General features: G+C 74.3%; 55 protein-coding genes and 3 pseudogenes (1 of these 58 only partly in view). 28 read left to right on the top strand and 30 right to left on the bottom strand.

What is annotated here, in order from left to right; translation table 11 throughout:
* Both ABZ215_RS22975 and ABZ215_RS22970 read right to left on the bottom strand, forming a co-directional pair.
* Positions 1-539, bottom strand: the 5' portion of a protein-coding gene (locus ABZ215_RS22975) for a helix-turn-helix domain-containing protein (RefSeq protein ID WP_354951436.1). It extends 13 nt beyond the left edge of the window; the window shows 539 of its 552 coding nt (coding positions 1-539); its start codon is at positions 537-539; the stop codon falls past the left edge of the window.
* Between the two features lie 5 nt (positions 540-544).
* Positions 545-1,360: a mycofactocin-coupled SDR family oxidoreductase gene (locus tag ABZ215_RS22970; RefSeq protein WP_354951434.1), complete on the bottom strand. Its 816-nt coding sequence runs from the start codon at positions 1,358-1,360 to the stop codon at positions 545-547.
* A 143-nt stretch (positions 1,361-1,503) separates the two neighbouring features.
* Between ABZ215_RS22970 and ABZ215_RS22965 the strand changes: the two genes are divergently transcribed.
* A complete protein-coding gene (locus ABZ215_RS22965) occupies positions 1,504-2,790 on the top strand; it encodes an MFS transporter (RefSeq protein ID WP_354951432.1) in 1,287 nt (428 codons plus the stop codon).
* The gene (locus ABZ215_RS22960; RefSeq protein ID WP_354951430.1) at positions 2,787-4,100 is read left to right on the top strand and encodes an alpha/beta hydrolase; all 1,314 of its coding nucleotides are present in this window, start codon (positions 2,787-2,789) and stop codon (positions 4,098-4,100) included. Before ABZ215_RS22965 ends, ABZ215_RS22960 begins: the two co-directional genes overlap by 4 nt.
* Here ABZ215_RS22960 and ABZ215_RS22955 read toward each other — a convergent pair.
* The gene (locus ABZ215_RS22955; protein ID WP_354710193.1) at positions 4,067-4,549 is read right to left on the bottom strand and encodes a MarR family transcriptional regulator; all 483 of its coding nucleotides are present in this window, start codon (positions 4,547-4,549) and stop codon (positions 4,067-4,069) included. The genes ABZ215_RS22960 and ABZ215_RS22955 overlap by 34 nt on opposite strands.
* A 76-nt stretch (positions 4,550-4,625) precedes the next feature.
* A complete protein-coding gene (locus tag ABZ215_RS22950; RefSeq protein WP_354951428.1) occupies positions 4,626-5,330 on the bottom strand; it encodes a type 1 glutamine amidotransferase domain-containing protein in 705 nt (234 codons plus the stop codon).
* 83 nt (positions 5,331-5,413) lie between these two features.
* Between ABZ215_RS22950 and ABZ215_RS22945 the strand changes: the two genes are divergently transcribed.
* Positions 5,414-6,292 (top strand): LysR family transcriptional regulator, encoded by an 879-nt coding sequence (locus tag ABZ215_RS22945; protein WP_354951426.1) that lies wholly within the window; start codon positions 5,414-5,416, stop codon positions 6,290-6,292.
* Position 6,293: 1 nt separating this feature from the next.
* On the opposite strand, the gene ABZ215_RS22940 is transcribed toward ABZ215_RS22945, so the two are convergent.
* Complete coding sequence (locus ABZ215_RS22940; protein ID WP_354951424.1) at positions 6,294-6,950, bottom strand: hypothetical protein; 657 nt, start codon at positions 6,948-6,950, stop codon at positions 6,294-6,296.
* A gap of 101 nt (positions 6,951-7,051) precedes the next feature.
* On the opposite strand from ABZ215_RS22940, the gene ABZ215_RS22935 reads away from it, so the two are divergent.
* Positions 7,052-8,050 (top strand): SDR family oxidoreductase, encoded by a 999-nt coding sequence (locus tag ABZ215_RS22935; RefSeq protein WP_354951422.1) that lies wholly within the window; start codon positions 7,052-7,054, stop codon positions 8,048-8,050.
* 127 nt (positions 8,051-8,177) lie between these two features.
* On the opposite strand, the gene ABZ215_RS22930 is transcribed toward ABZ215_RS22935, so the two are convergent.
* Positions 8,178-8,672: a hypothetical protein gene (locus tag ABZ215_RS22930; protein ID WP_354951420.1), complete on the bottom strand. Its 495-nt coding sequence runs from the start codon at positions 8,670-8,672 to the stop codon at positions 8,178-8,180.
* Between the two features lie 257 nt (positions 8,673-8,929).
* Between ABZ215_RS22930 and ABZ215_RS22925 the strand changes: the two genes are divergently transcribed.
* Together ABZ215_RS22925 and ABZ215_RS22920 are read left to right on the top strand one after the other, a co-directional pair.
* The gene (locus ABZ215_RS22925) at positions 8,930-9,457 is read left to right on the top strand and encodes a hypothetical protein (protein ID WP_354951418.1); all 528 of its coding nucleotides are present in this window, start codon (positions 8,930-8,932) and stop codon (positions 9,455-9,457) included.
* Entirely contained in the window at positions 9,454-9,675 is a 222-nt protein-coding gene (locus tag ABZ215_RS22920) for an LPXTG cell wall anchor domain-containing protein (RefSeq protein ID WP_354951416.1), read from the top strand. Before ABZ215_RS22925 ends, ABZ215_RS22920 begins: the two co-directional genes overlap by 4 nt.
* A gap of 43 nt (positions 9,676-9,718) precedes the next feature.
* Here ABZ215_RS22920 and ABZ215_RS22915 read toward each other — a convergent pair whose 3' ends face one another.
* On the bottom strand, positions 9,719-12,385 hold the full coding sequence (locus ABZ215_RS22915; RefSeq protein WP_354951414.1) for an AAA family ATPase: 2,667 nt from the start codon (positions 12,383-12,385) through the stop codon (positions 9,719-9,721).
* Between the two features lie 130 nt (positions 12,386-12,515).
* On the opposite strand from ABZ215_RS22915, the gene ABZ215_RS22910 reads away from it, so the two are divergent.
* The 3 genes from ABZ215_RS22910 to ABZ215_RS22900 are packed head-to-tail and all read left to right on the top strand — an operon-like array spanning position 12,516 to position 14,022.
* Complete coding sequence (locus tag ABZ215_RS22910) at positions 12,516-13,061, top strand: hypothetical protein (protein ID WP_354951412.1); 546 nt, start codon at positions 12,516-12,518, stop codon at positions 13,059-13,061.
* Entirely contained in the window at positions 13,058-13,531 is a 474-nt protein-coding gene (locus ABZ215_RS22905) for a YceI family protein (protein ID WP_354951410.1), read from the top strand. Before ABZ215_RS22910 ends, ABZ215_RS22905 begins: the two co-directional genes overlap by 4 nt.
* 59 nt (positions 13,532-13,590) lie before the next feature.
* Entirely contained in the window at positions 13,591-14,022 is a 432-nt protein-coding gene (locus tag ABZ215_RS22900; protein WP_354951408.1) for an archease, read from the top strand.
* Between the two features lie 2 nt (positions 14,023-14,024).
* Here the strand turns inward: ABZ215_RS22900 and ABZ215_RS22895 are convergent.
* The 4 genes and pseudogenes from ABZ215_RS22895 to ABZ215_RS22880 all read right to left on the bottom strand — a co-directional run bounded on the left by ABZ215_RS22895 (position 14,025) and on the right by ABZ215_RS22880 (position 16,012).
* Positions 14,025-14,680 (bottom strand): annotated as a pseudogene (locus ABZ215_RS22895) (lysophospholipid acyltransferase family protein).
* Positions 14,681-14,843: 163 nt separating this feature from the next.
* On the bottom strand, positions 14,844-15,008 hold the full coding sequence (locus ABZ215_RS22890; RefSeq protein ID WP_237334618.1) for a hypothetical protein: 165 nt from the start codon (positions 15,006-15,008) through the stop codon (positions 14,844-14,846).
* Between the two features lie 85 nt (positions 15,009-15,093).
* Entirely contained in the window at positions 15,094-15,564 is a 471-nt protein-coding gene (locus ABZ215_RS22885) for a hypothetical protein (protein ID WP_020420116.1), read from the bottom strand.
* A 22-nt stretch (positions 15,565-15,586) separates the two neighbouring features.
* Positions 15,587-16,012, bottom strand: coding sequence for a hypothetical protein (locus ABZ215_RS22880; protein ID WP_354710206.1), 426 nt, complete (start codon positions 16,010-16,012; stop codon positions 15,587-15,589).
* A 151-nt stretch (positions 16,013-16,163) separates the two neighbouring features.
* Between ABZ215_RS22880 and ABZ215_RS22875 the strand changes: the two genes are divergently transcribed.
* Positions 16,164-16,670: a DUF1269 domain-containing protein gene (locus ABZ215_RS22875; protein WP_354951406.1), complete on the top strand. Its 507-nt coding sequence runs from the start codon at positions 16,164-16,166 to the stop codon at positions 16,668-16,670.
* Positions 16,671-16,673: 3 nt separating this feature from the next.
* Here the strand turns inward: ABZ215_RS22875 and ABZ215_RS22870 are convergent, their stop codons facing one another.
* Positions 16,674-18,008 carry a diacylglycerol kinase family protein gene (locus ABZ215_RS22870; protein WP_020420113.1) on the bottom strand — a complete coding sequence of 445 codons (1,335 nt, stop codon included), beginning with the start codon at positions 18,006-18,008 and terminating at the stop codon, positions 16,674-16,676.
* 111 nt (positions 18,009-18,119) lie between these two features.
* On the opposite strand from ABZ215_RS22870, the gene ABZ215_RS22865 reads away from it, so the two are divergent.
* Genes ABZ215_RS22865 through ABZ215_RS22850 form a run of 4 tightly spaced genes read left to right on the top strand, consistent with a single transcriptional unit; the run spans position 18,120 to position 21,104 of the window.
* On the top strand, positions 18,120-19,550 hold the full coding sequence (locus tag ABZ215_RS22865; RefSeq protein WP_354951404.1) for a DUF2252 domain-containing protein: 1,431 nt from the start codon (positions 18,120-18,122) through the stop codon (positions 19,548-19,550).
* Between the two features lie 34 nt (positions 19,551-19,584).
* Positions 19,585-20,070 carry a hypothetical protein gene (locus tag ABZ215_RS22860; RefSeq protein WP_020420111.1) on the top strand — a complete coding sequence of 162 codons (486 nt, stop codon included), beginning with the start codon at positions 19,585-19,587 and terminating at the stop codon, positions 20,068-20,070.
* Entirely contained in the window at positions 20,054-20,599 is a 546-nt protein-coding gene (locus ABZ215_RS22855) for an RDD family protein (RefSeq protein WP_084506146.1), read from the top strand. The genes ABZ215_RS22860 and ABZ215_RS22855 overlap by 17 nt, the downstream gene beginning before the upstream one ends.
* Positions 20,600-20,636: 37 nt before the next feature.
* Positions 20,637-21,104: a hypothetical protein gene (locus tag ABZ215_RS22850; protein ID WP_235716206.1), complete on the top strand. Its 468-nt coding sequence runs from the start codon at positions 20,637-20,639 to the stop codon at positions 21,102-21,104.
* Here the strand turns inward: ABZ215_RS22850 and ABZ215_RS22845 are convergent.
* Positions 21,070-22,404 carry a hypothetical protein gene (locus tag ABZ215_RS22845; RefSeq protein ID WP_354951402.1) on the bottom strand — a complete coding sequence of 445 codons (1,335 nt, stop codon included), beginning with the start codon at positions 22,402-22,404 and terminating at the stop codon, positions 21,070-21,072. The genes ABZ215_RS22850 and ABZ215_RS22845 overlap by 35 nt on opposite strands.
* Positions 22,397-22,630 (bottom strand): hypothetical protein, encoded by a 234-nt coding sequence (locus ABZ215_RS22840; RefSeq protein WP_039791719.1) that lies wholly within the window; start codon positions 22,628-22,630, stop codon positions 22,397-22,399. Before ABZ215_RS22840 ends, ABZ215_RS22845 begins: the two co-directional genes overlap by 8 nt.
* A 215-nt stretch (positions 22,631-22,845) precedes the next feature.
* Here ABZ215_RS22840 and ABZ215_RS22835 point away from each other — a divergent pair, with 215 nt between their 5' ends.
* Both ABZ215_RS22835 and ABZ215_RS22830 read left to right on the top strand, forming a co-directional pair.
* Entirely contained in the window at positions 22,846-25,461 is a 2,616-nt protein-coding gene (locus ABZ215_RS22835) for a LuxR C-terminal-related transcriptional regulator (RefSeq protein WP_354951400.1), read from the top strand.
* Between the two features lie 67 nt (positions 25,462-25,528).
* Entirely contained in the window at positions 25,529-28,132 is a 2,604-nt protein-coding gene (locus tag ABZ215_RS22830; RefSeq protein WP_354951398.1) for a LuxR C-terminal-related transcriptional regulator, read from the top strand.
* On the opposite strand, the gene ABZ215_RS22825 is transcribed toward ABZ215_RS22830, so the two are convergent.
* Entirely contained in the window at positions 28,118-28,729 is a 612-nt protein-coding gene (locus tag ABZ215_RS22825) for a DUF308 domain-containing protein (RefSeq protein WP_237334625.1), read from the bottom strand. The two genes, ABZ215_RS22830 and ABZ215_RS22825, sit on opposite strands and share 15 nt — an antisense overlap.
* 250 nt (positions 28,730-28,979) lie before the next feature.
* Between ABZ215_RS22825 and ABZ215_RS22820 the strand changes: the two genes are divergently transcribed.
* The 3 genes from ABZ215_RS22820 to ABZ215_RS22810 are packed head-to-tail and all read left to right on the top strand — an operon-like array spanning position 28,980 to position 31,781.
* Entirely contained in the window at positions 28,980-29,390 is a 411-nt protein-coding gene (locus ABZ215_RS22820; RefSeq protein WP_020420103.1) for an SHOCT domain-containing protein, read from the top strand.
* 32 nt (positions 29,391-29,422) lie between these two features.
* The gene (locus ABZ215_RS22815) at positions 29,423-30,007 is read left to right on the top strand and encodes a potassium channel family protein (protein ID WP_020420102.1); all 585 of its coding nucleotides are present in this window, start codon (positions 29,423-29,425) and stop codon (positions 30,005-30,007) included.
* Positions 29,967-31,781 carry a glycoside hydrolase family 15 protein gene (locus tag ABZ215_RS22810; RefSeq protein WP_354951396.1) on the top strand — a complete coding sequence of 605 codons (1,815 nt, stop codon included), beginning with the start codon at positions 29,967-29,969 and terminating at the stop codon, positions 31,779-31,781. Before ABZ215_RS22815 ends, ABZ215_RS22810 begins: the two co-directional genes overlap by 41 nt.
* Here the strand turns inward: ABZ215_RS22810 and ABZ215_RS22805 are convergent.
* Genes ABZ215_RS22805 through ABZ215_RS22795 form a run of 3 tightly spaced genes read right to left on the bottom strand, consistent with a single transcriptional unit; the run spans position 31,756 to position 33,282 of the window.
* Positions 31,756-32,019 carry a lipopolysaccharide assembly protein LapA domain-containing protein gene (locus ABZ215_RS22805; RefSeq protein ID WP_020420100.1) on the bottom strand — a complete coding sequence of 88 codons (264 nt, stop codon included), beginning with the start codon at positions 32,017-32,019 and terminating at the stop codon, positions 31,756-31,758. The genes ABZ215_RS22810 and ABZ215_RS22805 overlap by 26 nt on opposite strands.
* Positions 32,003-32,842, bottom strand: coding sequence for a YhjD/YihY/BrkB family envelope integrity protein (locus ABZ215_RS22800; protein WP_354951394.1), 840 nt, complete (start codon positions 32,840-32,842; stop codon positions 32,003-32,005). The genes ABZ215_RS22805 and ABZ215_RS22800 overlap by 17 nt, the downstream gene beginning before the upstream one ends.
* On the bottom strand, positions 32,839-33,282 hold the full coding sequence (locus ABZ215_RS22795) for a hypothetical protein (protein ID WP_020420098.1): 444 nt from the start codon (positions 33,280-33,282) through the stop codon (positions 32,839-32,841). The genes ABZ215_RS22800 and ABZ215_RS22795 overlap by 4 nt, the downstream gene beginning before the upstream one ends.
* Before the next feature lie 110 nt (positions 33,283-33,392).
* Between ABZ215_RS22795 and ABZ215_RS22790 the strand changes: the two genes are divergently transcribed.
* Genes ABZ215_RS22790 through ABZ215_RS22775 form a run of 4 tightly spaced genes read left to right on the top strand, consistent with a single transcriptional unit; the run spans position 33,393 to position 37,446 of the window.
* Complete coding sequence (locus ABZ215_RS22790; RefSeq protein ID WP_051123588.1) at positions 33,393-35,138, top strand: MFS transporter; 1,746 nt, start codon at positions 33,393-33,395, stop codon at positions 35,136-35,138.
* A 10-nt stretch (positions 35,139-35,148) separates the two neighbouring features.
* A complete protein-coding gene (locus tag ABZ215_RS22785) occupies positions 35,149-36,303 on the top strand; it encodes an AI-2E family transporter (RefSeq protein ID WP_354951392.1) in 1,155 nt (384 codons plus the stop codon).
* Positions 36,304-36,305: 2 nt separating this feature from the next.
* Positions 36,306-36,953, top strand: coding sequence for an HD domain-containing protein (locus tag ABZ215_RS22780; protein WP_354951390.1), 648 nt, complete (start codon positions 36,306-36,308; stop codon positions 36,951-36,953).
* Complete coding sequence (locus ABZ215_RS22775) at positions 36,934-37,446, top strand: hypothetical protein (protein ID WP_354951388.1); 513 nt, start codon at positions 36,934-36,936, stop codon at positions 37,444-37,446. The genes ABZ215_RS22780 and ABZ215_RS22775 overlap by 20 nt, the downstream gene beginning before the upstream one ends.
* Here ABZ215_RS22775 and sulP read toward each other — a convergent pair.
* Positions 37,403-39,139 carry a sulfate permease gene (gene sulP / locus ABZ215_RS22770; RefSeq protein ID WP_354710219.1) on the bottom strand — a complete coding sequence of 579 codons (1,737 nt, stop codon included), beginning with the start codon at positions 39,137-39,139 and terminating at the stop codon, positions 37,403-37,405. The two genes, ABZ215_RS22775 and sulP, sit on opposite strands and share 44 nt — an antisense overlap.
* A gap of 235 nt (positions 39,140-39,374) precedes the next feature.
* Positions 39,375-41,030: a helix-turn-helix domain-containing protein gene (locus tag ABZ215_RS22765; protein ID WP_354951386.1), complete on the bottom strand. Its 1,656-nt coding sequence runs from the start codon at positions 41,028-41,030 to the stop codon at positions 39,375-39,377.
* 119 nt (positions 41,031-41,149) lie between these two features.
* Here ABZ215_RS22765 and ABZ215_RS22760 point away from each other — a divergent pair, with 119 nt between their 5' ends.
* From ABZ215_RS22760 to ABZ215_RS22750, 3 genes are read left to right on the top strand one after another with little or no spacing between them, the layout of a single operon-like run.
* Entirely contained in the window at positions 41,150-42,802 is a 1,653-nt protein-coding gene (locus tag ABZ215_RS22760; RefSeq protein ID WP_354951384.1) for an FAD-dependent oxidoreductase, read from the top strand.
* A gap of 14 nt (positions 42,803-42,816) precedes the next feature.
* On the top strand, positions 42,817-43,284 hold the full coding sequence (locus ABZ215_RS22755; protein ID WP_354951382.1) for a nuclear transport factor 2 family protein: 468 nt from the start codon (positions 42,817-42,819) through the stop codon (positions 43,282-43,284).
* Positions 43,284-44,129 (top strand): mycofactocin-coupled SDR family oxidoreductase, encoded by an 846-nt coding sequence (locus ABZ215_RS22750; RefSeq protein ID WP_354710223.1) that lies wholly within the window; start codon positions 43,284-43,286, stop codon positions 44,127-44,129. Before ABZ215_RS22755 ends, ABZ215_RS22750 begins: the two co-directional genes overlap by 1 nt.
* 2 nt (positions 44,130-44,131) lie before the next feature.
* On the opposite strand, the gene ABZ215_RS22745 is transcribed toward ABZ215_RS22750, so the two are convergent.
* The 4 genes from ABZ215_RS22745 to ABZ215_RS22730 form a co-directional block, all read right to left on the bottom strand.
* Complete coding sequence (locus ABZ215_RS22745) at positions 44,132-45,247, bottom strand: LLM class flavin-dependent oxidoreductase (protein WP_020420088.1); 1,116 nt, start codon at positions 45,245-45,247, stop codon at positions 44,132-44,134.
* Between the two features lie 629 nt (positions 45,248-45,876).
* Positions 45,877-46,908, bottom strand: coding sequence for a pyridoxal-phosphate dependent enzyme (locus ABZ215_RS22740; RefSeq protein ID WP_354951380.1), 1,032 nt, complete (start codon positions 46,906-46,908; stop codon positions 45,877-45,879).
* Entirely contained in the window at positions 46,902-47,672 is a 771-nt protein-coding gene (locus ABZ215_RS22735; protein WP_354710225.1) for an inositol monophosphatase family protein, read from the bottom strand. Before ABZ215_RS22735 ends, ABZ215_RS22740 begins: the two co-directional genes overlap by 7 nt.
* A 1-nt stretch (position 47,673) precedes the next feature.
* On the bottom strand, positions 47,674-48,273 hold the full coding sequence (locus ABZ215_RS22730) for a GTP cyclohydrolase II (protein ID WP_027929606.1): 600 nt from the start codon (positions 48,271-48,273) through the stop codon (positions 47,674-47,676).
* Positions 48,274-48,326: 53 nt separating this feature from the next.
* On the opposite strand from ABZ215_RS22730, the gene ABZ215_RS22725 reads away from it, so the two are divergent.
* On the top strand, positions 48,327-49,019 hold the full coding sequence (locus ABZ215_RS22725) for a creatininase family protein (protein ID WP_354951378.1): 693 nt from the start codon (positions 48,327-48,329) through the stop codon (positions 49,017-49,019).
* A gap of 70 nt (positions 49,020-49,089) precedes the next feature.
* Here ABZ215_RS22725 and ABZ215_RS22720 read toward each other — a convergent pair.
* The 6 genes and pseudogenes from ABZ215_RS22720 to ABZ215_RS22695 form a co-directional block, all read right to left on the bottom strand.
* Positions 49,090-49,914, bottom strand: a pseudogene (locus ABZ215_RS22720) (lysylphosphatidylglycerol synthase transmembrane domain-containing protein); the annotation flags it as partial.
* A 160-nt stretch (positions 49,915-50,074) separates the two neighbouring features.
* Positions 50,075-50,242: a hypothetical protein gene (locus tag ABZ215_RS22715; RefSeq protein ID WP_354951376.1), complete on the bottom strand. Its 168-nt coding sequence runs from the start codon at positions 50,240-50,242 to the stop codon at positions 50,075-50,077.
* A gap of 68 nt (positions 50,243-50,310) precedes the next feature.
* Entirely contained in the window at positions 50,311-51,129 is an 819-nt protein-coding gene (locus ABZ215_RS22710; RefSeq protein ID WP_354951374.1) for an SAM-dependent methyltransferase, read from the bottom strand.
* Between the two features lie 7 nt (positions 51,130-51,136).
* Positions 51,137-52,180: a glycosyltransferase family 4 protein gene (locus tag ABZ215_RS22705; protein ID WP_354951372.1), complete on the bottom strand. Its 1,044-nt coding sequence runs from the start codon at positions 52,178-52,180 to the stop codon at positions 51,137-51,139.
* Positions 52,158-52,568 carry a 6-carboxytetrahydropterin synthase gene (locus tag ABZ215_RS22700; protein ID WP_020419897.1) on the bottom strand — a complete coding sequence of 137 codons (411 nt, stop codon included), beginning with the start codon at positions 52,566-52,568 and terminating at the stop codon, positions 52,158-52,160. The genes ABZ215_RS22705 and ABZ215_RS22700 overlap by 23 nt, the downstream gene beginning before the upstream one ends.
* Before the next feature lie 8 nt (positions 52,569-52,576).
* Positions 52,577-53,551: a zinc-binding alcohol dehydrogenase gene (locus ABZ215_RS22695; RefSeq protein ID WP_354951370.1), complete on the bottom strand. Its 975-nt coding sequence runs from the start codon at positions 53,549-53,551 to the stop codon at positions 52,577-52,579.
* 32 nt (positions 53,552-53,583) lie between these two features.
* Here ABZ215_RS22695 and ABZ215_RS22690 point away from each other — a divergent pair.
* Positions 53,584-53,802, top strand: a pseudogene (locus tag ABZ215_RS22690) (hypothetical protein); the annotation flags it as partial.

The following is a 53,802-nucleotide window of genomic DNA, read 5'->3' as shown; positions in this document are numbered from 1 at the left end:
TTCAGCAGCAGGTCCGCCACCACCTTCGCGGCCAGTGGGGGCGCGCCGGGCGTCACCGAGGTCGCCGATGGCGTCGCCACGAGCATCCGCGCGGCGGCGTGGTGCCGGGGCGCCGGTCTGGCGTCCCCGGTCACCCGGGCCAGGTAGGCGCTCACCGCCGTGATGATGGAGTCGTGGATTTCGCGGGCGCGGGCCTGCAGCTCCGGGTGGTGCTCGCTTTCCCGGAACACGATCCGGTGCATCGGCGTCTGCTCGCCGAGGTGCCGCGCCAGCCGCCGCCACAGCTCGGCCACCGCGGCGTGCGCGTCGGGCGGGACGGTGGCCGGCACCAGGTCCGCGAGCGTGCGCGTCGACCGTTCCCGGATCAGCGCCAGCAGCAGGCCTTCCTTCGTGCCGAAGTGGTAGAAGATCAGCCCCTGCGGCACCCCGGCCGCGGCCGCCAGGCGCGCGGTCGACGTGCGCGCGTACCCGCGCTCGGCGAACAGCTCCTCCGCCGCGGCCAGGATCCGGTCGCGGCCGGAGGCGGCGGGTTCGTCCACGGCGCTCAGAACTCGGTCACCCCCGCGTCCGGAGCCAGCTCGTGCGCGGTGACGTACTTCGACTCGTCCGAGGCGAGGAACAGCACCGTGTCGGCGACGTCCTCGGGTTCGGTGATCACCACCGGCAACAGGTTCGTCAGCATCCCGGCGAGCTTCGGGTCGCGCTCGAACCCCTTGGCGAACGCGGCCTGCAGCCCCTCGCCGGTCATCCCGGTGTTCACGCCTGTCGGGTGCACGCTGTTGACCCGGATGTTGTGCCGCGCCAGCTCGGTCGCGAAGGCCTTGGCCATGCCGCGCACCGCCCACTTGCTCGTCGTGTACGGCACGAGGAATGGCTGCACCTTCATCCCGGCCGCCGAGCTGATCAGGATGATCGACCCGCCGCCCCGCTCGACCAGGTGCGGCGCGCCCGCCATCACCGTGTTCCACACGCCGCGCACGTTCACGCCGATCGTGTCGTCGAAGATCTCCTCGGTCACGTCGTCCCACGGCGCCGGCACGCAGATCCCGGCGTTGGCCACCACGATGTCCAGCCCGCCCAGCTCGGCGACGCCCGTGTCCACGCCCGCCCGCAGCGCCGCCAGGTCCCGCACGTCCGCCTGCACCCGCACCGCCCGCCGCCCGGTCTTCTCCACCAGGCTCACGGTCTCGTCCAGATCGGCGAGCGTGGGGGAGGCGTAGGTGACGCTGGGCAGCGTGGCGGCGATGTCCACCACGATCACATCGGCGCCCTCCTGCGCCAGGCGCACCGCGTCCGCCCGGCCCTGGCCCCGCGCGGCGCCGGTGATCAACGCGACCTTGCCCGCAACCCGTCCCGCCACGGTGAGTCTCCTCGTCTCCCGCGCCGTCGCGGGTCGCCGCCGACACTGCCCCTGAGTGAGTACTCAGTCAAGAGCCTTGACGGGTTCGTGCCCCGATGCCATCCTTCCTCCTCATATCAGGGTCTCTGATGATTGGTGGTTCGATGACGCACCAGCCAGCCGTCTCCGCGCAGGCCTCGGGCACCCGCGAAGCCCGGCGGGTCGCCGTGGCGAGTTTCGTGGGCACCGCCATCGAGTGGTACGACTTCTTCCTCTACGGCGCGGCCGCCGCGCTCGTCTTCGGGCCGCAGTTCTTCCCCTCCAGCAACCCCGCGGTCAGCCAGCTCGCGTCGCTGACCACGTTCGCGGTCGGGTTCCTGGCGCGCCCGGTCGGCGGGATCGTGGCGGGCCACTTCGGCGACCGGATCGGCCGCAAGCGGATGCTCGTGATCTCGCTGCTGATCATGGGCACGGCCACCGTGCTGGTCGGGCTGCTGCCGACCTACGCCCAGATCGGCGTGGCCGCGCCGATCCTGCTCGTGGTCCTGCGGCTGGCACAGGGCGTCGGGGTCGGCGCCGAATGGGGCGGCGCGGCGCTGATGGCCGTCGAGCACGCGCCGCCGTCCCGCCGCGGGCTCTACGGCGCCGCGCCGCAGCTCGGCGTCCCGGCGGGCGCGATCGTCGCGAACCTGGTGCTGCTGGTCGCCTCGACCTCCACGCGCGAGGCGTTCGTCGAGTGGGGCTGGCGGCTGGGCTTCCTGGTCAGCTTCGTGCTGGTGATCTTCGGCCTGGTGATCCGGCGCCGCCTCACCGAAAGCCCGCTGTTCGAGGAGGCCGCACGGCACCGCCCGGCGCGCGTGCCGCTGCTGGAGGTGCTGCGCGACCACCCGCTGGCCGTGCTGCGGGCGGTGTTCGTGACCGGCGCGTCGACCGCGATGGGCTACATCATCCTCACCTACATCCTGTCCTACGGCACCGCGGAAGTCGGCTACTCCCGCAACGAGCTGCTGATCGTCGTGATCCTCACCAGCGTGGTGCAGCTCGGCGCGATCTACGGGCTGTCCGGGCTGGCCGACCGCTTCGGCCGCCGCAAGGTGATCGCCGCGGGCGCGATCGCGCAGGCCGTCGCGGCGCTGCTGTTCTTCCTCGTGTTCGACACCGGCGTGTTCCTGCTGGCGCTGGTGGCGTGCGTGGTCACGGTCATCACGGTGTCCGCCCAGTACGGGCCGCTGCCCGCGCTGCTGTCCGACCAGTTCCCGACCCGCATCCGCTACAGCGGCGTGTCGCTGGGCTACCAGCTGGGGAACGTGGTCGGCGGCGGCCTCGCGCCGGTGGTGGCGACCGCGATCTTCACCGCATCCGGCAGCTCGCTGCTGGTGGGCGTCTACCTCGCCGGGATGGCCCTGCTGGCGCTGGTCGCCGTCGCGCTGACCCCGCGGGGCGAGGCGTGACCCGCCGTCTCGGGGTCCTGCTGCTGGCGCTGGTGCTCGCCGTCGTCCTGCCCGCCGCGCCGGCGAGCGCCGCGACCCGGCTCACCGGGACGCTGCCGAACGGCGCCACCTGGATCGCCGACGTGCCCGCCGGCTGGAACGGCACGCTGGTGTTGTTCAGCCACGGTTTCCGCCCCGGGCCGGACAACCCGCCCGCCGACGCGCCCGACGCGGCGACCGCGCAGGCGCTGCTGGACCGCGGCTACGCGCTCGCCGGATCGTCCTACGCGCACGCGGGATGGGCGTTCGACACCGCGGTGGCCGACCAGCTCGGCACCCTCGCCGCGGTCGAGGAGCGCATCGGAACCGCGCGCGAGGTGGTCGCGCTGGGGCAGTCGATGGGCGGCCTGGTGTCGGCGCTGCTCGCCGAGGGCGGTCGCGTCGACGGGGTGCTGACCACGTGCGGTCTCGTCGGCGGCGGGGTGAACCTGAACAACTACCAGTTCGACGGCATGCATGCCCTCGCCGAGCTGTTGCTGCCGGGGCAGGAGGTCCGGCTCACCGGGTTCACCACGCCCGCGCAGGCCGCCGCCACCGTCGCCGCCCTCACCACGGCGGTGCAGCGGGCGCAGGCCACTCCGGACGGCCGCGCGCGGATCGCGCTCGCGGCGTCGCTGATGAACATGCCGACGTGGTCCACGGGGCCGCGGCCGCCTGCGGACTTCGCCCAGCAGCAACAAGCGCAGTACACGTGGCTGTTGCAGACGCTGCCGTTCGTGATCCCGTCGCGCGTCAGCATCGTCTCGGTGGCCGGCGGCGACAGCGGCTGGAACACCGGCGTCGATTACGCGCGGCTGGTGCACCGGTCCGCGCAGCTGCCGCAGGTCGCCGCGCTCTACCGGGAGGCGGGCCTGGACCTGCACGCCGACCTGGGCGCGCTCACCCGCGCCGCGGACATCGCCCCGGACGCCGGGGCGCTGGCCTGGATGCGGCGCACGTCGACGCCGACGGGGGAGCTGCGCGTGCCGGAGCTGACCCTGCACACGATCGCCGACCAGCTCGCGCCGGTGGAGTACCAACGGGACTACGCGCTGCGCGTGGCCCGCGCGGGGGAGAGCGCCCTGCTGCGGCAGGCGTACGTGCAGCGGGTGGGGCACTGCGCGTTCACCCCGGCCGAGTACCTCGCCGGGTTGTTCGCTGTGCAGCAGCGCATCCGCACCGGCGCCTGGTCGGACGCGGCGCGGCCGGAGCGGCTGCAGGAGGTGGCTTCGACGATCGGGGACGCGGCGTTCGCGCGTTACTCGCCGCCGCCGTTCGTCAACGCGCGCTGAGCGTTGGCGTGCGAGGCGAGCATCCCGTAGCCGTCCTCCAGGTCACGGCGGAACCCGGCGCGGCGGTCGTCGTCCATGCCGGAGAGCATCCGGTCCTCGAGCTCCCGGACCAGCGGCGTGCACTCGTCGAGGACCCGCTTGCCGCGCTCGGTGAGGGTGGCGAGCAGGACCCGGCGGTTGGCCGGGTCCTCCGCGCGCTCGATGAGCCCGTACTTCTCCAGCGTGAGCACCATGGTGTGCATGGTCTGGGGCCGGACGAACGAGCGGCGCGCGAGCTGCGCGGACGACAGCCCGTTGCGGTGCCGCAGCGCGGTCAGCGCGGTGTACTGCAGGGTGGTCAGCCCGAACGGGCGCAGCGCGTCGTCCATCAGCGAGCGGATCACCAGCTCCAGCCGCTTGACCAGGTAGAGGGTCAGCGGGGCGTCCTCGGCGCGGGATTCGGTCACCACCCCATGCTGCCACGGTCCGCTGTGGACTCCGCGCGCACCAGCCAGTCCTGGTGGCTGGTGCGCGTCGGCTCCTGTGTCAGGACGCGGACCCGGCAGCCAGCAGTTTCAGCAGTTCCGCGGCGAGCGGTGCGGACGAGCCGGGGTTCTGCCCGGTCACCACGGTGCGGTCGGTCACCACGTGCGGCGCGAACGGCTCAGCCGTCTCGACCTTCAGGCCCGCCTCCGTGAGCCGGTCCTGCAGCAGCCAGGGCGCCTTGGCGGCGTTGCCGGCCAGCTCCTCCTCGGCGTTGCTGAACGCCGTGATCCGGTACCCGGCGAAGGCGTTGCCGCCCTCGTCGGCCGTGGCGGCCAGCAGTGCGGCCGGCCCGTGGCAGACCACGCCGAGCGGCTTGCCCTCCCGCAGGGCGCGGGCGAGGAGCCGGCCGGAGTCGGCGTCGGAGGCGAGGTCCTCCATCGGGCCGTGCCCGCCGGGCACGTACACCGCGTCGAAGCCGTCCAGGTCGATGTCGGCCAGCGCGACGGGGTCGGCGAAGTCGGCGGCGGCCGCCTCGCGCAGGTGGGCGGCGGTCTCGGCGCCGCCGGTGGCCTCCGGGCTCAGGCTGGCCTCGTCGACGGGCGGCACCACACCGCCGGGCGTGGCCACGGTGACCTGGTGCCCGGCCGCGGTGAAGGCCTCGAACGGGACCACGGCCTCCTCGGCCCAGAAGCCCGTCGGGTGCTGGGTGCCGTCCGCCAGCGTCCAGCGGTCGGCGCCGGTCATCACGAAGAGAATGTTCGCCATGCCTGCGACGGTAGGCGGGAAGCCATCGGAAATCGAATAGAGTTGGCAATCGGTGCGATCGGTGTTCCGATACCTTGGCTGGTGTGGACCTGAACCTGCTGCGCACCTTCCTCGCCGTCTACCGGTCGGGCTCGTTCACCGCGGCCGCGCCCCTGCTGGGCCTGTCCCAGCCGACGGTGACCGCGCAGGTGCGCACCCTCGAGCAGCAGCTGGGCCGCGCGTTGTTCACCCGCCTCCCGCGCGGCGCCGAACCCACCCACCTGGCGCACGAGCTGGCGGGCCGGGTCGCGGGGCCGGTCGACACGCTGGCCGCCGTCGCCGCGACGGCCACCGTCCACTCCGGACCGCCGGAGCCGGTGTACCTGGCCGGCCCGGCCGAGCTGCTGTGCGTGCGTGTGATGCCCGCGCTGGCGCCGCTGGTCGCCGGTGGCGTGCGGCTGCGGGTGGCGACCGGGCTGACCGATCCGCTGCTGGAGCAGTTGCGCGCCGGGCACCACGACCTGGTGATCTCGACCCGCCGTCCCCGCGGCCGTGCGCTGGTGGCGTACCCGCTGATGGACGAGGACTACGTGCTCGTCGCCGCGCCGTCGTGGGCCGCGCGGGCCGGTGACGACCCGTGCGGCGCGGTGGCGGGCCTGCCGCTGGTGACCTACGCCGAGGACCTGCCGATCGCGCGCCGGTACTGGCGGGACGTGTTCGGCAAGCGGCTGACCGCCGAGGCGGCGGTGACCATGCCCGACCTGCGCGGGGTGGTGGCCGCGGTGACCGCCGGCGCCGGGTACAGCGTGTTGCCGCGGTACCTGTGCGCCGCCGAGCTCGCGGCCGGCGCCCTCGTCCCGCTGCACGAGCCGGAGGAGGCGCCGTTCAACACGGTGTTCCTGGCGCAGCGGCCCGGCGCCGAGGTGAACCCCGCGGTCGAGCGCGTGCGGGACCTCCTTCTGCGCGAGGCGCGCACCTGGTAGTTCAGACGACGATGCCCCGTTCCCGGATCGCGTCCCACGTGTCCAGGGGCAGCTCGGTGAGGGCGAAGACGTCGTCGACGGCCGAGAAGCGGGCGCCGGCGCGGGCGTCGACGATCTGCTGCGCGACCGCGGGGTCGACGGCGCAGGTCTGGGCGATCGCCGTGGCCGGGGCGGCGTTGAGGTCGACCAGGCCGCCGTCGTCGTAGTCGCGGGGCAGGTCGGGGCGGCCGATGCGCAGCTCGCGCGCCATCGCCGGGTCGTTCGCCGCCAGCTCGCGGGCCTGCCTGCGGCGTTCCCGGGCGGCCTTCACCCGGGCCACCGCCGGATCCTCGGGTGGCGCGGCCGGGCGCGGGGTGCTCGCGCGGCGCCGCAGGAAGTGCTGCTGCACCGACGCCAGGGCGATCATCGCGATCATCACGGCGCCGCCGATGGCCGAGCGCGTGTCGTCCGCCGGGGTCGGCGTCGGGTCGGCGGGCGGCAGGACCGCCAGCACGGCCACCAGCACCGCGAAGTACAGGACCGCCCACAGGTGGATCCGCGGCCGGCGCAGCCGCACCGCGGCGTGCACGAACGGCACCCACGCCAGGATGCCGAGCGACAGGATCGTCACCGGCAGGTACCACCAGCCGGTCCAGCGGCCTCGCGTGCTCGTCGTCATCCCGGTCCTCCCCTTGGCTGTTCCTGCTTCGACGCGCGCCGGGGGCGTTTGGTTGCCACCCCGGCCGAGCGGGTACCGCCCCGGGGACGGAAGGAGACGCCATGCCGAAACCGGTGTCCGAGCAGGTCGTCGTCATCGCGGGGGCCTCCAGCGGGATCGGGCGGGCCAGCGCGCTCGCCTTCGCGGAGCGGGGCGCGCGCGTGGTGTGCGCGGCGCGCGGTGTGGAGGCGCTGGACTCGCTGGTGCGGGAGATCCGCGACGGCGGCGGCCAGGCTCTGGCGGTGCCGACCGACGTCGCGGACCCCGCCGCAGTCCGGCGGCTGGCCGACGAGGCCGAGCGCGAGTTCGGGCGGATCGACACGTGGGTGAACGCCGCGGCGGTGGCGGTGTTCGGGTATGTCGAGGAGATCAGCGACGCGGAGTTCGAGCGCGTCATGCGGGTGAACTTCCTGGGCCACGTGCACGGCGCGAAGGCCGCGCTGCCCGCGTTGCGGCGGGCCGGTGGCGGGGTCGTCATCGGGATCGCCTCGGTCGAGGGCGTCCGCGCCGTGCCGTTGCACGCCCCGTACACGGCGAGCAAGTTCGCGCTGCGCGGGTTCTACGACTGCCTGCGGATCGAACTGGCCCAGCGCGGCGACCCGATCGCCGTGTCGACGATCCTGCCCGCGGCGATCGACACCCCGTTCTTCGAGCACTCGCGCAGCAAGATGGGCGCCCTGCCGAAGCCGCCGCCCCCGGTGTACGCGCCGGAAAGCGTGGCCGAGAGCGTGGTGTTCGCCGCGGAGCACCCGCGACGGGAGATCCCGGTCGGCGGGGCGGCGCTGGCCTTCTTCCTGGGGCAGCGGTTGTCGCCCGCGTTCACCGACGCGGTGCTTTCGGTGCGGCGGCTGGGAGCCGGGGCGTTCCGCAACGAGCGCCCGGACAACGGGGTGGACAATGTGGACAGTCCGGTGGCGGAGACGGGGAGCGTGCACGGCAGCGAGGGCGGCCGGGTGTTCCGGGGCAGCGCGTTCAGCCGGGCGGTCGGGCGCCTGCCGCGCCCGGGGGAGCTGCTGACGGCCGCGGTGTCGGCGCTGCACCGCCGGGAGGCGTCGCGCTGACCCGGCTCGCCGTGCCGGCCGGCCTGCGCAATGCTTGCCGCGCCCGTCGCGTGCCGGAGACCGGCCTGCTCGCGACACGAACTGTACGAAGTGGAGCTCGACGGAGCGGGCGGGTTGGTCGTGCGTCCTAGCCCCGGGCGTCCCGCTGTGCCTCGCGGATGAGGGCGAGGACGTGCTCGGCGTCGGGCACCTTGTGCAGCACCAGCGGCGGGACGAGCAGGCCGCTGGCGCGGTGCCCGGGGTTCTCCTGCTCGCGCGGGTCGCCGAAGGCGATCGAGCCGTCCTCCAAAAGCTTCGGCGTGGTGAGGTCGGTGAGCAGTTCGCTGCGCCGGACCCGGAAACCGTTGATCCGCCGCTCGACGATGATCCGCCGCGAGGTCACCGTGTAGTGGCCGAGGGTCAGCGACCACCGCGCCCACAGCGGCCGGGTGAGAACGCTCAGCAGCGCCAGTACCGCCGCGTTGAGCAGACCGTTCCAACCGGACACCAGGATCGAGGGCCCGACGATCACGGCCGCCAGCGTCGCGTACACGCAGACTGCGATGACGGCGTTCCGGCGGCGGTACCAGGGCGGCACCGGACCTGCCTCGCCGGTCCACAGCACGGTTTCCCCCGGATCCACGGTGGAGGAATCGCACCGCCGGTGGAAGTCGTTTCACGACGTTCAGTCAAAGAATCACCCACCACTGCTCTACATCGTGGTTGAAACACACTCGCGTTTACCGGTGTTCTACTTCGGAACGAGCACCAAACGGACTCGAAACGGTCACCGAGCGCATTCCGGTGTGATCATGTTCCGCCATCCGGGGTAGCGTGCGCCTGCTCGTAGCGCCGCCCGGCGGCGCGCGAAATCCCCCGACCTTTCCTGGAGTTCCCACGATGACGTTCATCGGACGCCGGTCGCTGCGCGCGGCCGTCGCCGGGGCCCTGCTGGCCACCGGTTTCGTTCTCGGCACCGCGACGGCCCACGCGGCCGCCGAAGACCCCCGTGCCGCGCGGCACGAGGGCAATGCCAGCACCTGCGCCGATGCCAAGCTCGCCGGCTCGATCCTCACCTCGCCGGACGACTACACCTACACCCGCGGCAAGCTCGAGGACGACCAGTACCTCGACATCCTCACCGTCTCCCCGGACATCACGGTGACCGGCATCGTCGTCAAGGGCGGCAGCGCCTACAACGTCTACGAACCCGGCAAGCTCGGCCTGCCGGACAGTCCACCGTGGATGGACCTGCGGGCCCCGGTGACCGGCCAGAACGCCAACATCCCGCAGCTGAGCCACTGGTTCGTCTGCGGCACCGAGAACACGACCACCACCACCACGACGACCGCGCCCAGCACGCCGGCGACCGGGACCACCACCGCGACCACGACCGCGTCCCCGGGCACGTCCCGTCGAGCGCCGTGAGCACGACGCCGGAGTCCAGCGCGGGCACCACCAGCAGCTCCGCGGCCGGCGGCGGCGCCGTCGCGACCACCAGTGGCGGCCCGAAGGCGACCACGCAGAACGCCGAGGAACTGGCCTACACCGGGTTCGACGGCGGCTGGCTGATCGCACTCGGCGCGGCGCTGGTCCTCGGCGGCGCGGCGCTGCTGTTCGTGGTCCGCGCCCGCCGGAAGGCCTGATCCACCCGCCCGGCGGACCGGTCACCTCCGGTCCGCCGGGCGGTCAGCCGACGCCCGCCGTCCGCGCCCACTCCGCGATCTGCGTGCGGTTGGCCAGGTTCAGCTTGTTCAGGATGCTGCGCACGTGGCTCTCCACCGTCCGCTCCGAGAGCACCAGCCGCTCGGCGATGGCCCGGTTGGACAGCGCCGCCGCCAGCAGGCCGGCGATCTCCCGTTCCCGCGCGGTCAGCGGATCGGCCGCCCGCAGGCGGTCCAGCAGCTCCGACGCGCGCCGCACGGCGCCGGGCATCCGCAGGCGCCGCGCTTCCGACAGCGCGGCCCGCGCGAGCGGTGTGTCGCCGGTCAGTCCGGCCAGCGCGAGCCGGTTCAGCACGACGTACGGGCGCGCGCCGGTGCGGGTGTCGATCGCGATGGCCTCGGCGAACCAGCGCCGCGCGTCCTCGTCCCGGCCCAGCACCGCCGCGGCACGCGCCCGCCACGCCACGAACGTGTCCGAGCAGAACACCCCGGCCCCGCCGGAGACCACCGGCGGCAGCGTGGCGAGGTGGTCGGCCACCAGCCCGGCGATCTCGCGGTCGCCGAACTCGTCCGCGAGCAACAGCAGGTGGAACGCGGTCGCCGGGTTCTGGGCGAGGAACGCGGTGTCGACCTTCGGCCGGACCGACTCGTAGCGGGCGGCCGCTTCCGCCCGCCGCCCGAGCACGAGCGCCACCACCGGTCCCGACACGACGGCGATCGCGAGCGCCGGGGTCTGGTCCAGCGCCAAGTCGGCGCCGTCGGGGATCTCGCCCGGGTCGCCGGTGACCGTGGCCAGCTGCTGGCGGAACGCGAAGGACAACCCGGCCGCGGTCTCGTCCTCGGCGAGCTCGGCGGTGGCGACCTCGGTGGCCAGCTCGTCCAGCTCCCTGGCCGCCGCGAACGACCCGCGGTAGGCCAGGACCGACGCGCGCAGCCGCAGCTCGTGCCAGCGCACCAGCGGCAGCCGGGTGGCGCGCGCCAGCTCGGAGATCGCGGCCAGCTCGACGTCGACGGCGGTCATCGTGCCGACCTCGAAGGCCGCGTCCAGCCGCCACTTGTGCCCCCACAACGCCAGCAGCGGCTGGCCGGTCCGGGCGGCGAGGTCGATGGCCAGTGTGGCGAGCCGGAGCCGTTCCGGCAGCGGCAGCTCGATCGGCCACACCTTGAACCGCGCCCGCACCGCGTCCACGAGCGCCTCAGGGTCGCCGCTGGACTCGGCGAGCGCGAGCGCCTCGTCGGCGAGCCGGGCGGCTTCCGCGGTGCTCCCGGTCTCGGCCGCCAGTGACGCGCACTGGGCCAGCAGCCGGGACCGCAGTGCGGGATCGTGCACGACGCCGAGCGCGGTCGTGGCGAGCTCGGCCAGGCCCGGCACCAGATCCGGGGCGGCGATGTCCCGCACGACCAGTGCCGCCGCGGCCGCGAGGTCGGGACGGCCGCGCGCGGCCTCCCGGGCGTGCTCGAAGGCCTGCCGGAAGCGGCCGGCGCGGTACTCGGCGGTGGCGAGCTCGATCAGCAGCTCGGGCAGGCGCGGCAACTCGCCCGCCCGGCGCAGCGCGTCGTGCGCGAAGCCCAGGAACCGGGCCGCTTCGGCGAAGGCGAGCGAGCGGGTCGCCTCCGCGGCCGCTCGCCGGGGCCAGTCCGCGGCGCGCGACAGTGTGGGTGTGTCGGCGGCGGACCGCAGCCAGTGCCCGGCGACCACCCCGGCCAGCGCCGGATCCCGCCGCGCCCGGTCTTCCAGCGCCCGCGCGGCGCGGGCGTGCAGGGACTCGCGGACGCTGGGCTCGAGGCCGGCGTAGATCCCGTCCCGCACGACGGCGTGCGCGAAGCGGCGCAGCCCCGCTCCTGCCGGCACCAGCACCCCGGCCCGCACGGCGGGATCGAGCCAGCGGGCCACATCGTCCACTCCGGACACTTCGGCGAGGACGGCGCTGTCGACCTCCTCGCCGAGCACGGCGGCGATCTCCAGCAGTTCCCGCGTCTGCGACGGAAGCGCCGCGACCGTCGTGCGCACGAGGTGGCCGAGCGGAACGCCGTCGCCGGACCGCGCGATCGCCCGCAGGTACAGCGGGTTGCCGCCGGATCGCCGCAACGCGTGCCGGGCGTCGAGGCCGCAACCGTGGTGGGCCAGGAACTCGCGCACCTCCGCTTCGGACAGCGGCGGCAGGGTGATGCCGTGCGCGCCGGGACGGCCGAGGAGGTCCGGCAGCGCCGCGTCGAGCCGCCCCGGCTCGGTGTCGCGGTAGGTCGCGAGCACGGCGAGCCGGGACCGGTGCAGCTCGCCGGCCAGGTGCCGCAGCAGCCGCAGCGACGTTTCGTCCGCCCAGTGCAGGTCCTCCAGCACGAGCACCAGGCCGTCCGGCTCGGCGGCGGCCACCAGCGCGTCGGTGGCCGCCGCCGCGAAGCGGAACCGCGCGGCGGCCAGGTCGCCCACCTGGTCCGGTTCCGGCACGTCCAGCCCGGCCAGGACGCGGCGCCACGGCCACAGCGGCGGCGCGCCCGGATCGTCGACACACCGGCCCCACCGCACCGGCGCCGGGCCGCCCGCGGTGGCTTCCTCGCAGAGCCGGGTCTTGCCGATGCCTGCCGGGCCCGCGACGAGCAGCAGTCCGCCCGCGCCCGCGGCGGCGTCGCCGAGCAGGCGCGCGACCTCGCCCCGCGCCGCGGCGCGGCCGACGAACGGCTCGGTGCCCACGCCAGGAGTATCGCCCGCGCGGCCCGCTCCGTGACGGGATTCAGTGCCGCGCATCCGTGCCGGCACTGATGTGGCGGCCCCGCCGCCGGGCGGACAGTCGTGCGGTCACCACAGCGGGAAGGAGAACCCGATGTACGCCACCGTTCACCAGTTCCGGCGCTCGTCCGGCGACGGAGACGAGGACCGGGGCACGTCCCGGCCCGGCTCCCTCGGCGGCTGCGTGCTCGCCGAGATCGCCGGCGCGGCCGGCGCCGAGATCACCTTCTGGCCGGACCGCGACAGCGCTGCCGCGGGCGGCGGTTCGGCGGTCTACCAGGTCGAGTTCACCGGCACCGCGCCGGGCGAACCGCGGTTCGCGCAGGTCACCTGGTTCGCCGGGCCGCGCAGGCAGGAGGTCTCCGACGCCGGGGCGCGCGCGGGGCGCGACCGGATCTGGCCCGCCGTCCGCGAGGTGCCGGGAGCAGGCAACTGCTACGCGCTGGTGGGGGAGGACAACGCCTGCCTGGTGTTGGGTTTCGCCGACAGCGTCGAGGCGATCGAGGCGGCGCAGCGGGCCGTGATGACGACCGAGCTGCTGCCCGGCGAGGACGAGGCCCTGCTCCCCGGCCCGGACCGCGTCGACGTGCACCGCGTGCTCCACGCGGACCTGCCCGCGCCGGTGGGTGATCCCCGATGACCGCCGTGCGCAGCGGGAACTGGACCGTCGTCGCCGCGGGCACCACCGCGCGGTTCGCCGTCCGGAACCTCGGGTTCAATCGGGTCATCGGCACCATCCCGGTGCGGGGCGGCTCGGTGCAGGGCACGGCCGTGCGGGCCGAGCTCGACCTCGCGGGGCTGGAGACCGGCCACGCGAAACGGGACGCCGACCTGCGCAAGCCGAGCCTGCTCGACAGCGCGGCCCGGCCGGTGCTGCGGTTCACCGGCACCGCCGCCGACGCCGGGCGTGTCGACGGCGCGCTGGAGCTCCGGGGCGCCACCTGCCCGATCACGCTGACGGTCCAGCCGGCCCCGGACGACCGCCCGGAGGCCCCGCACCTGATCGCGACCGGCGTCCTCGACCGGGCCCCGCTGAGGATGCGCGTCCCGCGTTTCGTGATCGGCCGTCACATCGAGATCACCGTGGACGCCCGCCTGGCGCCCGGTTGACCACGGTTCATCCCCGGCGGGTGGTGCGTGCGGCCGCGGGCGGGCGGATCGTGGACCGCGTGGGATCGCGGGCACTGGCCGGCCGGGACGGCCGCCGTGCGGTCCACGCCGCGGATCTGCGGATCCGGGCGTGGGCCGCCGGCCGCGAGGCCTGCCTGGCCGAGGCGGTGGAGGCGATGGTCCGCAGCTTCCTGGGCCGGGTGCCGCGGCCGTCGTCCGACGTGCGGTTCAGCGTGTCCGGCGGCAGCGACACCGACCTGCTCCGCGCCCTGCTCACCAGGGCGATCGACTGCATCCGCGTGCTGAACCGCATCCCGGTGTCCGTCACGGTCGTCCGCACGGCCACCGGGTTGTCGGTCGAATGCGCGACGGTGGACGCGGGCGCGATCCTGCCGTGCGGCGCGCTCCCGAAGCGCGTGTCCGCGACGGGGTTGCGCTGCGAGCCGGCGGGTGACGGGCGGTGGCTGGCCACCGCGCTGATCGACGTCTGAATTCAGGGCGCGGGCGCGGTGCCGCCGAGGTGGGCGGGCAGCCACCACAGGTCGTCGGGGCCCGCGGGCTTGTCCGGGTACTCCGCCTGCGCCTTGTCGAGCAGCAGGCTCATCCGGTCGCGCAGCTCGCGGGTGACCGCGTCGGCGTCGTGGTCCGGGCCGGGGCGCAGCGGCTCGCCCATCAGGATCGAGACGGGCACGTGCCGCTGCGTCAGGTTGCGCGGCCTGCCCTTCGTCCACAGGCGCTGCGAGCCCCACACCGCCATCGGGATCAGCGGCACCCCGGCTTGCGCCGCCATGCGTGCCGCGCCCGACTTGACCTCCTCGACGGTGAACGACGGGCTGATCGTGGCCTCCGGGAAGACGCCGACGACCTCTCCGTCGCGCAGCCGGGCGACCGCCTCGTCGTAGGCGCCGCGGCCTGCCTTGCGGTCGACCGGGATGTGGCGCATTCCGCGCATCAGCGGCCCGGAGATCCGGAGGTCAAGACCTCTTTCTTGGCCATGAAGCGCACCAGCCGCTTCGCGGGCTGCGCGCCCAGCCCGCAGAAGACGAAGTCCAGGTAGGAGACGTGGTTGCAGGCGATGACCGCGCCGCCGCGGGCCGGCACGTGCTCGCTGCCCTCGACCCGCAGCTTCAGGTCGAGGACCCGGAACATGGTCTTGGCGAACAGGACGACGGGCGGGTACACGAGCTCTGCCATCCCGTCAGGTTACGGGACCGTAGGTTACTTTCGCGTAGGGTGCGGATGTGACGTTCGTCCGGTTCTCCGGTCGGAAGGTGACGCGGCCGGCCAGGGCGTCGAACAGGTCCGGCAGCGGTCATCGCGGCGATCGTGTCCGGCCGACGCCGTGCTCGCCGGCGTTCCCCGCAGTTCCACGGCTCCGGTCAGGAAGAAGTTGCGCCACGTCGCTCTCCGCGGGCGCCTCGGTGCCGGGGGTGACCTGGACGACCACGCGCACGAGGAGCGGGTCGATGACGATCACCCCGGCTCCGCCGTCGTCCGCGATTACCCGGGGATCCGTCAGCGCTCCCAGGAAAATCCGTGTGGCGCAGGGCCCTCCGCGGCCGTCACCGCTGGAGCCGGCGTGCCTCGCCGCCGTGGACGACCACCGCCCAGATGACCACCACGTCGAGCGCGATGACGAGCGTGGCCCACACCGGGTACGCCGACAGGAACGCCAGCTGGGCGACCGCGTTCACCGTGGCCAGGACGACCGCCGTGACACGGGCCCACGCGGCGCCGGTGAACAGCCCGATGCCGGCGGCGACGGCGAGCGCCCCGACGATCAGGTGCACCCAGCCCCAGCCGGTCAGGTCGAACACCAGCGTGCCCGCGGCCCCGACGAGGTAGTACTCGTCGTTGAACAGGGCGACCAGCCCCTCGATGACGTTGAAGATCCCGAGCAGCACCATCATCGCGCCGCCGAACCACACCCAGCCCATCCAGGCCGAGCGTGACTCGTACGGGGCGGGCGCCGGTTCCGGGGGACGGGTGCCGCCCAGCGGCTCGACGTGGGGCTGCGCATGCTGCTGAGTCATGGGTTCCTCCTGCTGGAGCGGATCAGTCGGTGAGCCGCATCTCCCGCCCGTGCGCGATGAGCGCGTAGATCACGAAGACGTCGAGCGTGATGACGATGAGCGACCAGACCGGGTACGCGGGCACGAAGGCGAGGTGGATGATCGCGCTCGCGCCGGCCAGGATCGCGCCGAGGTACTGCGCGACGCGGTTGCCGGCCAGGACGCCGCAGCCGATGACGACGGCGGTGACCCCGAGCCCGAAGTGCACCCAGCCCCACACGTCGTAGGAGACCTCGACGACGAGACCCGACGAGGGCACCGCGAAGTAGTCCTCGTCGAACACCGCGACGAGGCCCTCCACCGCGTGGAAGAGGCCGAGCAGGACCAGCATGATCCCGCCGAAGGAGACCCACCCGGTCCAGCCCGTGGCCGTCCGGGCTGGGGTGGAAGAGGTGTAGCTGTCGGTCATGTCGCGCCTCCCGCGGAAGCCGGGGTCCGGACGTTCCACGGTGCACCGCCGCCCGCGCGGACGCCTCATTCCCCGCGGGTGATGGCACCGGGCCGCGCGCCGCGCACAGTCCCCCGCGTCGAAACCCGAACCGGGTGAACAGGAGGACGGTATGGGCACGTTGAGCGTGTGGAAGTTCGAGTCGCCGCACGGGGCCGAGAACGCACTCGGGCTGCTGACCAGGCTGCAGAAGGAACAGCTGATCAGGATCCAGGACGCGGCGTACGTCAGCTGGCCCGAAGGGCGGAAGAGGCCGAAGACCAAGGAACTGGGCAAGCTGACCGGTGCGGGCGCGCTCGGCGGCAGTTTCTGGGGCTTCCTGTTCGGGCTGATCTTCTTCATCCCGTTGCTGGGAATGGCGGTGGGCGCCGCGATGGGCGCGCTGGCCGGGTCGATGCGGCACGGCGGCATCGACGAGGACTTCATCCGCGAGGTGCAGCGCCAGGTGACGCCCGGGACGTCGGCGCTGTTCGTCGTCACCAGCGAGGTCGTGGCCGACCGGGTGCTCGAACCGTTCAAGGAGACCGGCGCGACCGTGATCACCACCAACCTCTCCGCCGAGCAGGAGACCCGGTTGCGCGAGGCCTTCGCCGAGTCGGAGGAGGCGCAGCGGGTGTGACCGTCAGGTGGTCCGGCCGGAGAGCACCCGGAACAGTGCCGCGACCACGGCCCGCGTCCCCGGTGGCAGCAGCGCCGCCGGGGACGCTCCGGGCGCGTCGCGCGGCACCCGCACCCGCAGCGCGCCCGGCAGGATCCGGAACCGCAGCGGCGGCGCCAGCCGCGCCGCCTCACCGTCGACGCCCGCCTCGACCGCGGGCAGTCCCGACTCCACCACGAACTCCGGCGCCGACCACGACCGGTACCCGGGGAACCGGGAGATCCGGCCCGCCATCTCCGCCGAGACCAGCCGCGGCACCTCGGCCGCGCGGTTCACCGTCACGGTGACCACGCCGAGCGATCCGCGGTCCAGGCGTTCCCGCGTGCCGAACCCGCTCAGGTGCTCCAGCCGGTAGGGGCCGTTGGACACCAGCACCACGTCGGCCGATTCGCTGCGGGAACCGTCCGGCAGGCCGAACCGGAGGTCCGGCCGCGGCGCGTCCGGGCCGAGCAGGCCGGGCAGCTGCCGGGCGACCGTCGCCGCCTTGGCGTCGCGGTAGTCGGGCGACTGGACGACCGAGGCGTAGACGCCGAGCGAGACGTTGTTGACGAACACCCGCCCGTTGAGCTCGGCCAGGTCGATGCGGCGTTCCAGCGCGTCGCCGAACGCGGCCAGCGCCGCGGGCACGTCCTCCCGGTCCAGTCCCAGGTCGAGCGCGAGGTGGTTGCGGGTGCCCGCCGGGACGCAGACGAACGCCAGTCCGTGCCGCCGGGCCACGTCGGCGACCAGCGCCTGCGACCCGTCGCCGCCTGCCATGCCGAGCACGTCCGCGCCGCCGTCGGCCGCCTGTTCGGCCAGTGCCCGCAGGTCGTCGCCGGGGCGCAGCTCGACCGGCTCCACCCCGAGCGCGCGGGCCCGCTCCGCCAGCCCGAACCGGGCCGCCTTCCCGCCGCCCGACCGCGGGTTCAGGATCAGCACCCCGTGCCGGGCCGGGCCGACGCGCTTGCCGTCGGCGGACGGCGGGTGCCCGAGCGCGGCCCGCGTCGCCGCCCCGGACAGCGCGACCAGCACGACCACCACGAGGAACCACAGGTAGGCGCGCAGATCCGGGAGGGCCACCGTGGCGGCCAGCGCGAGCACCGCCACCGCGGCGGACAGGACGCGCCGCGGTCCCCGCCGCACCAGCGCCGCCCACGCGGCCGCCACGGCAACCCCCACGAGTACCGCCGCGACCACGAGCTCGAGCGGGTCCCGCAACAGCACCAGGACCGTGACGGCGAGCGCCGCGGCGCCCGCGAGCAGAGCGGCGAGCGCGAACCCGCGCCGCGCCGCGGGGACGCGAACCGCACGACCGGTCATCGCCACACACCGCCTCCCGCTGCCGGGCCACCACTGTGACCGCGGGGCCCGGGACCGGCCTCACCCGGGCCGGAGGAGGCGTTCCGCGGCGCCGGCGCGGACCGTGCCGGGATGACACGCACCACGACACGCACGATGCCCCTGGCGGCCGTGGACGGCGCCGGCCTGACCCGCGCCGAGCGGGCCGGACGCGGAAAGGCCGCGCGGACGCGGGTTCCGCGGTCCCGGCACGCCGCCTGGACCCGTGACGGGCCCGGGCCGCTGGAACTTCTCGCCGGCCAGGACGCCTCCCGCGTGCCCGAGCTGGTGCCCATCCGCTACGGGCGGATGGCGGTCACGCCGTTCACCTACTTCCGCGGCGCCGCGCTGCCGATGGCCGCCGACCTGGCCGGCACGCCGGTCACCGGGTTCACCGTGCAGGCCTGCGGTGACGCCCACCTGATGAACTTCGGTCTCTACGCTTCGCCGGAACGGCGTCTGGTCTTCGACATCAACGACTTCGACGAGACGCTGCCGGGGCCGTGGGAGTGGGACGTCAAGCGGCTGGCGGCGAGCGTCGAGGTCGCCGGGCGGGACAACGGCCACACCGGCGGGCAGCGGACGACCGCCGTGCTCGCGGTGGTCGGCGAGTACCGGCGCGCGCTGCGCGAGTTCGCCGCGAGCACCGCGCTGGAGGTCTGGTACGCCCACGCCGACGTGGAGACCGTGCGCGAGGTGTACGCCGGCGAGCTCTCGGCCGGGCGGCGGCGGCGCCTGGACCGGACCGTGGCCAAGGCCCGCAGCTCCGGCCACAGCGGCTCGTTGCGGCGGTTCGCCGCGGTCGACGGCGGGCGGCTGCGGATCGTCCCGGACGAGCCGCGCGTCATCCCGCTGGACCGCGTCGCGGGCGACGGGGTGGACCCGGCCGAGACGGCGGAGCGGCTGGACGCGATCCTGCAGGCGTACCGGCGCTCGCTGGAGCCGGAACGGCGCGCGCTGCTGGACCGCTACGCGGTCGCCGACATGGCGCTCAAGGTCGTGGGCGTCGGCAGCGTCGGCACCCGCTGCTGGATGATCCTGCTGCTCGGCAACGACGAGCACGACCCGCTGTTCCTGCAGGCCAAGGAGGCAGGAGAATCGGTGCTGGAGCGGTTCACCGGGCCGAGCCGGTTCGCCAACGCCGGGCAGCGCGTCGTGGTCGGCCAGCGCCTGATGCAGACGGTGAGCGACATCTTCCTCGGCTGGGTGCGAGTGCGCGGGTTCGACGACCGCAGCCGCGACTTCTACCTGCGCCAGCTGCGGGACTGGAAGGGGTCGGCGGCCGTGTCGGGCATGCGGCCCGAGGGGCTCGCCGCCTACGCGCGGTTGTGCGGCTGGACCCTGGCCAGGGCGCACGCGCGGTCCGGCGATTGCGTGGCGATCGCCGCCTACCTGGGATCGTCTCCGGTGTTCGACCACGCGGTCCGGGACTTCGCCACCACGGCCGCCGACCAGAACGAGCGCGACCACGGTGCGCTGCGCGCGGCGATCGACGAGGGGCGCATCACCACCCGGGACGGGTGAGGCCGGCGCGGGCGGTCCGCGGCACGATCCCGGCATGGTGGCAGCGGAGGGCCCACGGCCGGGTCCGGCCGCCGCGGATCTGGTGCTCGGCGGCGGCGCACTGGCCGTCACCGCGCTGCGAAGCCTGGCGCGCACGGCCCTCGCGCCCGTGCGGCCGGTGCTCGCGCCGGTCGTGCGGACCGGGAACTGGCCGGCCCCGCTGCGCGAGCTGGCCGAAGACGGGCAGCGGCGGCGGCAGGAGGCGGTGGCGCACGGTGTGCGCCTGTTCCGCCGGGTCGCGCCCGCCGTGGTGGTGACCGTGCTCGACGAACTGGACCTGGCCGGGATCGTGCGCGGCGTGATCGAGGAGATCGACCTGCCGGAGATCATCCGGACCTCGACCGGGTCGGTCGCGAACGAGTCGGTGCGTGACGCGCGGATCCAGGCGATGGCCGCGGACGACGCGGTGGCCCGATGGGCGGGGCGGATCTTCGCCGCACGGCGGCGGCCGCTCCCGGCCGGGCATGACGCCGCGACCTGACGGTGGGCCGGGTGCGGCCTGGTTCGCCGCGCTGCCCGCACCCGCGCGCGCCCACCAGGGCAGGCCCGCCGGACTGGTCAGCCGCACCCTCGCCGCGGTCGTGGACTGCGTGGTGCTGGGCGTGGTGCTCGCCGGCCTCTACCTCGGGTGGGCGGTGGTCGAGTACTCGCTCGACCCGGTGCGGTTCACCTTCCCCGCGCCGGCCAGGCTCGTGACGTTCGCCGTGGCCGCCGGGATCGCGGTGCTCTACCTCGCCGTGTGCTGGACCGCGACCGGCCGCAGCGTCGGCGACCAGCTGCTCGCGCTGCGCGTGGTGGACCACCGCGGCCGTCCGCCCCGCCCGGTGCGGGCGCTGGCGCGGGCGCTCGGGTGCGTGTTCGTCCCGGTCGGCCTGCTGTGGGTGGTGGCCGGTGGCCGCCGCCGGTCGCTGCAGGACCTGCTGCTGCGCACGTCGGTCGTCTACGACTGGAACCCCCGGCTCCGGCCGGTCTCACCCGGAACGAGTGACGCCGGGGACAGCGCGGCGTAGTCATCGTGGCGGGGTTTCCGGACGAGGGGAGGCGATCGTGGTGGATGCTCGCGTGCGGTCCGCGGGCGTGGCGCTGGGCGCCGCGGCCGTCCTGTGCGCGGTCGCCTGCGGTGGGGAGGGCGGCTCGGCGACGTCCACCACCACCGCCACCACCGGCGGCAGCCCCGCGACGAGCGCCACGAGCCGTCCCGAGTGCGCAGCCCTCGTGTCCACCGGGCAGGCGCTCGTCGAGACGGTCACCCAGTTCGTCAACGGGCAGGCCACCGGCGAGCAGGTGCGCGTGGCGGCCGAGCAGCTGGCCGCGTCGGTCGAGATCGTGCGCGCCGTCGTCGGCGCGGACACCGCCGCCCGGCTGGACGAGGCGAAGGCCGCGCTGGAGCGCCTGCGGTCCGCGCTGACGGCGCAGCCGCCGGACCTGCCGCAGGTGCGGGCCGCGGCGAACGACGCGCTCGCGGCCCTGCGCGAGGCCGTCACCCTGTGCCAGGCGAGCCCGCCGTCCGGTTGATCACCTCGTCGCCGCGGGGCTGGTCCAGGAACTGCAGCACGCCGAGGGCGAACACCAGCACCAGTGCGATCACCAGCACCGTGAGCCCGCTGGGGCTGCTCAGCGAGACGAAGACCAGCACGGCGACGCCGAGCAGGCCGAACCGGAGCGCGGTGAGGTGCGCGTGCACCCACGGGCCGACCGGGCCGGTGCGCAATCCGGCCTTGGCCCCGCCGCGGCGCAGCCAGCCGATCGCCTTCCCCGCGCCCCGGCGGACGCCCACCGCTGTGGCCGACGGCCCGGCCAGGAACGCGCCCAGCGCGACCACCAGGCCGATGGCGAACACCAGCCGCAGGCCGTCGCGCAGGAACCGGACGATCAGGTCGTAGGAGACCCCGGCGGCCACGGTCGCGCGCGGCGGCACCGCGCCGACCAGCACGCCCCGGGTGATCAGCAGCGCCGCGGCGATCACCAGCATCCCCAGCGACACACCGAGGCCGGCGCCGATCAGCGCGCGCCGGTGGCGCCGGGCGGCGTAGACGCCCAGGGCGATCAGCGCGAGCGCGACCCACGGCAGCCAGGTGGCCGCCTTGTCCAGCAGCGAGTAGCCGTTCTTCGCCCGTTCCAGGGTGGTGGCGTCGGTGATCGCGATCGTCGGGTGGACGTCGGGGATCCGGCTCGCCACGCCGAACCCGGACTGCACCAGCTGGTTCTTCGCCTCGGCGATGAAAGGCGCGAGGTCCAGCCGCACCTCGCCGTCGGACACCACTACCGCCTCGCTCCGGCCGGACAGCACCGCGTTCATCTGCTCGCTGGCCGTGCGCAGCGAGCGGTCCCACAGTTCGGCGACGCGGGGGCCGGACACGATCGCCGCGACCCGGTCGCGCACGAACCCGCGCAGGCTCGACTCCAGCGGCCCGGCGAGCCCCTGCAACCGGTCGGTGACCGCGGGCGGGACGCCCTGGGCGCTGAGCACACCCAGCGCGTCGGAGGTCAGCTCGGGCACGTCGACGTACTCGAACACGGTGGCGGTGACCCGGTCGGTGATGGCGGTCTGCACCGACGGTTCGCGGATGACGGGGCTGGTCGTTTCGACGAAGCGGTCGGTGTCGGCCACCTGGTTGTGCACCCAGACGGTCAGCAGGGCGACCGGCATCAGCAGGCACCCCAGCGTCAGGATCACGCCCGCGGCCAGCGAACGCCACCGGATCCGCCGTCTCGGCGTGCGCTCGCGCAGCGTGGCGACTTCCGCGCGCAACCGGTCCAGTTCCGCGCGCTCGCCGTCGGTCAGCGGCGTGGCACGGCTCGAGGTGTCAGTCATCACCGGTCTCCGTTCTGGGCAGCTCGGGGATCCGGTGCACCGACACGATCTGCAGGCCGAAGTCCTCCAGCAGCAACAGCAGCCCGTGCAGGTGCGCCTGGTCGGAGACCGCGCCGTAGATGATGGTCTCCGGCGGAGCGGGGACGACGCGCACCTCGCTGAACTCGCCCACCGCCTGCCGCAGCTGCGGTGAGCACCGCCCGTGGACACGGAACTCGTAGTTCATCTCCGGCACGACTCCGCCTCCTCGAGCAGGTGGGGGCGACGGCATCCGGCCGCTGCCCGGCAGCGCCACACTCCGTGCCGGGCGGGCCGCTTTCCTCGCCTGCCCTGGGTGAGATGCCACTGGCCGCTGGAAACGGCCGCGCCGGGTGTCCACACTGGGAGCCGGCGAGAGGGAGTGTGATGCGGGACCCGGGGAGCGGGGAGGATCGCGGGCGCGTGCCGAGGAGCAAGATCACGGCGCCCGATCTGCCCGCGCACTTCGTCTCCCGTCCCCGGTTGCTGACGCTGCTCGACCGAGCCGCCGCTCCGGTCACCGTCGTCCGCGCGCCCGCCGGGGCCGGCAAGACCCTGCTGCTCGCCGAATGGGCGCGCAGCCGCGGGGCCGGCCCGGCGGCGATGGTGTCGCTGGATCCGGACGACCGCGACGACCACCGGTTCTGGTCGGCGGTCCTCGACGCGTTCGCCGCGGGACCGGGGATCCCGCCCGGCAGCCCGTTGCGCACGCTGAGCGTGCCCCGCGACCCCGCCGCCGACCCGGGTTTCCTCGCCGAGGTCCTCGACGCGCTGGACGTCCTGCCCCGGCGGGCGCTGCTGATCCTGGACGACGTGGAGGCGCTCGCCGGCGCGGGGCAGCGGACCGCGCTGGACGCGCTGGTGCGGCACCAGCCGGCCGGCCTGCGGCTGGTGCTGTCCGGGCGGCGCGAACCCCCGCTCCCGCTGGCCCGCCTGCGGCTGTCGGACCAGCTGTTCGAGATCGGCCCCGATGACCTGCGGTTCACCCCGGCCGAGACGCGGGCGTTGTTCGCCGTGAGCGGCGGTGACGTCCCGGCGCGGGTTCTGGGCAGGCTGGACGAGGAGGCCGAGGGCTGGGCGGTCGCGCTGCGGCTGGCCGCCGCCGCGGCCGTGCGCGAGGGCGGTCTCGACGAGTTCTTCGCCGGGCACGACCGGGCGCTGGAGGAGTACCTGGACCAGGAGGTGCTGGCCGGGTTCGACGAGGCCGTGCGGGAGTTCCTGCGGCTGATCAGCGTGTGCGCGGACACCTCGCCCGCGCTGGCCGCCGCCCTGGCCGGCCGGTCCGACGCCGCGGCCGTGCTGCACGACCTCGCCGGGGCCGGTGTCGTCGTGCGGGAAACGGGCGCGGCGGACGGCTACCGGATCCTGCCGCTGCTGCGCACCTACCTGCTCGCCGATCTCGCGCGGCGCGACCCGGATCGGCTGGCGGGCCAGCACCGGCTCGCCGCGGCGTGGTTCGAGGGCCGGGGTGACGCCGCGCAAGCGCTGCTGCACTCCGCCCGCGCCCCCGACGCCGCTCGCACGGCCGCCCTGCTGCGGACGGACGCGGTGCCGCTCTTCCTCGCCGGCGAGCACACCGTGCTGCGGGAGGCGCTCGGGGTGCTCGGCGAAACGCCGGTGGCGCGGGAGCCGCGGCTGGCGTTGCTCGCGGCGGCGCTCAGCCTCGAGACCGGTGAGACCGGCACGGCCGAGCTGCACCTGCGCCACGCGGAGGACGCGTGGCCGGCGGAGCCGCAGCCGGAACTCGTGGTGCTCCGGCAGCTCGCCCGCTCCCGCCAGGCCCAGCTGGACGGCGACCTGGCCGAAATGGCGAGCGCCGCGCGCGAGGTGGACCCGGAGCTCGCCCGCGACACGGATCTGGAGGCGCTGGCCGGGCTGCAACGCGAAACGGAGGTGCTGCTGACCGGCGAGCGCCGCGGCGCGCGGGACCACGTCGACGCGGTGGCGAACCGGGCCGGGGCGACCGGCCAGCGCCACGTCGAGGCCCGCGCGCTGACGATGCTCGGTGAACTCGCCGTCCTGGACGGGGATTTCCCGGCGGTGGACCGGATCGGCGAACGTCTCGACTCGGTGGCGGCCAGCGCCCGGGGCACGATCGAAGGCGCGACCACCGGCGTGGTCCGCGCGTACCGCGCCCTGCTGCGGGCCGAGCCCGAGGAGTGCGTGCGGCTCGTCGTGCAGACCACCCGCGCCGTCGACGGCATGGCCGCGCGGATCGGGGGGAACCTGGAGGTGGCCGCGGAGATGCTCGGCGGCGCCGCGCAGTTCGACACCGGCGACTGGTTGGGCGGCCTGCGGCGGATGCGCCGGGTGCGCCTCGGCCTCGGCGACCGCGCGCTGCAACCGGAGTACGCCGCGGTCTCGGGTGTCCTCGAGCACCGGGCGGCGCTGCTGGCCGGCGCGGCCGACCACGCCCGCGAAGTCGTGGCGTGGTGCCTGAACGAGTTCGGGCGGACCGCCGAGCTCCTGCTGATGCGAGCGCGCGCGCAGATCGCGCTGGGCAGGCACGGGCCCGCCGCCAAGGCACTGCAACCCGTCGTCGACGGCAGCGTCACCGCCGTGCTGCCGTGGTCGGCCATCGAGGCGCGCCTGTTGCGCACCCGGATCGTCCTGCACCACGGCGACCTCGACACCGCGCGGCGGCTGGTGGCCGAGGCCCTGGCCGACGCGGAACGCCTCGACGTCTGGCGGCCCTACGTGTTCGCGCCGGAGGAGGTGATCTCCGTGCTGATCGGACTGCTCGGCAGGCTCGGCGGGCGGGAGGGCTTCGCCGCGAAACTCCTGGAACGCAGGCGGCACCTGGGCGGCAGCGCGATGCCCGAGCCGCTCACCGAACGCGAGCGCAGCGTGCTGCGGCTGCTGCCCACGCTGCGGTCCGTCGAGGAGATCGCCAACGACCTGACCGTGTCGCCGAACACGGTGAAGACCCACGTGCGCGGGATCTACGCGAAACTGGGCGTGCACCGGCGGCGGGACGCCGTCGCGGTGGCGATCGCGCGCGGACTGCTCGACGTGCACGGCGCGGAACCGGGGGAATGACGACCCTGTCCGGTGAGGACCCTTGGCCCTACCCCGGACACACCGTCCGCCCATAGTTTCTCCAGTCATGCATGAAAAGGCGGCGAATCCCGCCGGCGGGCGGCGGTGGGGTGTCCCGCACACGAAGGTCGTGCCACCGCGGTTGCCGGGAAATTTCGTGCGCCGGCCGGGGTTGTGCGAAAAGCTCGCCCACGCGGTGGCCACCAGCCCGGTCACGCTCGTCTGCGCGCCCGCTGGGTGCGGGAAGACGCTGCTGCTGGCCGAATGGATGTCCACACTGGCGCGGGACGCGGTGTGGGTTTCGCTCGACCACGACGACGACACCGCGCAGCACTTCCTGACTTCGCTGCGGTTCGCCATCACCGAGCACACGCTCGCCACGGTGGAACCCGCGCTGCGGCACCGGTCCGCGCCGCCCGGCGACGCCGCGGTGACGGTCGCCGAACTCCTGCAGGCGATCGAGGCGCTGCCCCACAGGCTCGTCGTGGTGCTGGACAACGTTCAGGAGATCCCCGGCCGGGACGTGCTGCGCGTGCTCGCCGCGGTGATCCGCCACCAGCCCCGCAACCTCCGCCTGGTGCTGGCCGCGCGGTCGGATCCCCTGCTGCCGCTGGCGAAGCTGCGCGTGCAGGGCCGTCTGACGGAATTCCGGGCGGACGCGTTGCGGTTCGGCCCCGCCGAGGCGCGTGAGCTGCTCGACGGGTGTGGTGTCCGGCTCAGCGAAGATCAGTTGCTGCGCCTGGTGAGCCAGACCGACGGCTGGGCCGCCGGGCTGCGCCTGGCCGCCCGCTCGCTGCGCACCACCCAGGACCCGGACCGGTTCGTGCCGTACTTCGCCGGCCACGACCACGCCATGGCCGACTTCCTCACCGGCGAGGTGCTCGCGCACCTGCCTGGCGACTCCCGTGAGATCCTGGCCATGCTGAGCGTGAGCGACCGGGTGACGCCGCGGCTGGCCGCGGCGCTGACCGGGCGCGACGACGTCGGCGGCCTGCTGGCCGGGCTCGAGCGGGAGGGCGTGCTGGTCACCGCGGTCGAGGGCGAGCCGCCGTGGTACCAGCTCCACCCCCTGCTGCGGGCCTACCTGCGGACCGAGCTCACCCGGCACCAGCCGGACCTGGTGACCGTGCTGCACCAGCGGGCCGCGCGGTGGTTCGCCGGCCAGGACCGCCCCCGGGAGGCGCTGTTGCACGCCGAGCAGACCGGCGACGAGCGCGCGGCCGCGGAACTGTTGCACGCCAAGGGAATGGACGTGCTGCTCGACGGCGGGCCCGGGCTCGTGCTGCGTGCGCTGGACGCCGCGGGGAGCCTCGTCGCGCGGGACGCCCGGCTCCTGCTCTTCGCCGCGCTGGCCCACCTCGAGCTCGGCGAGCTGTCCGCGGCCGAGTCGGACATCGCGCGCAGCTCCCGGGTGTGGCCCGAGCGGCCGGACGAGGGGCTCGCCGGGTTCCGGCGGCTCGTGGTGTCCGCGCACGGGCTGGCCTGCGGCCGTGCCCCGGCGCCCGGTGGCGCCGGGGTGTGCCGGTCGGCCGCGGCGGAGGCGTGGGCCCGCCTCGACCACGGTGTCGCGTTGCTCGCGGCGGGCGACCACGGCGGCGCCGCCGGGGAGCTGGCGGCCGCCGACCGGCTCAGCGACGAGCAGGACCTGCACTACCTGGAAGTGCACACGAAGGCCGCGCACGCCCTGCTGGCGGTGGCCGCGGGCGACGACGCCGGGGCCGCGGAGGCGAGCGAGCTCGCCCTCACCCTCGCCGGGCACGGCACTTGGAAGCGCTCGCCCTGGCTGGCGGTGTGCCGAGCGATACTCGGCTTCGCCCGCTTGCTGCGGACCGATCTGCGCGGCGCCCTGGAACTCGCCGCCGGCCTGGACGGCGTCGAGCCGAGCGCGCTGCGCTTCGCGGGCGGGGTCATCGAAGGCGCCGCCCGGTACGACGGCGGCGACCGCGCGGCCGGCCTGAAACTGTTGCAGGACAGCCGGAGCGCCCTCGCCGGCGCGCCGGTGCCGCGACCGCTCGCCGCGATCGCGATGGCGCTGGAGCACCAGTGCGCGCTCGTCCTGGCGCAGGCCCCGCACGCCCGCGACGCCGCCGAGTGGGGCGCGCGCCGCCTCGGCCCGGTGGCGGAAGTGCACCTCACCGTGGCGCGTGCCCGGTTCGCGCGCGGTGACGTGGACGGATCCGTGCGTGCCCTGCGGGCCGCGCGGGAGCCGGGCGTGCCCCGGCTGGTCGCCGGCACGGAAACCGAGCTGGCGCTGCTCGACGCCGCGACCGCCCTGCGGCTCGGCTGCCGCACCAAGGCCAGGGGATCGCTCGAAGAGGCGCTCGTCTCCGCCGTTCCGGCCGGGATCGTCCGTCCGTTCGCCTACGCCGACCCGGAGGTCAAAGTGCTGCTGCTGGACCAGATGGGCGGGTTCGGCGCGGCCGAGACCTTCGCCGCGCGGGTCCGGCGGGTGCTGACCGAGGACGGCGCGGCGACCGCGGCGGTGCTGACGAACCGGGAACTGGTCGTGCTGACGCGCCTGACCTCACCGCAGCCGCTCGACGAGGTGGCTTCGGAACTGCGGGTGTCGGTGAACACGGTGAAGACCCACGTGCGGGCCATCTACGCCAAGCTCGGCGTGAATAACCGGCGGGCGGCCGTGGTCGCGGCGCGTGAGCTAGGCCTCGGCTGAGCGGTGGCCGTGGCGCGGCAGCGTGCCGTGCTCCTCGCGGCGCACCTCCACGCCCCAGCCGAACAGCAGCGCGCCGCCCAGCACCAGCTGCAGCCCGAGGATCCAGACCAGCACGACCAGGCTCGCCGAGGTGTAGGCGAGCACGAGGATGCCGGTGACCAGCGCGAGCGCACCGCAGGCGACGCGCCAGGCGCTGCCGGTCTCGCGTTCCGCCAGCCCGTGCACGATCTGGATCAGGCCGGCGACCACCCAGAACATCCCGAGCAGCAGCGTCAGCGCCGCCAGCGTCGGGAACGGGTACCGCACGAAGACGATGCCCACCAGGATCGACAGCACACCGGCCAGCACGGGCAGCGTGCGCTCCCCGGCGGACCGGTCCCCGGCGGACAGCGCCGAGACGAGCCGGACCACGCCGTCGACGATCGCGGAGATCCCGAAGACCACGGCGATGACCTTCAGCGTGGCCTCCGGCCAGGCGAGGACCACCGCGCCGGCGGCGATGGTCCCGACGCCGATCGCCATGACGGCCCCGGACGAGCCTGCCGCGCCGGCGAGTGAGTGGACGGTCCCGCGTCGCGGGCTGGTGTTCGCGGTCATCGCGCCTCCTCGGTCGTGTCCTGGCGGCAGCGTCCTCCCGCGCGGGAGCGGGGAACTCACCCCGGCCGGGTGATGCCGCACCGGTCACCCGGAGTGACGCTGCCGGGGTGACCACGCGCGGGACGTGCGCATCGAGGCGCGGGCACCACGTGCGGGCGGCGCGCCCGGGGAAGCCGACGGGACGCCGGCCCCGGGGGATGCGCCGCCCGCGGCGCGTGATCCCCGGCGGGTGTCGAGCAACGGAGGCGTCATGACACTGGCACAATCGGAGTACCCGTTCCTGGACCTGATCTGGACCATGCTGGTGTTCTTCGGCTGGGTGATCTGGTTCTGGCTCCTCGTCGTCATCTTCGGCGACCTCTTCCGGCGCTCGGACGTCTCCGGGTGGGGCAAGGCGGGCTGGACCGTGCTCGTGCTGGTGCTGCCCTTCCTCGGGGTGCTGATCTACCTCGTCGCGCAGGGCAGGCACATGGGCGAGCGCAGGCGGGCCGAAGCGGTCGCCGCGCAGAACCAGTTCGACGACTACGTCCGCGACGTCGCCCACGGCGGCGGCGGGAACGGCGCGGCGAGCCAGATCGCCGAGGCCAAGAAACTGCTGGACAGCGGGGCCATCGACGACAGGGAGTACCAGGACCTCAAGGCGAAGGCACTGGCCCGATGAGACCGGCGTCCGGATGACCGGGGCGGTCCGGGATGGCGCCCGGTGTGGGGGAGCGGGTACGGGCGCACCGGGGGCGGTTGTTCGTCCTCGGTGTGCTCCGCCCCTCGCTGACCGTCGCGCTGCTGGTCACCGCGTACTACGTGCTCCCGCTGGGGGACCGGGTGCGCGGCGGCGGCGCGGTGTTCCTGGCGGCCGGACTGCTGGTGGTGACGGCGGTGGTCGTGTGGGAGGTCCGCGCGATCCTGCGGTCGCCGTACCCGCTCCTGCAGGGTGTGCAGGCGCTGGCACTGGTGGTCCCGTTGTTCCTGCTCCTGTTCGCCGGGGCCTACCACAGCATCGAGGAGGTGCGGCCGGGCAGTTTCACCGGCGCCCTCGGCAAGACCGACGCCCTCTACTTCGTGGTGACGGTGTTCGCCACGGTGGGCTTCGGCGACATCACCCCGGTCGCGGAGCCGGCGCGGATCCTGGTCACCGTGCAGATGCTCGGTGACCTGCTCCTGCTTGGCCTCGGCCTGCGGGTGATCCTCACCGCCGTGCGGCACGGCCGCGACCGGACTGAGAAAACCGGAGGAGACGATGACCGAGACCGCGATCTCCGAGCACGGGATGATCGGTGACCTGCACACGGTCGCACTGGTGACGACGGACGGGTCGATCGACTGGTTCTGCTCTCCGCGCTTCGACTCGCCGAGCGTGTTCGGCGCGCTGCTCGACGACGAGCGCGGCGGCCGCTTCCGGGTGCGGCCGGCGGGCGATTTCACCAGCCGCCAGGTGTACTACCCGGACAGCGCGGTGCTGATCACGCGGTTCTTCACCGCGGAAGGGGGCGGCGAAGTCGTCGACTTCATGCCGCCCGCCGGGGAGCACGCGACCGGCAACCACCGGATCGTGCGGCTGATCCGGTGCGTGCGCGGCCGGATGCGGTTCGAGGTCGAGCTGGCGCCGCGGTTCGACTACGGCCGCCGTCCACATCGGACGGAACTGGCCGGTGCGGGCGCGGTGCTCGACGGCGGTTCGACGGTGCTCACCGTCCACCCGGTGCGGGAACCCGGCGACGAGCGGCTCGCCGAAGTCCGGCACGCGGGCCAGGACCTGGAGATGTCGGTCGAGCTGTCCGCCGGGCAGGTCCGCGGCGTCGTGCTCGAAGCGGACGCGGACGGGCCGCCGCGGGAGATCCGGGTGGCGGAGGTCCGGCGGCTGTTCGAGGAGACGACCGCGTTCTGGCAGAACTGGCTCGCCGGTTCGTCCTACCGCGGCCGGTGGCGCGAGGCGGTGGAGCGGTCGGCGATCACGCTGAAGCTGCTCACCTACGCGCCGACCGGCGGGATCGTCGCCGCGCCCACCGCGGGGCTGCCCGAGCAGGTGGGCGGCGAGCGCAACTGGGACTACCGCTACACCTGGGTGCGTGACGCGTCGTTCTCGGTGTCGGCGTTGCTGGGACTGGGGTTCGACGGCGAGGCGGAGCGGTTCGGCCGCTGGCTCGGCGACCGCGTGCGCGAACGGGCGGGCGGGTCGTCCGGGCCGCTGAACATCATGTACCGGGTCGACGGTTCCAGCGATCTCAAGGAGGACGTGCTGGACCACTGGTCGGGGTACCGGGGTTCGCGTCCGGTCCGGATCGGCAACGGCGCCGCCGAACAGCTGCAGCTGGACATCTACGGCGAGGCGATGGACAGCCTGTTCGCCGGCGACCGGGCCGGGCTGCCGATCCCGCACCAGGGCTGGCGGGCCGTGCGCGACGTGCTCGACTGGGTGTGCGCCAACTGGGACCAGCCGGAGGAGGGCATCTGGGAGACCCGTGGCGGGCGGCGCCCGTTCACCTACGGCAGGCTGATGTGCTGGGTCGCGCTGGACCGCGGCATCCGGCTCGCCGCCGAGCACGGCAGGCCTGCCGACCAGCAGCGGTGGGCGGCGGAACGCGACCGCATCTACGAGGAGGTCCACGACCGCGGGTGGCACCCGGGGCGGCGCGCGTTCGTCCAGCATTACGACACCGATGTGCTCGACTCCTCGCTGCTGCGCATGCCGCGGCTGGGGTTCATCGCCGGGCGTGATCCGCAGTGGCTGTCCACACTGGACGCGATGGCGGACGAGCTGGTCACCGACAGCCTGGTCTACCGCTACGACCCGGCCGCCTCGCCGGACGGGCTGCGGGGCTCGGAGGGCACCTTCTCGCTGTGCACCTTCGCCTGGGTGGACGCGCTGGCGCGGGCCGGGCGGGTGCGGGAGGCCCGCGGCGCGTTCGAGAAGATGCTCACCTACGCCAACCACCTCGGCCTGTTCTCCGAGGAGATCGCGCTGACCGGCGAGCAGATCGGGAACTTCCCGCAGGCCTTCACGCACCTCGCGCTGATCGACGCGGCCCTCACCCTGGACGCTGCCCTCGCTTAGCGCGGTGAGCGCCGCGGCCAAGCAGGAGCCCGGCGAGCAGGCCGAGCACGAGGACACCCGCCAGCGCCGCCCACAGCGGCCCGGTGATCGTCGTGGTGAACACGCGGATGTCCACGGTCTGGCGGTTCTGCAGAACGAACGTCAGGCCGAGCGCCACCAGCACCGCCGCGGCGATCAGCTTGACGGGAACCTTCTTGGACGGCGGCGCCTTCGGGGCGCCGTCAGGACGCGCTGTCATCGGAACTCCTCGGCAGTCGGTCCTCCTGCTCGGACAGCAGGAGGTTGAGCACGTGGGCCAGCACGACGAAGCGGGCCATCAGCATGAGCCAGACGAGCACGGCGGCGGCCACCCCGAGCGTCCCGTACAGCTCGGAGGCGCGGGACAACTTGCCCGGCAGGAAGTGGACGGCGACCGCGCGCAGGCCTTCCAGCCCGAGGCCGAGCAGGACGGCCCCGGGCAGGAACGCGCGGTGCGGCCGGGATTGCCCGGCGCGCAGCAACGGCAGCCCCAGCAGGGTGAACACGGCAGCCATCACCAGCGACATCACCGCCGCGGGGATCTGCAGGGCGGATTCCAGGAGTGGCCCGCCGAGGCAGGCCACCACGACCCCGAGCAGGGCGGCGGTGTAGCGGCCAGCCCTGGCCAGTGCGGTGAAGTCGCGCGGGCAGGTCCCCGGGCGGACCCGGTTCGCGACGCCGTCCAGCGCCCGCCCGAGCGTGAACGACGCGACCGCGAGCGAGCCGATGCCCACCCCGAGCGCGAACAGCCTGCTCTGTTCGGCCTGCCGCCCCACGTTCTCCAGCAGGCTCGCGGTGAGCGGGCTGAGCCCGGTGGTCCGCACCAGCTCGCGCAGGGTCGTCCCGGACCACCAGAACCCGAGGAGCGCGACGAGGATCAGGACACACGGCAGCAGCCACACGAAGATCCGGAAGGCCAGCGCGGCGGCCAGCAGCGGGCCGGCGATCTCCAGGTCCCGCCGGAGCACCCGCCCGGTCAGCCGGACCGCGGGGAACCGGCCCGCCGCCGAGGCGAACCCCGCGCGCGCGGCGGTGGTCCTCACTCCCGGCCGTGCGCGACGACCGCCCAGATCACGAGCACGTCGATGGCGATGACGATGGTGGACTGCACCGGCGCGACGTTGAGGAACGCCAGGTGCGACAGCGCGTTGAACCCGACCAGCAGCACCGCCACCACGCGGGCCCACATCGCCCCGAACCCGAGCGCGACGCCGGTCGCGACCGCGAGCACGCCGACCACGAGGTGGATCCAGCCCCAGCCGGTGAGGTCGACGACCAGGGTGCCCTCGGGGCCGACGACGTAGTGGTCGTCCGCGGCCAGCGCGACGATGCCCATCACCGTGGTGAACAGCCCGGCCAGGACCACCATCACGGCGCCGAACAACAACCACCCGCTGCCGCGTTCCCCCGTCACCCTGCCGAGCCCGGTGGCCCGCTGGGAATTCATGTAAGCCTGGTCGCGCAGGTACGCCTGATCCGCCATGGCCGCCTCCGATCCGCGGGAACGTCCGGCCACAGTGCGCCCTCGCGCCACGCCGCTCTTCGCCTGCGACGGGTGAGCGCACGTGCCCGTGGCCCGGTTACCGTCGCCGGATGGGGACGACGGCTGTGACGCGGCGCCGTGGCGGCACGGTGCTGCTCACCCTCGCGACCGGGCAGTTCCTGATGACCCTGGACACGTCGGTGATGAACGTGTCGATCGCGACCATCGCGAACGACCTGGGCACGACCGTCACCGGGATCCAGACCGCGATCACCCTGTACACGCTGGTGATGGCGATGCTGATGGTCACCGGGGGCAAGATCGGGGCGCTGATCGGGCGGCGGCGGGCGTTCGCGATCGGGTGCGTGGTCTACGGCTGCGGCTCGCTCACGACCTCGCTCGCCCCCGGGCTGGGCGTGCTCATCGTGGGCTGGTCGGTGCTGGAGGGGCTCGGCGCCGTGCTGATCATGCCGGCGATCGTGGCGCTGGTCGCGTCGAACTTCGAGCAGGCGCAACGGCCGCGGGCCTACGGGCTGGTCGCCTCCGCCGGCGCGATCGCGGTCGCCGTCGGCCCGCTCGTCGGCGGGCTGGTGACCACCTACTTCTCGTGGCGCTGGGTGTTCGCCGGCGAGGTGCTGATCGTGCTCGTCATCCTGGTGCTGGCGCGCCGGATGGCCGACCCCGGGCGCGGCGAACGCCCGGCGCTCGACTTCGCCGGGACGGCGATGTCCGCCCTCGGGCTGGGCCTGGTGGTCTTCGGCGTGCTCCGGTCGGGGACGTGGGGCTGGATCCTGCCGGGTCCGGGCGCCCCGGCGGTGCTCGGGCTGTCCCTGGTCCTGTGGCTGGTGCTGGCGGGCGGGGTCGTGCTGTGGTTGTTCCTGCTGTGGGAGCAGCGGCGGGTCGCCCGCGGCCGGGAGCCGCTGGTGGACCCGGCGATGCTGGGCAACCGGCGGTTGCGGGCCGGCCTCATGGTGTTCTCCGGCCAGTACCTGATCCAGGCCGGGCTGTTCTTCGTCGTCCCGCTGTTCCTGTCCATCTCGCTCGGTCTGTCCACGGTGGAGACCGGGTTGCGGTTGCTGCCGCTGTCGGTGACGTTGCTGGCCGCGGCGGCCGGGATCCCGAAGCTGTGGCCGCGCATCTCGCCGCGCCGGGTCGTGCGGGCCGGGCTGGTGACGTTGTTCGTCGCGCTCGTGGCCTTCTTCGCCGCACTGGACGCGGGCGCCGGTCCGGAGGTCACCACGGTCCCGATGCTGCTGGCCGGGCTGGGCATCGGCGCGCTGGCCTCGCAGCTGGGCAGTGTCACGGTGTCGGCGGTGCCCGACGAGCGCAGCAGCGAGGTCGGCGGGCTGCAGAACACGTTCACCAACCTCGGCGCCTCGCTGGGCACCGCGCTCGCCGGCTCGGTCCTCATCGCGGTCCTCACGTCGTCGTTCCTCGACGGCATCCGCGACAACCAGGCCGTGCCGCCCCAGGTGACGGCGCAGGCGGAGGTGCGGCTGGCCGGTGGCGCGCCGTTCGTCTCGGACGCGGCACTGGAGGCGAACCTGGCCGCGGCGGGGGTTCCGGCCCCGACGGCGGACGGCATCGTGGAGTCCAACCGGGACGCCCGCGTCCAGGGTCTGCGTGCCGCGATCGCGGTGCTCGCGCTCGCCGCCGTCGTCGCGCTCTTCTTCACCCGCCGCATCCCGCAGGAGCAGCCGGGCGGCTCACCCGGGGCGGGTGAGGACAGCCGCCGCGGCGGTCCGGGCGGGCACGGCGGAGACGGTGACGGCGGTGCGGGAGCAGGCGGGCTCGCCGCTCCGCCGGGGGCCGGATCGCCCGGCCGGGATGAGCAGCACCCGGTGCCGCCGCTCTAGCCTCCCGCGGATGGAAGAGCCCCCGAACCCGCGGCTGTCGCCCGACGGTCTGGCGCCGTCCCGCGATCTGCTGCCGCGGGCGCTGGTGGTGCTGCTCGGCGCGGCCGCGGTGGTCGTGGTCGTCGCCGGGGTCCGCGCCGCCGGCTGGCTGGTCGGCCCGGTGTTCACGGCGATGGTGATCGTGATCGCCGTGTCGCCGGTGCAGGACCGGCTCCGCCGCCGGGGGTGGCCGGCGTGGCTGACCACCACCGTGCTCGTCATCCTGGTCTACGGGGTCCTCGCGCTGCTGACGCTGGGCATCGTCGTGTCCCTCGCGCGGCTGGCGGGCCTGGTGCCGCAGTACACCGGGCAGGCCGCCGAGGTCGTCCGCGACGCCTCGGTGGGGCTGTCCCGGCTCGGCATCGGACCGAATCAGCTGCGCGCCGCCGCCGAATCCCTCGACCTGGGCAGGCTCACCGGCCTGCTGACCGCCCTGCTCGCCGACATCGCCGGACTGGTGTCGAACCTGGTGTTCCTGCTCGCGTTGCTGCTGTTCCTGAGCGTCGAAGCGGGTGGCGCGGGGCAGCGGATCGCCGCGATCGCCACCGACCGCCCGTCCGTGAGCGCCGCGCTGCGCGGGTTCACTCGCGGCACCCGGCGCTACCTCGTGGTCACGACGGTGTTCGGGCTCGTCGTGGCGGCCCTGGACGCGCTGGTGCTCGCGGTGATCGGCATCCCGCTGGCGCTGACCTGGGGGCTGCTGTCGTTCGTCACCAACTACATCCCGAACGTCGGGTTCCTGATCGGGCTGGCCCCGCCCGCGATCCTCGGCCTGCTCACCGGCGGCGTCGGCCGGATGGTGCTGGTGATCGTCTGCTACGGCGTCATCAACTTCGTGCTGCAGTCGCTGATCCAGCCGCGGTTCGTCGGCGACGCGGTCGGATTGTCGGTGACGGTGACGTTCGTGGCGCTGGTCTTCTGGGCGTGGCTGCTGGGGCCGCTCGGCGCGATCCTGGCGATCCCGATGACCCTGCTGGCCAAGGCGCTGCTCGTGGACCTCGATCCACGCGCCCGCTGGGCGGACGTGCTGCTGCGGTCCGGGCAGCGCGGGCCGCCGGAATCCCGGCGCCGGGAGGCGCTGTTCGCGCGGTGGCCGCACCGCGCGGCGGCCGGACGGAAGGAGTAGCGATGTCTCGCCTGTCGATGGGGCCTGGATCCGGCGTGGTGGCCGGGTACCGCGACGCCATCCCGCTGGACCGGTGGGCGCGGGTCACGGCGGGCCGTCTGCTCGCCGACGAACAGCCGCGGCGGTGGGCGCACAGCCAGGGAGTCGGGCGCAAGGCCGAAGGCACGGCGCTCGCGCTGGCGCCGGCCGACCGTCCGGTGCTGGTCGCCGCGGCCTGGTTGCACGACATCGGGTACGCCGCCGCGGTCGGGGGCGTGGGCCTCCACCAGCTCGACGGCGCGTGCTACCTCCGCAGTGTCGGCGTGCCGCTGCGCGTGTGCGCGCTCGTCGCGCACCATTCCGGCGCGGACGCGGTGGCCGCGCTGGTCGGTCTCGGGCGGCGGCTCGCGGAGTTCCCGGACGAACGCGGACCGGTCCGGGACGCCCTGTGGTACTGCGATCTGACCACCAGCCCGGACGGGCTGCCGGTGTCGTACCGCACCCGGCTGCTGGAACTGCGGGCGCGCCGCGGCCCGGACGATCCCGTCGTGCGCGCGCTGGCCGTCAACGGCGCGGAGCGGGCCGCGGCGGTCCGGCGCACCGAGGACCTGCTGTTGTCCGTCCGGTTCGGACAGCGGGCGGAGGTGGACGGTGATCGGCGGACCGGCTGACCGGACCGCCGTCCGGACGGCGGGCAGACGGCGCGCGGCCGGCATCTACGGGGCGATCGTCACCGCGGCGATCCTGACCGCGGTGGGCGAGCAGCTGCCCACCGCGGCACTGGCGGTCGCCGTCGTGGTCACGCTCCTGGTCTACTGGTCCGCCGAGGAGTTCGCGGAGATCGTGGGGGAGCAGACCTCCCGCGGCGGGCTGCCGACCCGCGCCCAGGTGCGGGCGGAGTTGCGCGCGACGTGGCCGATGGTGACCGCGTCCTACGGTCCGCTCGCCGCGCTCCTGCTGGCCCGGCTGGCCGGCGCCACACCGCTCACGGCGGCCAACGTCGGGCTCGCGACCGCGGTGGTCCTCCTGGTGGTCCACGCCTGGTCGGCGGCGCGGACCGCGCGGCTGCGCGGGGTCCAGCTGGTGGTGACGACGTGCGTGGCCGGTCTGCTCGGGGTGGTCATGATCGTGTTGAAGAACCTGGTTCTGCTGCACCTGCACTGACCGGGACCCAGCCGTTCCCGGTGCGGCGGCGGAACGCGTCCACGGCGGCGGAGACGGTGGGGTAGAAGTGGTCCGGATCCAGCGTGCGGGTCAGCTCGTAGCGGTCGATCTTGCGCCGCACCGGGTCCTTCAGCTCGGCGAGCACGAGGTGCGTGCCGCGCGCGTTGAGCTCGTCGTCGAGGTCCCGCAGCATGTCCGCGGCCGTGGTGTCCACATCGGTCATCGGTTCGGCGGCGACGACGATCCAGTGCGGCGCCGGGTCGCGCGCCGCGAGCCGGCGCACCGCTTCCCGGAAGGTCTTGGCGTTGGCGAAGATCAGCGGCGCGTCGAACCGGAAGATCACCAGCCCGGCCGGCCGCCGCGCGTCCGGGTAGGACCGGACGTCGTGGTAGCCGGGCACCCCGTCGGCCTTGCCCAGTTCGGTCTGGTACGGCAGCCACGCGTGCCGGAACACGTTGAGGATGGACAGCACCACCGCGACCGCGATCCCGGGCAGCACGCCCAGCAGCGCGACGCCGAGGAGGGCCGCGGCCGACAGGAGGAACTCGGTCCGGCGTTGCCGCCACAGCCGCGCGGTCCCCCGGAGGTCGGCGAGCGACAACGCCGCGGTGATGACGATCGCGGCGAGCACCGGTTGCGGCAGGTTCCGGAACAGGCCGGGCGCGACCAGGATCATGATCGTGATCAGGACGGCGCCGACGACGCCGGTCAGCTGGGTCCGCGCGCCGGCCTGCTGGGCGACCGCGGTGCGCGATCCGCTGGTGCTGACCGGGAAACCCTGGAACAGCCCGGCCGCCAGGTTCGCCACGCCGATGCCCGCCATTTCCCGGTTGCCGTGGACCTCCTGCCCGGTGCGGGCGGCGAACGCCGACGCCGTGGAGATCGTGTCGGCGAGCGAGACCAGCGCGATGCCCAGCGCGCCGGCGAACAGCGGAGCGAGGTCGGACAGGCCGATGTCCGGAATGGACAGCGGCGGGAAACCCCGCGGCAGCACACCGACCAGGTCGACGCCGCGTGCGGCGAGGCCGAACAGCGGGACCGCGGCGATCGCCAGCACCACCACGACGAGCACCGCGGGGATCTTGGGCAGCCAGCGCTGCAGCAGCAGGATCGCGGCGACGCCGGAGATCCCGACCGCGGCGGCGGCGCCGTTGACCTCGCCGCCGAAGATCCCCCGCGCCACGGCGCCGATCTCGGCGACGAGGCCGTCGGCGTCGACGCTGAACCCGCACAGCTTCGGCAGCTGCCCCACCACGATGGTCAGTGCGAGGCCGTTGAGGTAACCGATCATCGTCGGCTTGGAGATGAGGTCCGCGATGAAGCCCAGCTTGGCCACCGACGCGACGATCATGATGGCGGCGACGAGGATCGCGAGCATCGAGGCGAGCGCGACGGCGCGCCCGGGGTCGCCGTCTGCCGCGGCGAGCGGCAGGATCGTCGCGGCGATCATCGGCCCCAGGGAGGAATCCGGCCCCAGCACGAGGATCCGCGACGGCCCGAACACGGCGTACCCGAGCAGGCACAGGATCGACGTGTACAGCCCGGTGATCGCGGGCAGGCCGGCCAGCTCCGCGTACGCCATTCCCTGCGGCACCAGCAGCGTCGTGAGGACGACGCCGGCCACGAGATCCTTCGCCAGCCAGCGGCGCTGGTACGACCTGATCTGCCGCAGGCCGGGAACCCAGTGGGACATGACGAAACCCTTCCCCAGGCGATGGTAACCGGGCGGCCGCTTCCCGGCCCGGGGCCTCGGTCCCCACCGGAGGAGACGAAAGACCCTTGACGGAACAGCCTGCCGTTCCGATGCCAGGGCGAGTGCGCGCCGACCGTCCGGTTCGGACAGTGGGTGCGCCGCCGGCTCAGGCGGGGCCGGGTGGGGGAGGAGCGCAGGCGGCCGGGCGCCGGTCGTGCCGCCACGTGCCTCCGGTTCAGCCGAGCCCGTAGCGCTTCAGCTTGCGGTAAAGCGTCGCGCGGCCGATGCCGAGCAGGGCGGCCGCCCGGACGCGGTTGCCGTCCGCGGTGCGCAGCGCTTCGGCGACCGCGGCGCGTTCGGCTTTCTCGAGTTCGCTCAGCCGGGGCCGGGTGGGGGAGGAGCGCAGGCGGCCGGGCAGGTGGCGGGCGCCGATCGTGCCGCCGCCTGCCTCGGCCGCGGCTCCGCTGATCACGGCCTTCAGCTCGGCCAGGTTGCCCGGCCAGTCGTGCCGCTGCAGCACGGCCCGGGCCTCGTGCGTGAGCCGCGCCCCGAAGCGGTTCGCCAGCTCCGGGATGTCCGCCGTGCGCTCACGCAGGCTCGGCACCCGGATCTCGGCCGGCGCCCAGCGCGTCCGCAGCGGAGCCAGCGCGGGGCCAGGGACCATCGTCGCCACCACGTGGGCCGCGTGCTCGCCGGCGAGGAGGTCCGCCAGCCGCCCGGCACGGGCGGGATCGAGCCGTTCCAGGTGCCGCACCAGCACGGCTTCTCCCGCGAGCGCCTGCGCCACCGCCTCCACCGGCTCGTCCGCCTCGACGACGACCGGTTCGCCCAGCAGCGCCCGCGCGACGCTCGCCTTGCCCACGCCCGGCTCGCCGAGCAGCAGCACCGGCCGGGATCGGGCCCGCGTGAGCGCCCGCTCCAGCGATCGCCACGGCGGGGAGCTGCCCGCGAGCCCGGCGGCGGCGAACAGGCCGGGCCCGGCTCGTCGCCGGGGCGGGCGGGCCGCGGTGACGGTGACCAGCAGCCCGCCCGGCGCGGCGGGGGCGAGGCGGACCGTGAGCCGGTCGCCGAGCGTGAGTTCGCCGGACGGCGCCCGCCCGTCCCGGGCCGCCTCGACCGCGTACGACTCCAGGGTGTCCAGGTCCTGGGGGCTCAGCAGGTCCGCTGCCGCGTCGCTGACGATGCGCGTCCGCCCGTCGAGCACGGCGACCGCCTCCCGGCCGGGCGCGGCGGCGAGGTAGGTCTCCAGCAGCCGCCGCTCGCGCGCCGGGGCGGCGTGCAGCAGCTCCCGCTCGATGGTGCGGCTCGCCGTGCGCGCGAGGGCGTCCAGCACGGCCAGCGGCGCGGACAGGTCGCACACCACGGCGATCGCGCCGCTGATCCGGCGGGTGATCGGGTCGGTCACCGGCGCGCCCGCGCACACCGTGTCCTGGTACAGCTCGAACAGGTGCTCCGGGCCGCCGATCAGGACCGGTTCGCGGGTGCTCAGGACGTGGCTGATGCCGTTGGCGCCGGTGGTGCTCTCGGACAGGTCCGCGCCGGGCCGGGTGTCGATGCGCTCCAGGTGCGCCCGCATCGGCTCGTCGCCGGCCCAGCAGCCCACGATCCGCGCGTGGCTGTCGCTGAGCACCACCGCCGCGCGCAGCCCGGACAGGTCTTCGGCGAGGCCGGCCAGCACCGGCGTGGCGGCCCGCACCAGCTGGCTCTCCGGCGCCACCGGCACCGCGGGCACGTGGTCACGCGTCACGTCGGCGCCGGTGAACCACGACCGCCGCCAGGCCGCCGACAGCCACTCGGGCAGGTCGTCCGGCAGTCGCCGCTCGGTGAGGAACTCCTCGCGAGCCCGGCGCAGCCGCGCGAGCCCGTCCCGCGTGTCGATCTGATACGCCATCCGCTGTCACTCCGTTGTGGTCACGGATCTTCCCGCCCCAGTGTGCCCGGGCGCGCGGCCGCCGGGGGTGTCTCAAAGTGAGACAACCGCGCGACGGGCCGGATTTCCATCCTGGGCGCATGACGAACGATTCGGTAGCCCCACGGGAAAGCGCCCGGCCGGCGGCCCGCTCGGCGGCCGACGCCGAAGCCGACGTGGTCGTGGTCGGCGGCGGTGGCGCGGGCCTGCCCGCCGCCCTGTTCAGCCGGTGGCTCGGCAACGAGGTCGTGCTGCTGGAGAAGGCGGCCGAGCTGGGCGGCACGGCGAAGAAGGCGGCGTTCTGGTACTGGGTGCCCAACAACGAGGCGATGCGCGCCCTGGGCATCGAGGACCGGTTCGAGGACTTCCTCCGCTACGTCGCGCGGCTGTCCCAGCCCACCCGCTACGACCCGGCCCGGGCGGACGCCGGGCTGAGCGAGTGGGAGCTGTCCATGGTCCGCGCCATCTACGACAGCGCCGCCCCGGCCGCCGAGCTGCTGCGCGACCGCGGCGCCCTGACCTACCGGCACTGCCCGGACGTGCCGGACTACTGGTCGCAGCTGCCTGAGGACAAGGCGCCGACCGGGCGGGTGCTGGTGCCGGCGGACGCGCGGGAGTCGATGTCCGACGGCGGGGTGTGCGCGGTGCGGCAGATGTCCGCCGCGGCCGAGCGCGACGGGGTGGACGTGCGCACCGGGCACCGCGTCCAGCGGCTGATCCTCGACGGCGGCCGGGTCGCCGGGGTCGAGGCGACCACCGCAGGCGGGCGGACGGTGCGGGTGCTGGCGCGCAAGGGCGTCGTGTTCGCCACCGGCGGCTTCACACACGACGACGAACTGCGCCGCAACCACCTGAGCGTGCCCGCCTACCGAGGCTGCGCCGCCTCGACCAACGAGGGCGACTTCGTGCGCATCGCCGCCGGGGTGGGCGCGCAGCTCGGGAACATGAACTACGCCTGGATGTGCCCGGTGCCGCTGGAGCGCTCCGGGAGACCGGATCTGGTCGGGATGTTTTCGGTGGCCGGCGACTCGATGATCTTCGTCGACCGGCACGGCCGCCGCGTCGCCAACGAGAAGATGCCCTACAACGAGGCCGCGCAGACGTTCTTCCAGTGGGACCCGGCCGAGGGCGGCTACCCGAACCTGGTGCTGGTGCAGATCTGGGACCAGCGCAGCCAGGACCACTCCGCCAGCGACGAGTACGGCCGTCTCATCGTCCCGCCCGGTGCGGACGATTCGCACGTGATCCGGGCGGACACGCTGGAGGAGCTGACCGAACGGATCCGCGAACGGCTGGCCGCCAACGCGGGCAGGACCGGCGGCTTCACCCTCGCCGATGACTTCGCCGCGAACCTGCCCGCCACCATCGAGCGGTTCAACGGCTTCGCCCGGGCAGGAAAGGACGCCGACTTCGCGCGCGGTGAGACGCCGATCGAGCTGGTGTTCAACGGCCCGGTGAAGGACGAACCCGGCCGCGCCAACCCCACGATGTGGCCGATCAGCGACACCGGCCCCTACTACGCCGCACTGGTCACCGGCGGGACGCTGGACACCAAGGGCGGGCCGCGCACCGACGCCGACGGCCGTGTCCTGGACGACCTCGGCGAGCCGATCCCCGGCCTGTTCGGGGTCGGCAACTGCGTCGCGTCCGCCTCCGGGCGCGCGTATTGGGCCGGGGGCGCGACGCTCGGCCCGATCCTGGCGTTCGCCCACCGCGCCGCCTCCGCCGTCGACCGGGCCGCCGTGCCCGCCTGAACCGGGAGCAATCCATGGCCGTCACCACCCAGACCATGACCGACGAGCAGCGCAAGTCCGTCGCGCTGGAGTACCTCAAGGCCTTCGACAACGGGAGCGTCACCTCGACCGGCGGCAGCATCCTCGACCTGTTCGCCGACGACGCGCAGGTCTGCTTCCCCAAGTGGGGACTGGCCGACGGGAAGGAGGAGATCGGCAGGCTGTTCGGCGACGTCGGCGGCACGCTGAAATCCATCAAGCACCACTACGCCGAGTTCACCTGGGTCTTCTCCGGCGGCGACCTGCTCGTCGTGGAGGGCACCAGCCACGGCGAGCACCGGGACGGCCCGTGGCGGGCCGGCGTGCCCGAGTGGGGCGCCGGGCGCTGGTGCGACGTGTTCGAGATCCGCGACTTCAAGATCCAGCGCTGCTTCATCTACCTGGACCCCGACTACGCGGGCCAGGACACCGACCGCTACCCGTGGCTGAAGGGACAGTCCTGATGGGACGCATGGACGGCAAGGTCGTCGCGATCACCGGCGCCGCCCGCGGGCAGGGCCGCGCGCACGCCCTGCGGCTGGCCGAGGAGGGCGCCGACGTCATCGTCACCGATCTCGCGGCGCCGGTGGACACCGTCGCCTACCCGGCGTCCACACCGGACGATCTCGCGGAAACCGTGGCGGGCGTGGAGAAACTGGGCCGCCGCGCCGTGTCGTTCGTGGCGGACGTGCGCGACTTCGACACGCTGAACGCGGGCCTGGCCGGTGCGGTGGCCGAGCTGGGGCGGCTCGACGTGGTGGTCGCCAACGCCGGGATCCTCAACGCGGTCAAGCCGTCGTGGGAGCTCTCCGGCGCGGAGTGGCAGACGATGATCGACATCAACCTCGGGGGCGTCTGGCACACCACCAAGGCGGCGATCCCGCACCTGATCGACGGCGGCGGCGGTGGAGCGATCATCCTGATCAGCTCCACCGCCGGCTTGCGCGGCATCCCCAACATCGCGCACTACAACGCCGCCAAGCACGGAGTGCTCGGGTTGCAGCGCACGCTGGCCAACGAGCTGACGCCGCACCGGATCCGGGTCAACTCGGTGCACCCGACCAACGTCCGCACGACGATGATCGAGAACGACTCGAGCGCCCGGATCTACCGGCCGGATCTGGAGAACCCGACCTTCGCCGACACCACCGACGCGCTCGCGCGCATCAACATGTGGCCGGTGCCCTACCTCGACGTCGAGGACGTGGCCAACGCCGTGCTGTTCCTGGCCAGCGACGAGGCCCGCTACATCACGGGCGTCGCGCTGCCGGTCGACCTCGGGATGAGCCAGAAGTACTCCGGCGCCTGAGGTCAGGCCGTGGTCGCGGCGGTCTCGTCCGCGGCGGCCTTGGCCTGCGCGGCGGCGACCCGCTCGGCGTGGCTGGGCGGGTTCGCCGGCACGTGCTCGGGGCGCTTGGCTTCCATCTCCTTGCGCAGCACCGGCACGACCTCCTCGGCGAGCAGGTCGATCTGCTCCAGCACCGTCTTCAGCGGCAGGCCGGCGTGGTCGATGAGGAACAGCTGGCGCTGGTAGTCGCCGACGTCCTCGCGCATGCTCGCGTACCGGTCGATCACCTGCTGCGGGCTGCCGACCGTCAGGGGGGTCGTCGCGGTGAAGTCCTCCATCGACGGGCCGTGGCCGTAGACCGGGGCGTTGTCGAAGTAGGGGCGGAACTCGTTCCACGCGTCCTGCGAGTTCTTGCGCATGAAGACCTGCCCGCCGAGGCCGACGATCGCGGTGTCGGCCGGGCCGTGGCCGTAGTGCTCGAAGCGCTGGCGGTAGAAGCGCACCATCTGCTTCGTGTGCGACATGGGCCAGAAGATGTTGTTGTGGAAGAAGCCGTCGCCGTAGTAGGCGGCCTGCTCGGCGATCTCCGGGCTGCGGATCGAGCCGTGCCAGACGAACGGCGGGACCCCGTCGAGCGGGCGCGGGGTGGCGGTGAAGCCGCGCAGGGGAGTGCGGAAGTTGCCCTCCCAGTCGACCACGTCCTCCTCCCAGAGGCGGCGCAGCAGGGCGTAGTTCTCGATCGCCAGCGGGATGCCCTGGCGGATGTCCTGGCCGAACCACGGGTAGACCGGGCCGGTGTTGCCGCGGCCCATCATCAGGTCCATCCGGCCGCCCGAGATGACCTGCAGCATGGCGTAGTCCTCGGCGATCTTCACCGGGTCGTTGGTGGTGATCAGCGTGGTCGAGGTGGACAGGATGATGTCCTTGGTCACGCCGGCCAGGTAGCCGAGCATGGTGGTGGGGGAGGACGCGACGAACGGCGGGTTGTGGTGCTCGCCCGTGGCGAAGACGTCGAGCCCGGCCTGGTCGGCGTGCTGGGCGATGGTCAGCATCGACCGCACGCGCTGGGTGTCGTCCGGAGTTTCGCCGGTCGTCGGATCCGTGGTCACGTCGCTGACGGAGAAGATCCCGAACTGCATGACAGCCTCCTGCTGATCTGGTGTTCGGCCGGTAAAACGTCTCGCGCGGAAGAATATTCCTGGCGAGACTATCAGGAGGCCGTGCCGAAGTCCGGTGGACCGCAGCGTCGCGCCAGGGAGGCCGGCCGGTGCGGCTACCGGCCGGCCCGGCGCCGGTGCGCGTCCGGGTCCAGGTTGGTTCCGCAGATGGTGATCAGTGCCCGCCCGGCGGAAGGGGTGCCCGTGGCCGGGCAGGCCGCGGGCAGCTCGTGCGGCGGCCAGGGCCCTTCGCGGATGTGGCGATCCGGCGGCCCCGGCGGGCGTCCGGGGCCAGGTTGCTCCCGCGGAGGGTGGTCACTGCTGCCCGGCGAAGCACGGCCCGTGGTCGACAGCCAGTGGGCAGCTCGTGCGGCCGCCAGGACCCCTCGCGGGTGTGGCGATCCGGCGGGCGTCCGGGCCACGTTGCTCCTGCGGTCACTGCTGCCCGGCGAAGCGCTGCCCGTGGTCGGCATCCGGTAGGCAGCTCGTGCGCCGGCCAGCGCCCCTCACCGTGACGGTGACGGTGGTCGGCGCAGGCCGCGGACCGGTGCGGCTGTCCGCCGGCCCGAGCCGGTGCGTGTCCGGCGACACGCTGCTCCCGCAGAGAGCGATCACTGCCGCCTGGCGAAGCGGTGCCGTGCATCCGGTGGGCAGCTCGTGCGGCCGCCAGGGCCCCTCGCGAGTGCGGCTACCGACTGGTCCAGCGCCGAAACGCATCCGGATCCACGTTGCTCCCGCAGATGATCGTCACCACGTGCCGCCCGGCGAAGCGGTCCCGGTTCTCCAGCACCGCGGCCACCCCGAGCGCCGCCGACGGCTCCACCACCAGGCCGGCGTGGTCGAGCAGCAGCCGCATCCCCCGTGGTGATCGACTCCTCGCGCACCAGGACCGCCTCGTCGGCCACCTGCAGCAGGTCGTCCAGCACCTCCGGGATCGGGAAGCGCCCGGCGACGCCGTCGGCGATCGTGTCCGCCGACTCCGTCGTCACGACCCGCCGCTGCCGCCAGGACAGGGTCATCGCGGGCGCGCCCAGCGGCTGCACGCAGATCACCTCCACCCCGGGCGCGAGCGACTTCACCACGTGTCCCACCCCGGTCGCCATCGCCCCGCCGCCCAGGGCGATCAGGACGACATCGGCCGACGGCGCCTGCTCCACCAGCTCCAGCCCGATCGTCGCCGCGCCCTCGCACGTTTCGAGGTCCAGGCTGTCCTCCACCAGCCGGATCCCGTGCTGCCCCGCGATGTCCGCCGCCCGCTCCCGCGCCCGCTCGAAGTCGCCGTCCACCAGCTCCAGCCGCGCGCCCAGCGCCCGGATCCGGTCGAGCTTCGCCACGGGCGCGGACCGCGCGGCCACGACGGTGACGTCGAGCCCGCGGCGGCGGCCGGACCAGGCCAGCGCCTGCCCGAGGTTGCCCGCGCTCGCGCACACCACCGCGCCCGAGCCGAGCGCGTGAGCGATCACCTCGGTCGCGCGGCCCTTGAAGCAGCGCACCGGGTTGGCCGTTTCGAGCTTGACGCTCACCGCGCACCCGAGGACGGGTTCCAGGGCGTCGCAGCGGTACAGCGGCGAATCGAGGAACACCGGGTCGATCACCCGGCGGGCGGCCCGGATCCGGCCGGTGTCCAGGCGCGTCGTCAGCACAGCAGGTCCAGCACCACGTCCCGCAGCCCCGGCGCCAGTGCGATCGTCGACGCCGAGGACACCGTGTGGTCGCTGCCGTCGGCGTCCAGGACCAGCCCGCCGGCCTCCCGCACCAGCAGCACGCCCGCCATCGTGTCCCACGGCAGGTTCGACAGGATGATCGTCGCGTCCAGGCGGCCGTGCGCGACCCACGCCAGGTCGGCCGCGGCGGTGCCGATCATACGCACCCGCTCCGCCCGCGCGCCCAGCTGCTCCAGCAACGCCAGGCGCAGCCGGTTCTTCGGCCCGGCGTCCTCGCCCACCGCGAAATCGCCCAGCGACACCATCGCCTCGGACAGCGTGGTCGCCCCGGACACCCCGATCCGCGTGTCCCCGGCGAAGGCGCCGTAGTCCTCGACCGCGGTGTAGACCGTGTCCAGGAACGGCAGGTCGATCGCCGCCACGACGCTGCGCTCGCCGGACACCAGGGCCAGCGAGATCCCGGTGAGCGGGATGCCGCGGGCGAAGTTCGCGGTGCCGTCGACCGGGTCCAGCACCCACCACAGCTCGCCCCGCTCGCCGCCGTGCTCCTCGCCGACGAGCCCGATGTCCGGCGTCTCCCGCGCGAGGAACTCCCGCACCGCATCCTCGACCGCCAGGTCGATGTCGGTCACCAGGTCGCGTTCGCTCTTCGCGGTCACCGACCGCGGCGCGCGCGAGGTGACGATGCGCCGCCCGATCGCGACGGCCTCCCTGGCGACGGGCAGCAGGCTCAGGTGGTCCACGTCAGTGCTCCGCGACGTCGAAGGCGTCCACCTGCGGCAGGACGTGCCCGAGGCGGTCGCGCTTGGCGGTCAGGTACCGGATGTTGTCCGGGCTGGCCGGCGCCAGCAGCGGGACCCGCGCCGACACGCGGATCCCGTTCGACTCCAGCGCCGCGATCTTGTCCGGGTTGTTGGACATCAGCCGCACCGACCGCACGCCCAGGTGGCGCAGCACCCGCGCGGCCGGGCTGTAGTCGCGCACGTCGACCGGCAGCCCGAGGCTGGTGGCCGAGTCGACGGTGTCCAGCCCTTCGTCCTGCAGCACGTGTGTGCGCACCTTCGCCACCAGCCCGATCCCGCGTCCCTCGTGCCCGCGCAGGTACACCAGCACTCCGCTGCCTTCGCGCACGATCGCGTCCAGCGCGGCGTCCAGCTGTTCGCCGCACTCGCAGCGCACCGCGCCGAACACGTCGCCGGTGAGGCACTCCGAATGCACCCGCACCAGCACGTCGTCGCGGCGCAGCCGGCCGTGGGCGAGCGCGAGGTGCTCGGCACCGTCGCGGAACGCCACGCTCCGGAACTTGCCGCGCCGGGTGACCAGCGTCGATTCGGCGATCTCCATGGGTTCCCCTCGTCGTCGACCGGGAACTTGCCCTACCCGGTATACCTGATCTGATGAATCCGCTGCCGCCGGAGACCACCGACGACGTGCGCGGGGCCGCCGTGGCGGTGCTGCCCGTCGGGAGCCTGGAACAGCACGGCCCGCACCTGCCGCTGACCACCGACACCCTGATCGCCTGCGCGGTCGCGTCGCGGATCGCCCACGACCACGGCTTCTGGCTGCTGCCGCCGGTCACGGTGTCCTGCTCGCACGAGCACGCCGCGTGGCCGGGCACGGTGAGCATCTCGGTCACGACGCTGGTCGCGGTGGTCCAGGACGTCGCCGCCTCCCTGCGGGCTTCCGGCGTCGGCAGGCTCGTGCTGGTCAACGGGCACGGCGGCAACCACGTCCTGGCCAACGTCGTGCAGCAGGCCGGCGGCTCGATGGTCCTGTTCCCCACGTACGGCGAGTGGCAGGAGGCGCGCGTGGCGGCGGGCGTGCGCACCTCCAACGACGAGGACATGCACGCCGGAGAGCTGGAGACCTCGATCCTGCTCTGCACCGCCCCGGAGGTGGTCAGACCGGGCTACGAGACGGCGGACTCGCCACCCGGCGATCTGCGCCACCTCCTCTCGCTCGGACTGGCCCCCTACACGGAATCTGGCGTGGCCGGTCATCCGTCACTGGCTTCGCCGGAGAAAGGCCGGGCGGTGCTGGACGCGCTGGCCCGCGCGTTCCGGGCGCACCTGCCCCTTCTCGGGTCCTGAGCGCCAGGACCCCGGGCAGCGCCGCGACGAGCGAGAGCACCCCGTAGACGACGGCGGTGGCGATGCCCGCGGCCGCGCCGAGGCCGGTGGCTGAAAACGCGACCGCGGTGAACCCCTCGCGCGGCCCCCAGCCGCCGACGTTGAGCGGCAGCGCCATGACGACCAGCGCGAGGACGATCAGCGGGACGAGGGTGGTGACCGGCGCGGTCACCCCGGCCAGCCGCGCGGCGAGGAGGAACAGGGCGACGTGCCCGGCGATGGTGAGCGCCGACAGCGCCACGATGCCCGCCGCGGTGCGCCCGCCGACCAGGGCCCGGACGTCGGTGAGGGTCCGGGTGGCCGCGGCGCGCCAGGCCGGTTTCGCGGCGAGCAGCCCGGCGACCACGAGCGCGGCGCCGAGCAGGACGAGCAGCCCGGGGCCGGTGGACAGGCCGGGCAGCAGGTCCGGGTGGAGAGCGAGCGCGGTGACGCCGGCGACGAGCAGCACGGCCTGCCCGGCGAACCGTTCGAGCACGACGGCGCGGACGCCGCGGCCCACGTCGCCGGAGTCGCGGCCGTGGCTGACGGCGCGGTCGACGTCGCCGAGGACCCCGGCGGGCAGCACCGAGTTGAGCAGGGTGGAGCGGTAGTAGGCGGCGACCGCGGCCGGCAGCCGCAGCGGCAGGCCGAGGCCGCGCGTGACGAGGACCCACCGCCCGGCGGCGGTGACGGTGGTGAGCAGCCCGATCGCCAGCGCGAGCACGACCGATTCCGTGTCGATGAGCCGCAGCCCGGTGAGGAATGCGCCGGTGCCGACCTTCCAGACCAGGGTGGTGAGGATGCCGGCCGCGGCGAGCAGGCGGAGCCGCGGCCAGAGGCGGGCTGCCGTTGCGCGGGTGGTGGTGGGGGTGGTCATTGGGCTCCGATCGCTGGTGTGGGCACGGCCGATCGGGTGTCGGTGAGTCTGGGTGCGCCGGTGTCGGCCTTCCAGACGGGGGTGGTGAGGATCCCGGCCGCGGCGAGCAGACGCAGCCGAGGCCAGAGGCGGGCTGCCGTGCCGCGGGTGGTGGGGCTGGTCATTGGGCTCCGATCGCCGGGGTGGGTTTGGCCGATCGGGCGTCGGTGAGTCCGGGCAATCCGGCGGTGCCGACCTTCCCAGCGAGGGTGAGGATCCCGGCCGCGGCGAGCAGGCGGAGCCACGGCCAGAGGCGGGCTGCCGTGCCGCGGGGGGTGGGGCTGGTCATCGGGCTCCGGTCGTCGGCGCGGGCAGGCGTAGCCACCGCCACAGCCGCCCTCCCGGTGGCGCGGGTCGTCATCGGGCTCCGATCGCCAGCAGGTCGGTGTGGTGCACGACCACCTCCAGCTCACCCGCCGCGCAGGCGGCCAGCCGCCGCTGGGTGTAGGCCTCGGTGTCCAGCCACGGTTCCTGCAGCCGGGCGGCGGCGACCCAGCCGCGGAACCACTGTTCGGTCAGCTCACGCTGCTCCGGCCCGAGCCGCCACGGGCTGGGGGCGCGGTGCACCACCGCGCCGCGCCGCTCGAACGCCCACGTCGCCACCGCGATCGCGTCCGGGCCGAGCAGCGCGCCGCGCCGCTGGTGGGCGTTGAAGGCCGCGGCGAGGTCTGCGTCGAGCGGGTCCGCGGGTGTCAGCTCGACCCGCCCGGCGACCGACAACGTCAGCAGCGCCGCGCACCCCGCCGCGGCGCACGCGTCGGCGATCGTGTCGACATCGGACGGTGTCAGCAGGTCCAGCAGCGCCGAGGCGGTGAGCAGCGAGGTGCCGGTCAGGTCCAGCCCGTCGAGCTCGCCGCAGCGGGTCTCGAAGGTCGCCCCGCGGACCGAGGCGCGCGCGAGCAGGCCGGGGTCGCGGTCGTGCAGGACCCAGTGCTGCGGGACGCCCAGCCGCGGCGCGAGCCAGCGGCCCATCGATCCGGTGCCCGCACCGAGGTCGCGGACGACCAGCGGGGCGGGACGGTCGCCCAGCCACCGCCGCAGCGGGGTGAGCAGTTCCGCCGCCCGCGCGGCCGCGTCGGCGGGTTCGCGCAGCGCCAGCCAGTCCGGGGCGCAGCGGGTCGTGTCCGTGCTGCCGGGTGCGCCGGGTCCGGCGCCGTCCCATCGGTCGTGTGCCACACCCTTGTCACGGGCGCGCCCCCGGTTCCGGTTCAACCAGGATCCGGTCCATCACCCGCGCGGTGGTCGCCCACGGCAACAACCCGTCACGCCGGGAGCGGGCCGCCCGGCGCAGCGCCGACCGCGTTTCCGTCGAGGTCAGCCAGGTGCGCAGGGCCCCGGCCAGCGCGTCCACGTCGCCGGGCGGCACCACGATCCCGGGCGGCGACCCGTCCGCCGCCCGGCCGAGCGCCTCGGTCTCCACCGACGTCAGCACCGGGATCCCGCGTGCCAGCGCCTCCGTCACCACCATCCCGTAGGTCTCCGACCGCGACGGCAGCACCAGCAGCCCGGCCCGCGCGTACGCCTGCTCCAGCGCCGACCCGGTCAGCGGCCCGGTGATCGTCACCCGCGCCGCCAGCCCGTGCCGCGCCACCAGGTCCCGCACCCGCGCGGCGAACGCGGGGGAGCGGTGCACCGGCCCGACCAGCCGGCACACCCAGTCGAGGTCCGCCACCGCGGCCAGGGCCTCGACCAGCACGTCCTGCCCCTTGTGCGGGGTCAGCGACGCCACGCACAGCAGTTCCTCACCCGACGACAGCGGCGCGGGATCCGTGCCGGGCGTGACCACGTGCACCCGGTCCCGGGGCAACCCGTGGTGGCGCACCAGCCGCGCGGCCGTCCGCGCGCTGGGCGTGACCACCGCCGAAGCCGCCCGCAACGTCGAGCGTTCCAAGGCGTCCAGCTCCGCGTGCGCTCCGGTCTCGTCGGCCAGCGGCATGTGCACCAGCACCACCAGCCGCAGCCGCGCGGCGTGCGGCACCACCACGTCCGGCACCCCGCACGCCACGAGCCCGTCGATCACCACCAGCGACCCCCGTTCGGCGGCCGCCAGCGCGCGGTCCAGCGCGGCGCGCGCCGCCTCAGACGGGTGCGGCCACGACCCGGGGATCGCGACCTCCCGCACCGGCCTGCCCAGCGCGGTCAGCTCGCGGCTGATCCGCCGGTCGTAGACGTTGCCGCCGCTGGGCAGTTCCGGATCGTCGACGTCACCCGGCAGGATGAAGATCACGGTCGTAGCTCGCCCACGCCACGTGCGATTCGCGCAGTGTCACCGAGATCCCCGCCAGCCCGTGCGCGCCCTCGCCGAGCGCACCCGAGTGCACGCGGTCGGCGAGCCGGTCGGCGATCACCTTCGCCAGGAATTCCGTGGACGTGTTGACCCCGGCGAACTCCGGCACCTCGTCCAGGTTGCGGTAGTTGAGGTCGGCCAGCACGGCGCCCAGCTGCTGGGTCGCCAGCCCGATGTCGACGACGATGTTGTCCGCGTCCAGTTCGGCGCGGCGGAACGTCGCGTCCACCACGAAAGTCGCCCCGTGCAGGCGCTGGGCGGGGCCGAACACCTCGCCGCGGAAGCTGTGGGCGACCATCACGTGGTCGCGGACGGTGACGCTGAACAAGGGCCCTCCTACGGGTAGACGACGCGGTGGCACAGCGCGGGGATCGCGCCCGAGGCCAGCCCCGGCATGACCGACGGCAGGTCCTCGAACGCGCACTCCCCGGTGATCAGGGTGTCGAAGACGGGATCGGCGAGCAGCTCCAGCGCAAGCGCGAGCCGGTCGCCGAAGCCGCGCCGCGACCGCCGGGCCGGGGACACCATGCCGACCTGGCTGCCGCGGATCGTCAGCCGCCGCGAGTGGAAGAACTCGCCGAGCGGCACGCTGACCCGCCGGTCGCCGTACCAGCTCAGTTCGACGACCTCGCCCTCCGACGCGACCAGCTCCAGCGCCCTGGCCAGGCCGGCATCGGTCCCGCTCGTGTGCACCACGAGGTCGCAGCCCTCGGCGGCGTCGCCGGGCAGGGCGAACTCCACGCCCAGTGCCGCCGCCACCGCGGCCCGCTCCGGGTCCACGTCGACCAGCTGCGCCCGCACCGCCGGGAAGCGCGCCAGCAGCGCCGCGACCGCGCAGCCGACCATGCCGCCGCCGACCACGGCGACCCGGTCGCCGAGCAGCGGCGCGGCGTCCCACAGCGCGTTCACCGCCGTCTCCACGGTGCCGGCCAGGATCGCCCGCCCCGCGGGCACCGCGTCCGGCACCGGCGTGACCGCGCCGGCCGGGACGACGAACCGGGTCTGGTGCGGGTAGAGCGTGAACACCGTGCGCCCGGTCAGCTCCGGCGGCCCGTCCTCGACCACGCCGACGTTGAGGTAGCCGTACTTCACCGGCCCCGGGAACCCGCCCTCCTGGAACGGCGCGCGCATCAGCTCGTGCTGGCTCGCCGGGACCGCGCCGCGGAAGACGAGCGTCTCGGTGCCCCGGCTGACGCCCGAGAACAGCGTCCGGACCTCGACTTCGTCCGGCCCGCGCTCCGGCAGCGGGGCCGTCCGGACCTCACCCGGCCCCGGCGGGTTGAACCAGAACGCCCGTGCGGCACGTGTCATGGGCACACCTCCGGCGAAGGGACACGATCACCATGATCGTCCAGACCCAGCGTGGCACGGTTGCCGCCGGCCAGGAACAGGCCCTGGCGGCGTGCGGCCTGATCGTGCTGCTGAACGTGCTCGCGATGACCCTGGGCGTGGGGCTGCTGGGCTGGCTCGCCGGCGCCGCCTACGGCGCGGCGTTGCTGGGCCTGCTCGGCGCCGCCCAGTGGGCCGCCTTCGGCGCGATGTTCGGCGGCGGCACCGTCGTG

Source organism: Amycolatopsis sp. NPDC006131 (assembly GCF_040614175.1).
GTDB lineage: Bacteria > Actinomycetota > Actinomycetes > Mycobacteriales > Pseudonocardiaceae > Amycolatopsis_E > Amycolatopsis_E tucumanensis.
This window is presented reverse-complemented; position numbering and strand designations above follow the sequence as displayed.

What these genes read in the sequence shown, in the direction of transcription:
- ABZ215_RS22965 (WP_354951432.1), top strand. Translation starts at nt 1,504, where the DNA reads ATGACGCACCAGCCAGCCGTCTCCGCGCAGGCCTCGGGCACCCGCGAA.
- ABZ215_RS22950 (WP_354951428.1), bottom strand. Translation starts at nt 5,330, where the DNA reads ATGGCGAACATTCTCTTCGTGATGACCGGCGCCGACCGCTGGACGCTG.
- ABZ215_RS22940 (WP_354951424.1), bottom strand. Translation starts at nt 6,950, where the DNA reads ATGACGACGAGCACGCGAGGCCGCTGGACCGGCTGGTGGTACCTGCCG.
- ABZ215_RS22935 (WP_354951422.1), top strand. Translation starts at nt 7,052, where the DNA reads ATGCCGAAACCGGTGTCCGAGCAGGTCGTCGTCATCGCGGGGGCCTCC.
- ABZ215_RS22925 (WP_354951418.1), top strand. Translation starts at nt 8,930, where the DNA reads ATGACGTTCATCGGACGCCGGTCGCTGCGCGCGGCCGTCGCCGGGGCC.
- ABZ215_RS22910 (WP_354951412.1), top strand. Translation starts at nt 12,516, where the DNA reads ATGTACGCCACCGTTCACCAGTTCCGGCGCTCGTCCGGCGACGGAGAC.
- ABZ215_RS22905 (WP_354951410.1), top strand. Translation starts at nt 13,058, where the DNA reads ATGACCGCCGTGCGCAGCGGGAACTGGACCGTCGTCGCCGCGGGCACC.
- ABZ215_RS22885 (WP_020420116.1), bottom strand. Translation starts at nt 15,564, where the DNA reads ATGACTCAGCAGCATGCGCAGCCCCACGTCGAGCCGCTGGGCGGCACC.
- ABZ215_RS22880 (WP_354710206.1), bottom strand. Translation starts at nt 16,012, where the DNA reads ATGACCGACAGCTACACCTCTTCCACCCCAGCCCGGACGGCCACGGGC.
- ABZ215_RS22875 (WP_354951406.1), top strand. Translation starts at nt 16,164, where the DNA reads ATGGGCACGTTGAGCGTGTGGAAGTTCGAGTCGCCGCACGGGGCCGAG.
- ABZ215_RS22870 (WP_020420113.1), bottom strand. Translation starts at nt 18,008, where the DNA reads ATGACCGGTCGTGCGGTTCGCGTCCCCGCGGCGCGGCGCGGGTTCGCG.
- ABZ215_RS22865 (WP_354951404.1), top strand. Translation starts at nt 18,120, where the DNA reads ATGACACGCACCACGACACGCACGATGCCCCTGGCGGCCGTGGACGGC.
- ABZ215_RS22860 (WP_020420111.1), top strand. Translation starts at nt 19,585, where the DNA reads ATGGTGGCAGCGGAGGGCCCACGGCCGGGTCCGGCCGCCGCGGATCTG.
- ABZ215_RS22855 (WP_084506146.1), top strand. Translation starts at nt 20,054, where the DNA reads ATGACGCCGCGACCTGACGGTGGGCCGGGTGCGGCCTGGTTCGCCGCG.
- ABZ215_RS22845 (WP_354951402.1), bottom strand. Translation starts at nt 22,404, where the DNA reads ATGACTGACACCTCGAGCCGTGCCACGCCGCTGACCGACGGCGAGCGC.
- ABZ215_RS22840 (WP_039791719.1), bottom strand. Translation starts at nt 22,630, where the DNA reads ATGAACTACGAGTTCCGTGTCCACGGGCGGTGCTCACCGCAGCTGCGG.
- ABZ215_RS22830 (WP_354951398.1), top strand. Translation starts at nt 25,529, where the DNA reads ATGCATGAAAAGGCGGCGAATCCCGCCGGCGGGCGGCGGTGGGGTGTC.
- ABZ215_RS22825 (WP_237334625.1), bottom strand. Translation starts at nt 28,729, where the DNA reads ATGACCGCGAACACCAGCCCGCGACGCGGGACCGTCCACTCACTCGCC.
- ABZ215_RS22820 (WP_020420103.1), top strand. Translation starts at nt 28,980, where the DNA reads ATGACACTGGCACAATCGGAGTACCCGTTCCTGGACCTGATCTGGACC.
- ABZ215_RS22815 (WP_020420102.1), top strand. Translation starts at nt 29,423, where the DNA reads ATGGCGCCCGGTGTGGGGGAGCGGGTACGGGCGCACCGGGGGCGGTTG.
- ABZ215_RS22810 (WP_354951396.1), top strand. Translation starts at nt 29,967, where the DNA reads ATGACCGAGACCGCGATCTCCGAGCACGGGATGATCGGTGACCTGCAC.
- ABZ215_RS22805 (WP_020420100.1), bottom strand. Translation starts at nt 32,019, where the DNA reads ATGACAGCGCGTCCTGACGGCGCCCCGAAGGCGCCGCCGTCCAAGAAG.
- ABZ215_RS22795 (WP_020420098.1), bottom strand. Translation starts at nt 33,282, where the DNA reads ATGGCGGATCAGGCGTACCTGCGCGACCAGGCTTACATGAATTCCCAG.
- ABZ215_RS22790 (WP_051123588.1), top strand. Translation starts at nt 33,393, where the DNA reads ATGGGGACGACGGCTGTGACGCGGCGCCGTGGCGGCACGGTGCTGCTC.
- ABZ215_RS22785 (WP_354951392.1), top strand. Translation starts at nt 35,149, where the DNA reads ATGGAAGAGCCCCCGAACCCGCGGCTGTCGCCCGACGGTCTGGCGCCG.
- ABZ215_RS22780 (WP_354951390.1), top strand. Translation starts at nt 36,306, where the DNA reads ATGTCTCGCCTGTCGATGGGGCCTGGATCCGGCGTGGTGGCCGGGTAC.
- sulP (WP_354710219.1), bottom strand. Translation starts at nt 39,139, where the DNA reads ATGTCCCACTGGGTTCCCGGCCTGCGGCAGATCAGGTCGTACCAGCGC.
- ABZ215_RS22765 (WP_354951386.1), bottom strand. Translation starts at nt 41,030, where the DNA reads ATGGCGTATCAGATCGACACGCGGGACGGGCTCGCGCGGCTGCGCCGG.
- ABZ215_RS22760 (WP_354951384.1), top strand. Translation starts at nt 41,150, where the DNA reads ATGACGAACGATTCGGTAGCCCCACGGGAAAGCGCCCGGCCGGCGGCC.
- ABZ215_RS22755 (WP_354951382.1), top strand. Translation starts at nt 42,817, where the DNA reads ATGGCCGTCACCACCCAGACCATGACCGACGAGCAGCGCAAGTCCGTC.
- ABZ215_RS22750 (WP_354710223.1), top strand. Translation starts at nt 43,284, where the DNA reads ATGGGACGCATGGACGGCAAGGTCGTCGCGATCACCGGCGCCGCCCGC.
- ABZ215_RS22745 (WP_020420088.1), bottom strand. Translation starts at nt 45,247, where the DNA reads ATGCAGTTCGGGATCTTCTCCGTCAGCGACGTGACCACGGATCCGACG.
- ABZ215_RS22730 (WP_027929606.1), bottom strand. Translation starts at nt 48,273, where the DNA reads ATGGAGATCGCCGAATCGACGCTGGTCACCCGGCGCGGCAAGTTCCGG.
- ABZ215_RS22725 (WP_354951378.1), top strand. Translation starts at nt 48,327, where the DNA reads ATGAATCCGCTGCCGCCGGAGACCACCGACGACGTGCGCGGGGCCGCC.
- ABZ215_RS22715 (WP_354951376.1), bottom strand. Translation starts at nt 50,242, where the DNA reads ATGACCAGCCCCACCCCCCGCGGCACGGCAGCCCGCCTCTGGCCGTGG.
- ABZ215_RS22695 (WP_354951370.1), bottom strand. Translation starts at nt 53,551, where the DNA reads ATGACACGTGCCGCACGGGCGTTCTGGTTCAACCCGCCGGGGCCGGGT.